The 56,230-nt window shown below is 39.8% G+C and carries 65 protein-coding genes, 4 tRNA genes and 1 pseudogene (1 of these 70 cut by a window edge); 60 read left to right on the forward strand and 10 right to left on the reverse strand.

Annotation, left to right across the window (positions count from 1 at the left end):
* The 6 genes and pseudogenes from J671_RS25060 to J671_RS12570 all read left to right on the forward strand — a co-directional run.
* The coding region (locus J671_RS25060; protein ID WP_000319972.1) for an IS30 family transposase at positions 1–309 on the forward strand (309 nt) is incomplete at its 5' end.
* A gap of 6 nt (positions 310–315) precedes the next feature.
* Positions 316–630, forward strand: a pseudogene (locus J671_RS25795) (peptidase); the annotation flags it as partial.
* A 44-nt stretch (positions 631–674) separates the two neighbouring features.
* Entirely contained in the window at positions 675–1,841 is a 1,167-nt protein-coding gene (locus J671_RS12555; protein ID WP_209762930.1) for a transporter, read from the forward strand.
* 12 nt (positions 1,842–1,853) lie between these two features.
* Positions 1,854–3,518, forward strand: coding sequence for an OmpP1/FadL family transporter (locus tag J671_RS12560; RefSeq protein ID WP_006581518.1), 1,665 nt, complete (start codon positions 1,854–1,856; stop codon positions 3,516–3,518).
* On the forward strand, positions 3,512–4,759 hold the full coding sequence (gene filE / locus J671_RS12565) for a putative pilus assembly protein FilE (protein ID WP_031982409.1): 1,248 nt from the start codon (positions 3,512–3,514) through the stop codon (positions 4,757–4,759). The genes J671_RS12560 and filE overlap by 7 nt, the downstream gene beginning before the upstream one ends.
* Positions 4,760–4,777: 18 nt before the next feature.
* Complete coding sequence (locus tag J671_RS12570) at positions 4,778–6,703, forward strand: hypothetical protein (protein WP_031982410.1); 1,926 nt, start codon at positions 4,778–4,780, stop codon at positions 6,701–6,703.
* Between the two features lie 46 nt (positions 6,704–6,749).
* Here J671_RS12570 and J671_RS12575 read toward each other — a convergent pair whose 3' ends face one another.
* The gene (locus J671_RS12575) at positions 6,750–7,298 is read right to left on the reverse strand and encodes an NUDIX hydrolase (protein ID WP_000006666.1); all 549 of its coding nucleotides are present in this window, start codon (positions 7,296–7,298) and stop codon (positions 6,750–6,752) included.
* A 114-nt stretch (positions 7,299–7,412) separates the two neighbouring features.
* Between J671_RS12575 and J671_RS12580 the strand changes: the two genes are divergently transcribed.
* From J671_RS12580 to fghA, 6 genes are all read left to right on the forward strand, one after another.
* A complete protein-coding gene (locus J671_RS12580) occupies positions 7,413–8,039 on the forward strand; it encodes a CoA pyrophosphatase (protein WP_006581515.1) in 627 nt (208 codons plus the stop codon).
* Positions 8,040–8,061: 22 nt separating this feature from the next.
* Positions 8,062–8,589, forward strand: coding sequence for a gamma carbonic anhydrase family protein (locus J671_RS12585; RefSeq protein ID WP_079377068.1), 528 nt, complete (start codon positions 8,062–8,064; stop codon positions 8,587–8,589).
* A gap of 132 nt (positions 8,590–8,721) precedes the next feature.
* Positions 8,722–9,387, forward strand: a complete 666-nt coding sequence (gene tsaB, locus J671_RS12590; RefSeq protein WP_006581513.1) for a tRNA (adenosine(37)-N6)-threonylcarbamoyltransferase complex dimerization subunit type 1 TsaB — start codon at positions 8,722–8,724, stop codon at positions 9,385–9,387.
* An 11-nt stretch (positions 9,388–9,398) separates the two neighbouring features.
* Positions 9,399–10,190 carry a class I SAM-dependent methyltransferase gene (locus J671_RS12595; protein WP_004888684.1) on the forward strand — a complete coding sequence of 264 codons (792 nt, stop codon included), beginning with the start codon at positions 9,399–9,401 and terminating at the stop codon, positions 10,188–10,190.
* A 136-nt stretch (positions 10,191–10,326) separates the two neighbouring features.
* Positions 10,327–11,778 (forward strand): C13 family peptidase, encoded by a 1,452-nt coding sequence (locus J671_RS12600; RefSeq protein WP_031982412.1) that lies wholly within the window; start codon positions 10,327–10,329, stop codon positions 11,776–11,778.
* Positions 11,747–12,598, forward strand: a complete 852-nt coding sequence (gene fghA, locus J671_RS12605) for an S-formylglutathione hydrolase (RefSeq protein ID WP_016804854.1) — start codon at positions 11,747–11,749, stop codon at positions 12,596–12,598. The genes J671_RS12600 and fghA overlap by 32 nt, the downstream gene beginning before the upstream one ends.
* Here the strand turns inward: fghA and J671_RS12610 are convergent.
* Positions 12,595–12,867, reverse strand: a complete 273-nt coding sequence (locus tag J671_RS12610) for a DUF2218 domain-containing protein (RefSeq protein WP_004888677.1) — start codon at positions 12,865–12,867, stop codon at positions 12,595–12,597. The two genes, fghA and J671_RS12610, sit on opposite strands and share 4 nt — an antisense overlap.
* A 184-nt stretch (positions 12,868–13,051) precedes the next feature.
* Here J671_RS12610 and rpe point away from each other — a divergent pair, with 184 nt between their 5' ends.
* From rpe to J671_RS12680, 14 genes are all read left to right on the forward strand, one after another.
* Positions 13,052–13,738, forward strand: a complete 687-nt coding sequence (gene rpe, locus J671_RS12615; RefSeq protein WP_004710471.1) for a ribulose-phosphate 3-epimerase — start codon at positions 13,052–13,054, stop codon at positions 13,736–13,738.
* Positions 13,739–14,093: 355 nt separating this feature from the next.
* A complete protein-coding gene (locus tag J671_RS12620; protein ID WP_006581511.1) occupies positions 14,094–14,915 on the forward strand; it encodes a Cof-type HAD-IIB family hydrolase in 822 nt (273 codons plus the stop codon).
* Positions 14,916–15,016: 101 nt separating this feature from the next.
* Positions 15,017–15,412, forward strand: a complete 396-nt coding sequence (locus J671_RS12625) for a hypothetical protein (RefSeq protein WP_016804354.1) — start codon at positions 15,017–15,019, stop codon at positions 15,410–15,412.
* A gap of 40 nt (positions 15,413–15,452) precedes the next feature.
* A complete protein-coding gene (locus tag J671_RS12630; protein WP_006581509.1) occupies positions 15,453–17,387 on the forward strand; it encodes a copper resistance system multicopper oxidase in 1,935 nt (644 codons plus the stop codon).
* Positions 17,374–18,129: a copper resistance protein B gene (locus tag J671_RS12635; protein WP_020992407.1), complete on the forward strand. Its 756-nt coding sequence runs from the start codon at positions 17,374–17,376 to the stop codon at positions 18,127–18,129. The genes J671_RS12630 and J671_RS12635 overlap by 14 nt, the downstream gene beginning before the upstream one ends.
* A gap of 28 nt (positions 18,130–18,157) precedes the next feature.
* On the forward strand, positions 18,158–19,153 hold the full coding sequence (locus tag J671_RS12640; RefSeq protein WP_006581507.1) for a cation transporter: 996 nt from the start codon (positions 18,158–18,160) through the stop codon (positions 19,151–19,153).
* A gap of 148 nt (positions 19,154–19,301) precedes the next feature.
* Positions 19,302–19,622 (forward strand): DMT family transporter, encoded by a 321-nt coding sequence (locus J671_RS12645; protein ID WP_002050323.1) that lies wholly within the window; start codon positions 19,302–19,304, stop codon positions 19,620–19,622.
* Between the two features lie 11 nt (positions 19,623–19,633).
* Positions 19,634–20,113, forward strand: a complete 480-nt coding sequence (locus tag J671_RS12650; protein WP_031982415.1) for a methylated-DNA--[protein]-cysteine S-methyltransferase — start codon at positions 19,634–19,636, stop codon at positions 20,111–20,113.
* A gap of 136 nt (positions 20,114–20,249) precedes the next feature.
* Positions 20,250–21,470, forward strand: coding sequence for a bifunctional glutamate N-acetyltransferase/amino-acid acetyltransferase ArgJ (argJ, locus tag J671_RS12655; RefSeq protein WP_006581506.1), 1,221 nt, complete (start codon positions 20,250–20,252; stop codon positions 21,468–21,470).
* 146 nt (positions 21,471–21,616) lie between these two features.
* A complete protein-coding gene (gene nadA, locus J671_RS12660) occupies positions 21,617–22,681 on the forward strand; it encodes a quinolinate synthase NadA (RefSeq protein ID WP_006581505.1) in 1,065 nt (354 codons plus the stop codon).
* Between the two features lie 142 nt (positions 22,682–22,823).
* Positions 22,824–22,900, forward strand: a tRNA-Pro gene (locus J671_RS12665).
* A 56-nt stretch (positions 22,901–22,956) separates the two neighbouring features.
* A tRNA-Arg gene (locus tag J671_RS12670) sits at positions 22,957–23,033 on the forward strand.
* Between the two features lie 33 nt (positions 23,034–23,066).
* Positions 23,067–23,142 (forward strand) — tRNA-His (locus J671_RS12675).
* A 4-nt stretch (positions 23,143–23,146) separates the two neighbouring features.
* A tRNA-Pro gene (locus J671_RS12680) sits at positions 23,147–23,223 on the forward strand.
* Between the two features lie 825 nt (positions 23,224–24,048).
* On the opposite strand, the gene J671_RS12685 is transcribed toward J671_RS12680, so the two are convergent.
* Both J671_RS12685 and J671_RS12690 read right to left on the reverse strand, forming a co-directional pair.
* A complete protein-coding gene (locus J671_RS12685; protein WP_031982416.1) occupies positions 24,049–25,113 on the reverse strand; it encodes a phage portal protein in 1,065 nt (354 codons plus the stop codon).
* Positions 25,113–26,891, reverse strand: coding sequence for a terminase large subunit domain-containing protein (locus J671_RS12690; protein ID WP_031982418.1), 1,779 nt, complete (start codon positions 26,889–26,891; stop codon positions 25,113–25,115). Before J671_RS12690 ends, J671_RS12685 begins: the two co-directional genes overlap by 1 nt.
* A 178-nt stretch (positions 26,892–27,069) precedes the next feature.
* On the opposite strand from J671_RS12690, the gene J671_RS12695 reads away from it, so the two are divergent.
* From J671_RS12695 to J671_RS12790, 23 genes are all read left to right on the forward strand, one after another.
* Positions 27,070–27,900: a GPO family capsid scaffolding protein gene (locus J671_RS12695; RefSeq protein WP_031982419.1), complete on the forward strand. Its 831-nt coding sequence runs from the start codon at positions 27,070–27,072 to the stop codon at positions 27,898–27,900.
* 44 nt (positions 27,901–27,944) lie between these two features.
* Positions 27,945–28,955 carry a phage major capsid protein, P2 family gene (locus J671_RS12700; RefSeq protein ID WP_031982420.1) on the forward strand — a complete coding sequence of 337 codons (1,011 nt, stop codon included), beginning with the start codon at positions 27,945–27,947 and terminating at the stop codon, positions 28,953–28,955.
* A 6-nt stretch (positions 28,956–28,961) separates the two neighbouring features.
* Positions 28,962–29,810 carry a phage terminase small subunit gene (gpM, locus tag J671_RS12705; protein WP_031982422.1) on the forward strand — a complete coding sequence of 283 codons (849 nt, stop codon included), beginning with the start codon at positions 28,962–28,964 and terminating at the stop codon, positions 29,808–29,810.
* A 98-nt stretch (positions 29,811–29,908) separates the two neighbouring features.
* Complete coding sequence (locus J671_RS12710; RefSeq protein WP_031982423.1) at positions 29,909–30,358, forward strand: head completion/stabilization protein; 450 nt, start codon at positions 29,909–29,911, stop codon at positions 30,356–30,358.
* Entirely contained in the window at positions 30,355–30,558 is a 204-nt protein-coding gene (locus tag J671_RS0104460; protein ID WP_031982424.1) for a hypothetical protein, read from the forward strand. The genes J671_RS12710 and J671_RS0104460 overlap by 4 nt, the downstream gene beginning before the upstream one ends.
* A gap of 1 nt (position 30,559) precedes the next feature.
* Positions 30,560–30,772 carry a tail protein X gene (locus J671_RS0104465; RefSeq protein WP_031982426.1) on the forward strand — a complete coding sequence of 71 codons (213 nt, stop codon included), beginning with the start codon at positions 30,560–30,562 and terminating at the stop codon, positions 30,770–30,772.
* Between the two features lie 2 nt (positions 30,773–30,774).
* Entirely contained in the window at positions 30,775–31,128 is a 354-nt protein-coding gene (locus J671_RS12715; protein WP_031982428.1) for a putative holin, read from the forward strand.
* The gene (locus J671_RS12720; RefSeq protein ID WP_031982429.1) at positions 31,125–31,397 is read left to right on the forward strand and encodes a phage holin family protein; all 273 of its coding nucleotides are present in this window, start codon (positions 31,125–31,127) and stop codon (positions 31,395–31,397) included. Before J671_RS12715 ends, J671_RS12720 begins: the two co-directional genes overlap by 4 nt.
* Positions 31,394–32,248 carry an N-acetylmuramidase domain-containing protein gene (locus J671_RS12725; RefSeq protein WP_031982431.1) on the forward strand — a complete coding sequence of 285 codons (855 nt, stop codon included), beginning with the start codon at positions 31,394–31,396 and terminating at the stop codon, positions 32,246–32,248. Before J671_RS12720 ends, J671_RS12725 begins: the two co-directional genes overlap by 4 nt.
* On the forward strand, positions 32,245–32,745 hold the full coding sequence (locus tag J671_RS12730; protein ID WP_031982432.1) for a phage tail protein: 501 nt from the start codon (positions 32,245–32,247) through the stop codon (positions 32,743–32,745). The genes J671_RS12725 and J671_RS12730 overlap by 4 nt, the downstream gene beginning before the upstream one ends.
* On the forward strand, positions 32,745–33,197 hold the full coding sequence (locus tag J671_RS12735) for a phage virion morphogenesis protein (RefSeq protein ID WP_031982434.1): 453 nt from the start codon (positions 32,745–32,747) through the stop codon (positions 33,195–33,197). Before J671_RS12730 ends, J671_RS12735 begins: the two co-directional genes overlap by 1 nt.
* 75 nt (positions 33,198–33,272) lie before the next feature.
* A complete protein-coding gene (locus J671_RS12740; protein WP_031982435.1) occupies positions 33,273–33,938 on the forward strand; it encodes a phage baseplate assembly protein V in 666 nt (221 codons plus the stop codon).
* Complete coding sequence (locus tag J671_RS12745; protein ID WP_031982436.1) at positions 33,935–34,279, forward strand: GPW/gp25 family protein; 345 nt, start codon at positions 33,935–33,937, stop codon at positions 34,277–34,279. The genes J671_RS12740 and J671_RS12745 overlap by 4 nt, the downstream gene beginning before the upstream one ends.
* On the forward strand, positions 34,276–35,166 hold the full coding sequence (locus tag J671_RS12750) for a baseplate J/gp47 family protein (RefSeq protein ID WP_031982437.1): 891 nt from the start codon (positions 34,276–34,278) through the stop codon (positions 35,164–35,166). Before J671_RS12745 ends, J671_RS12750 begins: the two co-directional genes overlap by 4 nt.
* On the forward strand, positions 35,166–35,777 hold the full coding sequence (locus tag J671_RS12755) for a phage tail protein I (RefSeq protein WP_031982438.1): 612 nt from the start codon (positions 35,166–35,168) through the stop codon (positions 35,775–35,777). The genes J671_RS12750 and J671_RS12755 overlap by 1 nt, the downstream gene beginning before the upstream one ends.
* Positions 35,778–35,779: 2 nt before the next feature.
* A complete protein-coding gene (locus J671_RS26130) occupies positions 35,780–38,311 on the forward strand; it encodes a phage tail protein (protein ID WP_050675042.1) in 2,532 nt (843 codons plus the stop codon).
* 278 nt (positions 38,312–38,589) lie between these two features.
* Positions 38,590–39,762, forward strand: a complete 1,173-nt coding sequence (locus J671_RS12765) for a phage tail sheath protein (RefSeq protein WP_031982442.1) — start codon at positions 38,590–38,592, stop codon at positions 39,760–39,762.
* Between the two features lie 10 nt (positions 39,763–39,772).
* Positions 39,773–40,288, forward strand: a complete 516-nt coding sequence (locus tag J671_RS12770) for a phage major tail tube protein (protein ID WP_031982443.1) — start codon at positions 39,773–39,775, stop codon at positions 40,286–40,288.
* A gap of 64 nt (positions 40,289–40,352) precedes the next feature.
* Positions 40,353–40,688, forward strand: coding sequence for a phage tail assembly protein (locus J671_RS12775; RefSeq protein ID WP_031982444.1), 336 nt, complete (start codon positions 40,353–40,355; stop codon positions 40,686–40,688).
* On the forward strand, positions 40,622–40,816 hold the full coding sequence (locus tag J671_RS26275; RefSeq protein WP_053469818.1) for a GpE family phage tail protein: 195 nt from the start codon (positions 40,622–40,624) through the stop codon (positions 40,814–40,816). The genes J671_RS12775 and J671_RS26275 overlap by 67 nt, the downstream gene beginning before the upstream one ends.
* On the forward strand, positions 40,813–43,749 hold the full coding sequence (locus J671_RS12780; protein WP_031982446.1) for a phage tail tape measure protein: 2,937 nt from the start codon (positions 40,813–40,815) through the stop codon (positions 43,747–43,749). The genes J671_RS26275 and J671_RS12780 overlap by 4 nt, the downstream gene beginning before the upstream one ends.
* Before the next feature lie 5 nt (positions 43,750–43,754).
* Positions 43,755–44,177 (forward strand): phage tail protein, encoded by a 423-nt coding sequence (locus tag J671_RS12785; protein WP_031982448.1) that lies wholly within the window; start codon positions 43,755–43,757, stop codon positions 44,175–44,177.
* The gene (locus J671_RS12790) at positions 44,174–45,670 is read left to right on the forward strand and encodes a contractile injection system protein, VgrG/Pvc8 family (protein ID WP_031982449.1); all 1,497 of its coding nucleotides are present in this window, start codon (positions 44,174–44,176) and stop codon (positions 45,668–45,670) included. Before J671_RS12785 ends, J671_RS12790 begins: the two co-directional genes overlap by 4 nt.
* A 45-nt stretch (positions 45,671–45,715) precedes the next feature.
* Here the strand turns inward: J671_RS12790 and J671_RS12795 are convergent, their stop codons facing one another.
* The gene (locus tag J671_RS12795; protein ID WP_031982450.1) at positions 45,716–46,519 is read right to left on the reverse strand and encodes a DNA adenine methylase; all 804 of its coding nucleotides are present in this window, start codon (positions 46,517–46,519) and stop codon (positions 45,716–45,718) included.
* Positions 46,485–46,685, reverse strand: a complete 201-nt coding sequence (locus tag J671_RS26320; protein ID WP_228132356.1) for a Com family DNA-binding transcriptional regulator — start codon at positions 46,683–46,685, stop codon at positions 46,485–46,487. The genes J671_RS12795 and J671_RS26320 overlap by 35 nt, the downstream gene beginning before the upstream one ends.
* A gap of 113 nt (positions 46,686–46,798) precedes the next feature.
* Between J671_RS26320 and J671_RS25085 the strand changes: the two genes are divergently transcribed.
* The 4 genes from J671_RS25085 to J671_RS12810 are packed head-to-tail and all read left to right on the forward strand — an operon-like array spanning position 46,799 to position 47,988.
* Positions 46,799–47,047 carry an ogr/Delta-like zinc finger family protein gene (locus J671_RS25085; RefSeq protein WP_077165968.1) on the forward strand — a complete coding sequence of 83 codons (249 nt, stop codon included), beginning with the start codon at positions 46,799–46,801 and terminating at the stop codon, positions 47,045–47,047.
* Positions 47,044–47,322, forward strand: coding sequence for a hypothetical protein (locus J671_RS12800; RefSeq protein WP_031982452.1), 279 nt, complete (start codon positions 47,044–47,046; stop codon positions 47,320–47,322). Before J671_RS25085 ends, J671_RS12800 begins: the two co-directional genes overlap by 4 nt.
* Positions 47,323–47,344: 22 nt before the next feature.
* On the forward strand, positions 47,345–47,767 hold the full coding sequence (locus tag J671_RS12805) for a hypothetical protein (protein WP_050675043.1): 423 nt from the start codon (positions 47,345–47,347) through the stop codon (positions 47,765–47,767).
* Positions 47,764–47,988: a hypothetical protein gene (locus tag J671_RS12810; protein ID WP_031982454.1), complete on the forward strand. Its 225-nt coding sequence runs from the start codon at positions 47,764–47,766 to the stop codon at positions 47,986–47,988. The genes J671_RS12805 and J671_RS12810 overlap by 4 nt, the downstream gene beginning before the upstream one ends.
* Positions 47,989–47,990: 2 nt before the next feature.
* On the opposite strand, the gene J671_RS12815 is transcribed toward J671_RS12810, so the two are convergent.
* Genes J671_RS12815 through J671_RS12825 form a run of 3 tightly spaced genes read right to left on the reverse strand, consistent with a single transcriptional unit; the run spans position 47,991 to position 50,361 of the window.
* Positions 47,991–48,899 (reverse strand): hypothetical protein, encoded by a 909-nt coding sequence (locus J671_RS12815; protein WP_031982455.1) that lies wholly within the window; start codon positions 48,897–48,899, stop codon positions 47,991–47,993.
* Positions 48,900–48,944: 45 nt separating this feature from the next.
* Positions 48,945–49,412 carry a hypothetical protein gene (locus J671_RS12820; protein ID WP_050675044.1) on the reverse strand — a complete coding sequence of 156 codons (468 nt, stop codon included), beginning with the start codon at positions 49,410–49,412 and terminating at the stop codon, positions 48,945–48,947.
* 40 nt (positions 49,413–49,452) lie between these two features.
* Positions 49,453–50,361: a BRCT domain-containing protein gene (locus J671_RS12825; RefSeq protein ID WP_050675045.1), complete on the reverse strand. Its 909-nt coding sequence runs from the start codon at positions 50,359–50,361 to the stop codon at positions 49,453–49,455.
* Between the two features lie 570 nt (positions 50,362–50,931).
* Here J671_RS12825 and J671_RS12830 point away from each other — a divergent pair.
* Entirely contained in the window at positions 50,932–51,744 is an 813-nt protein-coding gene (locus J671_RS12830; RefSeq protein WP_031982459.1) for a Rha family transcriptional regulator, read from the forward strand.
* A 2-nt stretch (positions 51,745–51,746) separates the two neighbouring features.
* Positions 51,747–52,298: a hypothetical protein gene (locus J671_RS12835; protein WP_031982462.1), complete on the forward strand. Its 552-nt coding sequence runs from the start codon at positions 51,747–51,749 to the stop codon at positions 52,296–52,298.
* A 54-nt stretch (positions 52,299–52,352) separates the two neighbouring features.
* Here the strand turns inward: J671_RS12835 and J671_RS12840 are convergent, their stop codons facing one another.
* Positions 52,353–52,703: a hypothetical protein gene (locus J671_RS12840; protein ID WP_031982463.1), complete on the reverse strand. Its 351-nt coding sequence runs from the start codon at positions 52,701–52,703 to the stop codon at positions 52,353–52,355.
* Between the two features lie 83 nt (positions 52,704–52,786).
* On the opposite strand from J671_RS12840, the gene J671_RS0104480 reads away from it, so the two are divergent.
* The 5 genes in view from J671_RS0104480 to J671_RS12860 are tightly spaced (at most 23 nt apart) and all read left to right on the forward strand, a layout consistent with a single transcriptional unit that may run on beyond the window.
* Positions 52,787–52,981 carry a ribbon-helix-helix protein, CopG family gene (locus J671_RS0104480; RefSeq protein ID WP_031982464.1) on the forward strand — a complete coding sequence of 65 codons (195 nt, stop codon included), beginning with the start codon at positions 52,787–52,789 and terminating at the stop codon, positions 52,979–52,981.
* 13 nt (positions 52,982–52,994) lie between these two features.
* A complete protein-coding gene (locus J671_RS12845; RefSeq protein WP_031982465.1) occupies positions 52,995–53,240 on the forward strand; it encodes a hypothetical protein in 246 nt (81 codons plus the stop codon).
* 4 nt (positions 53,241–53,244) lie between these two features.
* Positions 53,245–53,424, forward strand: coding sequence for a hypothetical protein (locus J671_RS12850; RefSeq protein WP_031982467.1), 180 nt, complete (start codon positions 53,245–53,247; stop codon positions 53,422–53,424).
* A gap of 15 nt (positions 53,425–53,439) precedes the next feature.
* Positions 53,440–56,160, forward strand: coding sequence for a toprim domain-containing protein (locus J671_RS12855; protein WP_031982469.1), 2,721 nt, complete (start codon positions 53,440–53,442; stop codon positions 56,158–56,160).
* A gap of 23 nt (positions 56,161–56,183) precedes the next feature.
* Positions 56,184–56,230: the 5' end (the start) of a hypothetical protein gene (locus J671_RS12860; protein ID WP_031982470.1), read on the forward strand. Its footprint extends 151 nt past the window's final position; 47 of the gene's 198 nt are visible here — the first part of the coding sequence; the start codon lies at positions 56,184–56,186; its stop codon lies off the right edge, out of view.

A 56,230-nucleotide genomic window follows, 5' to 3' on the forward strand; every position in this document is an offset into this window, starting at 1 on the left:
ACCTATGACCGTGGACGCGAGATGTCAGAACATAAAATACTCGAAGAAGATTTAGGCATAGATGTATATTTCTGTGACCCACATTCACCTTGGCAAAAAGGCACATGCGAAAATATGAATGGTTTAATTAGGCAATATTTACCTAAAGGGATTGATTTAAATCAGGCAGATCAGCATTATTTAAATCAAGTTGCCATGTCACTGAATACTCGTCCTAGAAAGGCGTTAGATTGGCTTACACCATTAGAGAAATTTGCTCAGCTTGTTGATTATCATATGGCTTTTGAAACTGTCGCACCTCATGTTTGAATTCGCCCTGCTTTAGGGAATATCAGCTTTGATGAAAGTCGTTTTAAACAAATTTGGGATAATAATACTTTATTTGTTATTTCTGTTCCTGAATCACAGCGTAAAGATCTATTGGCATTAAAAGATGCAGACATGCGCCATGTGGAAGATGCGACGGTCAATAGATATGCTTTGGTGAACGTGCAATATCCTACATTTAACTATGAGCGTTTAGCAAATAAAGCTTCCACCATGCGTCGGGTATTAGATGATGATAATAAATCGCCAACATATGGACAGCCGATAGAAACCTATATGCGTCTTTATTACAAGCGTAAATAGTCAAATTTAAATTTAGTAAAATAAATAAAGTGGGTGGGAAAAACATGAATAATCGATGGATGAAGATGAGTATGTTGGCCTTAAGTATGAGTGTCATTACAGGGACAATCTATGCTGAAGATCAAATACAACAACCTCAAGTATCTGGTTCGAATCAGGCTGTAGCAAATGGAACAGAAAGCTCTGACTATTCAGAAGCTACAACAGATAATACTACACAAGCACCGAATGCAGTAGATACGAGTGCCGCAGCCCCAGCTCCAAATAGTGAGGCACATCAAGCTGCAAGTGCTTTACAGAAAAAAGAAGGTGATGCTAGCCAAGAGACTAATTTACAAGAAGTATTTACTTCAAATGAACGTCAATATTCTTTAATCAAGAAGGGCGTAATCTCTTCTTACTATGATCTTGATTATACTTATTATCGTGACAGTATATTAGACGTGGCATTAGGAGACGATAATTCTCGCATTAGTCGTTTAAGAATTAGGGAAGATGCTCAACATACTTTGACAAATAGTTTTACTGCGCAATATGGCGTTTTAGATAATTTAACACTTTCAGCAACATTACCTTTTGTTGCTAAATCTGATATTGCTAGTGATTCAACCACAGCGGGTTTAGGTGATATTTCTTTGGGAGCACGTTGGGAACCTTTCCCATTAAAGCAAGGGCGTTTACCACTCGTGCTTTTTGGTAGTGTCTCAACTAAAACAGGTGATAGCCCTTATGAGATTGGTTTAGATGAGCTGTCAACAGGTAAAGGTTATTACTCAGTTGGAGTAGGGGCAAGTACTCGTAAATATATTGATCCTGTTGTGCTATTCGCTTCTGTTTCTGCCAATTATGGCTTTAAAGAAAGTGGTCTTAACCAAGCACGCGGTTCACGTATTTTAGAATCTTTTGATCCAGGGATTAGTGGTGGGTTCTCGTTCGGTTTTGCGTACTCATTTAACTATGACGTGTCTTTAACGATGTCATATCAGCAAAGTTTTAACTTTAATTCTGAGTTCCAATTCAATAATGGTGAATCTTATAAATCACCAGACCAAAGTAGCGCAATGATGGCTTTTGCTTTAGGCGTACGTGTTTCGCCAGATACCATTGTTAACGGTACGGTTGGCTTTGGTTTAACTGAGGATGCACCTGATGTTTCACTTGGTTTGTCGTTCCCGTTAGATATTTTAGGTTTTAATAAAAAACGAAAATAAGGAGATAAGCAGGTGAAATATCCTAAATTATGTCCTTTAACGGCGGCAATTGTTATCTCCGGTTTTTCTAGCTTTGCCAATGCTCAATTAGGACAAAACTTAGCTGTTGATATTCGCTCACTATCGATGGGGAATGCTGTAACTGCAGATCCTCCAGGTATTAGTGCAGTTCATTTTAACCCCGCAGCCTTAGCAAAAATTGATGGGTTGCAAACCGATGTTCAGGGAATTCTTGCTAACTTTGATATTCAGCGTGAGTTTTCTGCGCCCCCTGGTTATAACATTTTTGGTTATTCAGATGACCCTCTCGTTTGTAATGATGGTCCGGAAGTTTCTGCTAATATCTGTACAGATTTCAAAGGGACAGTGCATGGTGACGTCGAGTACGCAAGCTTATATGTGCCGATCCTAAAAAAAATGGTTGATCTTGGAGCAGGATATCCTCTAGTTGCTCCTACAGCCGGAATCGCCTATAAGCCACCTGGTTCAAAAGTTACTTATGCGACAGCAGTATATGCACCCTTGGTAGCAGGGTTTGGAGCAGAGAATGGTAACCCTGGTAACTATATGGGGCAGCAAGTTGCAGTAGAGAGAATTACCTATTTATCACCATCTTTTGGTTATCAAGTAAATGACCATTTATCACTTGGTGCTTCAGTAGGAATGTCCTATAACGCGATCGCACTGAAAACCGATCTACGTTTTCCCAATGAGATGATTGGTGTATTGCGTATGGTTGATGAAGTGGTATGTGCACCTTTTAAAAATAATAGTGACATGATTACGGACTTACTATTATTTGGTATGTGTAATGCTCAAGAAGGCATGAATCCATTTAATAAAATGGGTGCATTACAAGTGTCTTTAGAACAATCATTAAGCCCAAGTTATAACTTAGGTTTACTCTGGGAGCCAACTGATGATTTTGGCTTTGGTATGGTTTATCAAAGTGCTGCCAAAATGCGTTTAAAAGGCAAGTATATGATTGATAATGCCAGAGCACCTCAAGAACTTATCAAGGGTCTTAACTCATCTGCTACAGGACAAATTTTAGCTGCAATTCTAGGTCTACCAGGCAATGTACCTAATATTGAGTCTGGTTTAGTCGCTATGGATCTTGAATACCCTGCACATTTTCAAGCAGGTATTAAGTATAAAATCTTACCCGATTTGCAAGTTAATTTTGACGTAGGATGGACTGACTATTCTGCTTGGAATAAGTTTAAGTTTGAGTTCGACCGTCAAATTACGCTATTAAAAGTGGCTAAGCTTTTATCTAATGACGTTACCGATAATTCATTGGCATTGCCATTGAAATTTACCTCGCCGTGGAGTTGGGGAATTGGTCTTGAATATTCAGCAACCGATCGTTTGAAATTAAGGGCCGGTTACGAGCCTCGAGCTAGTTCGATACCTGATGATAAACGTAATACCATGGTTCCGATCAATAATGCACAATTATTTGGTCTTGGCTTAGGTTATCGTTTTGACGCAGATACAGATCTAGACCTTTCAGTGGGTTTCTTGCGTAGTCGTGACAATATTCCAGCCTGTACGAGTACATTGTCGAATAAGTGTGGTGTCGATAATATTTTATTAAACCCTTATTCGGGCCTAGATGTAAAAACGAATACAAAAATCACAGTGCTTGGTTTGAGCTATAGAACAAAATGGTAAAACAATATAAATCGATGTTTCGACCTAAATTTGCTATCTCGACTTTATGTATTGCGGTAGCAAGCGTTTCTGTATCTTATGCAGATGGTTTCTTTACAATCATTGGTCCAGATGGTCGTCCAATGATTGTACCCAGTAAAAAAGTAGAACAAAAGCAATCCAAGAGTAAAGTAGAAGCACCAAAACAAGTTGTACAACCGCATGTAAATGCTACACCTGTTCAAGAAGCATCTAAAGAAAATGTTCAGAATTCAAAAGAGTTTAAAAAGTTTGAACCACATCCTACAAAAAAATTAAATACTGCACCGACTGCACCGACTGCACCGACTGCACCGACTGCACCGACTGCACCGACTGCACCGACTGCACCGACTGCACCGACTGCACCGACTGCACCGACTGCACCGGAGCTTCCTTTAAGAATGAGTAAAGCTCAGAAGGAGGAAGTTAAAAAACAGACTAGTAGCGTTAAGACAGAAAGTGTTCCAGCAAAAATTTATTCATCTTCACAAAGTACTTCTCAAACTGTTTCAATACAAGATCCTTCAAATGATCGATCTAAATTTACAAGTATTGATGGCGTAGAGTATGTAAATAATGAATATCTTGAAGATCAGGAATTTAATCTTGAAGGTAAAAAACGCTTTTATGTTATGCCGGATGGACTTGGAAGAACAGAGTTTATCGAAAGAAAAAAAGGTGTAAGCAAGTCTACTTTAGAACAATTGTTTAATAAGCAATCTCAGGAAGATCAAGGAGCGATTGTTTTAGCTCCAACTTATATACGACTGTCTCAAAAAGAATTAGAAACGACTTTTGAGCAAGATAAATGTTTTGTTCAAGGCTATAAAAAGTCAATCAAAGTGCTTGGAGCTAAAAAAGAAGTAAATTTATGGCCTCGAAAGCCATTAAAAGAAAAGTTTGAATATGAGTTGGTAAAACTAGATCCATCTGTACAACATTTACAACTTATGTCATTTGCAGCGAGTAATTCCGCACCTCTATATTATTGGCCTTTAGCTATATTCTTAGATGAGAAGGGCTGTATTTTAGAAGGGGCAAGTGGTTTCAAGAGCAAGTCTTATCCTTCTACGATATTACAACATGCATCGATTCAAGGTACTTTAAGAGTGCCGCCTCATGCGCGTTATATGATGTTAACTCCTTTATCTTCTTCGATAGATGTAGCAGAACAAGAGTTATCAAATCAGGGACAGATTCAAATTTCAGTATTACGTTAAAAATAAGTAGGGTATCTAATGAATAAAAAATTATTATGGCCTTTTGCATTAACCACATTAGCAATCATGCTGAATGGTTGTGGCGGTGGTAGCTCAACCATTAATGAAGATCCTACAAGTGGTTCTGGTAGTTCAAATGCAAATGGAAGTTGTGATGCATCAAATAGTGACTGCTTACAGTTTTCACTCGATTATCCCATTGCTGGTCTTAATTTTACCTGTAGTAGTGCTGCAAATCAGAGTTTTGTTACTAAAGCTTCAGGAAACAGTGTGGTTGGTACATGTAAACTTGGTGATACAGCAAATTTCTTTTTACAAGGCACTCAAACTAAAACAAAGATCGATTTAGGTTCTGTTCAATTAGATAATATTTCAAAGATTAAGGTGGTCGTTCCGCCACGTTTGAAAGTTATGGATATGGCTACGGCTTTAACAGGTGTAGCACCAGCTTCACTAAGTCCAAATGATCCAACCATCCGTGTAGCAATGGCCTTGGTTAAACTCTTTCAAAGCGTTGGTTTAGAGCGTGGTGATAATGTAGTGGGAGATATACAACCTACACTATTTACCGAAGATAAGAAAAATACGCTAAATGTAGTACTTCAAAATATTACTGCTGCTGAATGGCAAAGTGGAGCATACGCCAGTATCTTGAAACCTTGGTTAGATGTTAGCCAAATTGATGATAATCAGGCTTTTGCTTTAGTAACTCAATTGACTCATTTGAGTTTGGTAGGTTTATATCAGTCAGATTACTTGACCTTAGCTCAACCAAACTTAATTTCAGAAAATTTTTATGGATGTAATTTAGCTAATTTAGCGGATTGTCCAAAAAATGCTGCTAATACCCAACACGTAATAGGCAATTTATTTTTACTCTCAGATCGCCAAGGTTATACATTTGGTTACGGTTTACAGTGGAAAGGTACAAGTACTACTACAAGTAACTCAACAGTTACAGCAGTAATGGAAGTATTAACTAAATCTAAGCCAGCTCAACTTACAGCGAATGCTCAAACCACATGGCTCGATCCATTACAAGCTGAGATTAAATCGACGCAACCCTTCCATTTAAAAGCTTCAGCTAATAGCGCTGAAGATTTACTGATTTATCAAGGTAAATTATTAAATGATTCATTTATTGCTGGTCGCGAAAGTCTTTATTTAGGTGCAACAAATAGTAAAACACCAAATCATCAACAATATGCGTTATGGCGCCAGAGTATAGGTAATCAAAACTATAATGGTTCGCTAGATATCTATAAAGTAACTCCAGCAAGTTATCTTGCAAAAGATATCTTTAGAACTTCAAAAAATGTGAGCTCAGGGCAAACTTATATTTTCCCGTTATATGGTACTTTAAATATTAAATTTGATACTGCTGGAATTTCACCAATCGATTTAGGTATTGTGATTGATGAAAATGGTGACATTCGTACTGATATTAAACCTAATGCAACAGCAACAGATATGTCTGGACAGTGTGGAGTGGTCTCAGATAACACTTTAATTGATAACAATGGCGTTCAACAGTATCGTATAGGGACAACCGGTGGTACAGAGTCTTCTTCAAATGACAAATCAATTACAGTAAAAATGATTTTTGCTGAACCGAAGCTCGGTAATCTCAATGGTATTTTGGCTGGTTTAAATTCGAATGTTGTTCAAGGTACTACTGCAACTGGTAGTCAAACACTGATTGTAAGTGGGGCAAAAATTAACGTTGCCAACTTATTACAAGGGCAGTTAAATGGTATTAACCTTACAACTTATGATAACAAGACAGTTTCATGGTTAAATCCATATGCCTTCTATCAACGAGTCTATAATAATATTAAGGATGTGAGCCCAGCTCCTACAGAAGAGGATAAAGCTTTAGCTGAGCGAATGAGTGGAACGATAACGATTAGAACGGCTGATTGTTATCAAATTAAGACAAAATAAAAACCATAAAAAAAGACCGTGAAAGCGGTCTTTTTTATTAACTAAATTAACCTGTATGGTCTAAACGAGTTCCTAGTGTTTCTAGGTGCGTTGGAAAAACTTGTTTTTTACGATCTTCAAAATAATGTCTGAGTGTGTGTTCGACACTCGGAAAGGCAAGTTCACCCCATGGAATCTCATGCTCTTCGAATAATCGGCTCTCTATGCTTTCTTCACCCGCACCAAAAAGTCCATCTTTTAGCTGAGCTTTGAAAAGTACATAAATTTGACCAATACGAGGAATATTGTACATACAGTAAAGTTGTTCTATTTCAATTTCGGCTTCTGCCTCTTCACGAGTTTCTCGCGCCGCACCTTGTTCCATGGTTTCGAACAACTCCATATAACCAGCCGGCAAAGTCCATAAGCCATAACGAGGTTCAATTGCACGACGGCAGAGGAGTACTTTATCTTCCCATAACGCTAAGGCACCGCAGATTACTTTGGGGTTTTCATAATGAATATTTCCACAATGAGTACAAACACGGCGTACTTTATGATCACCTAAAGGAATTTTTTGTTCGGTTTTATGCCCACACGCTACACAGAAACTCATAATTATCATCGAGTATAGAGATGCCTCAGCATAACTGAATTTTTAGACTTACGCATCAACTCTATTCCCTAAGTTTGATTTTCAGATATGATGCAAAGAGAGACAGAATAATAGGTGAATGGTATGGAAGAGCACTTGCTAACACAAAAGTTACAGCAAAGATTGCGCTTTTCCACCCGCATACAAGAAGCACAAGCTGCAGTACTGATTGCGATTACAAATGAAAATAATCCTAAGGTACTGCTTACACGCCGTTCAATACATATGAACAACCATGCGGGGGAGGTTTCTTTTCCGGGTGGCAAACGTGACCCTAGTGATACAAGTAATATTGTTGTAGCGCTAAGAGAGGCTCAAGAAGAGACGGCTTTAAATCCGTTTGATGTGCAGTTGCTAGGTGATCTGCCTATGCAACGTGCAAGAAGTGGCTTGTCTGTAAAACCGATTGTTGGGCTTATTCCTCCTGAGGTAACTTTAATTCCTCAGCCCACCGAAATTGATCGAATTTTCTTTGTGCCTTTACAGCAACTTATAGAGACGCGTCCGACGCCATATGAAGTGCGATATGCTCATCAATCTTTATACTTCCCAAGCTTGCAGATTGATAATGAAATTATTTGGGGGCTCACAGCGCGGATGTTAATTGCCTTATTTAAATATGGTTTAGGCTACCAAAAAGAGTGGCCATTTCTACTGAACTCACCAACGTTTGGAATGCCAAAATTTTCTCATAAAAAATAAAGATCAGGACTGATAAATTATGATGTATAGCTATCAAGGACAGCATCCAAAAGCCTTACATGAGCCATGGGATGGCTGGGTTGCTCCAACTGCAACGCTTATTGGACAAGTAGAATTAGGCCGTCAGGTCAGCATTTGGTTTGGTGCTGTAGTACGTGCCGATAATTGTATAGTGCGCATTGGTAATTTTTCTAATATTCAAGAAAATTCGGTATTACATACTGATGCTGGACTTGAGCTAAATATTGGTGAATATGTCACGGTCGGACATAAAGTCATGCTGCATGGTTGTACGATTGGTGATAATAGCTTGATTGGTATGAACGCCGTAATTTTAAATCGGGCTGTGATTGGTAAAAATTGTATTATCGGTGCTAATGCTTTAATACCAGAAGGTAAAGTGATTCCAGATAACTCAGTAGTGATGGGTTCACCAGGAAAAATTGTGAAAACTTTGGATGAAGATGGCGCGGCAAAAATACGTTTGAGCGCACTACATTATGCTGAACACTTTAAAAGCTATGCTGATTTAAAAGAATTTCACTTTTAAAATTTTAGTAAGATATTTTCTATGCCAAGCACTCGCTTGGCATTTTTATTTAGATAGGAACAACTCGCCTAACAGGGCCGAGTGGGGTATCATTACTTCCGTTTTTAATCTGATTGAATACTAAGGTTGTGCATGAAACTGCTGGCGTTGGAAACTGCAAACGAGCAATGTTCCATTTCATTAATTGATGAAACCCAAGAACTATTTTTCCAACTTGATACGCGAGCGAAAGCACAAACTCAAACCATTCTGCCAATGATTGAGCAGGGCTTAGAGCAAACTGGACTAGACGCTACTGGTTTAGATGCAATTGCCTTTAGCCGAGGGCCAGGTTCTTTTAGTGGTGTTCGAATTAATGCTGCTGTTGCTCAGGCTTTAGCTTGGTCACAAGATTTACCTGTGGTTCCCGTTTCTACCTTGCAAGCTCTCGCACAAGCGGCTTACCGTCTTGAAGGTTTAGAGCAGGTAACTGCGGTACTCGATGCACGTATGAACGAAGTTTACATTGCAAGTTTTGTTCTAGATGAGCAAGGCATCATGCAGTGTATCGATGAAGAAAAATTAATGAACTACGAGCAAGCGGCTGCCTATGCAAAGCATTGCTTGATTGGTTCAGGTGCTAAACTTCTTCAAGCTGATGCAGAGTATCAAACAATCACTGCCACTGCACAGGACATTGCTTCGATTGCACGTGTCTATGCTGCCCAAAAGCAGTGGGTTGATGCTGAACATGCTTTACCGGTTTACTTGCGTGATGATGCATGGAAAAAAATTGCGGATCAGGGTAAAGCAAAGTAAAGGCACTGCGCATGCATATATATTTTGAAGTGGATTTTCAAGAACAAGCACAGCATTACCAAGCTGTGCTTTCTTCTAGAGGCGTGACTGCCGATTTACAGCCGATTGAAAAGCTCAATGCCCGTTTTTTACGTTTAAATCCTGAATTAGCACTTTGTGTAGATGAAAACGGACTTTGGTTATCTGCGAACGGCATGAAAATGCAGCCTGACTGGAAAGCTGAAATCCCACGTTTAAAACGAGCAAGTCTTAAATCGGAAATGATTGCTCGTGCTTGTCAGTTAGGGGAAAAGCCAGTACTGGTCGATGCTACAGCGGGCTTAGGTCATGACAGCTTACTTATGGCTTATCTGGGTGCCCAAATCCAGCTTGTTGAGCGTCATCCGATTTTATTTACTTTACTTGAAGATTCAAAAGCTCAGGCACAGCGTGATCCATTTTTAAGTCAATTTATAGATCGTATTCAACTAATCTTTGCCGATTCCGCAAGCTATTTACAGCAATTAGATCAAGACGCACAAACGGTTGATGTAGTCTACCTTGACCCGATGTTCCCACAGCGCGACCAAAACCAACAAGCAATTAAAAAACAAGCCCAGGTCAAAAAGCAGATGCAACTTTTGCATTTACTTTTACCCGAAGATGGAGAAATGGATTTGGGAGATAATTTGCTTGATTTGGCCAAAAAAGTTGCCAAGCGAGTGATTGTAAAACGTCCACGTCATGCTGTTTTCTTAGCAAATCAAGAGCCAGCTCATCAGTGGCAGGGGGATGCTTGTCGTTTTGATGCTTACTTTCAGTAAGCTTATGTAAGGATAAGTTTTATTGTTTGAATAATGCACAAATATATGTGATATAGTTCAAAAGCATGATTGCTAAAATTCTTAGCAGGCATACACTTATGAAGCCTGACAAAAACGAAATTTTTGAAACCTTTTTATGATTGATCTCAAACCTTCCATTAACTTTTGGCATGATTTTAAAAGTAACCAGCTTGCCGGAATGTGGTTATTTTTGGGGTCAAGACGTTCCTTACAGATCGTACATCCCTCTATTCTTCAACTTATAGTTTGGGGAATATTAGGCGGATGTACCAACTCACTTTATAGCTGGCTCGTAGCTGGTCAAATGGGTGATTTTAACTCCCAAGGCCTAATTGGGTATGCACTATGGCCTTTTATTGCGCTTATTGTTGGTATTTTTTTATCACAGCGTATTAATCAGCCGCGTTTAATGTTAGTCCCAGCCTTACTGTGGCTAGTTTTAGATACCAATATTTTATTAATTCAATGTTTAATTCAATATCTGGGCTCTAATGGTTATTTGAACTTTGTTCCCGACGCTATTTATAACGGTATTTTACCGAGTCTGTTTGTGGCACTTTTTGTGTGGCAAAGTTTGGCAGTTATTTGGGTTTTCTCGCGTGAGCTGAAATGGCCTTGGTGGGAGCGGGCATTGGTCATGGTTGCGACCATTGCAACTATGGTTGTTTGGCAGCTTTCTGTAAAAGATCAGCCTATTTGGAAAGTGGAAGATTCTCCACCTACCTTTGCCGAAGATGCTTTCTATGCACAAAGTAAGTTGCTTCATGATGCGTTAGAGCAAGTCCAATATGGTGAGCTAGCGAAAAGCCACTGGTATTTCTTAGGTGTTGCGGGCGACAGTTACCAAGACGTTTTTAAATCGGAAGTGGTTCGTATTAAAGAACAATTCGATACACGTTTCGGTACTGTCGGACGTTCGATGATGCTAGTCAATAATCCAGATACCCGAACCGAAATTCCGATTGCGTCTAAAACTAGTATAGAGTTGGCTCTACGCCGTATGGGCCAGCAAATGAACCGTGATAGTGATGTGTTATTTTTATATATGACATCGCACGGTGAACAAAACCATTTTGAAATTGAAAATGCACCGCTAGATTTGGGGCAAGTCGATGCGAAATGGTTACGTGAAACGCTTGATAAAGCGGGGATTCGTTGGCGTGTAATTGTCATTTCTGCTTGTTATTCAGGAAGTTTTATTCCTGCATTACAGTCGCCTGATACTTTAATTATTACTGCATCTGCGGCAGATAAAACTTCTTTTGGCTGTAATAACGAAGCTGATTATACGTATTTTGGACGAGCTTTCTTTGACTTGGCGATGCGAGAGCAGTCTTCAATGAAAGATTCGTTTAATGCCGCTAAGCAAACCGTAACCAAATGGGAAGTCGCTCAAGGTGTAGAACCTTCAGAGCCGCAATGGATGATTGGTAAGAATATGGAGCTTATGCTACCTCAGTTGGAAAAATATCTTTTCCCACAGCAAAGCACAGGTAGTGTAAATATTGCTCAAACACAAACAGAGGCTAAAAACGATGCAACTCCTGCAAAAAAACCGCTGCTTTGAAGGTGAGCAGCGCATTTACCAGTTCGATTCTCAATTATTAAAGGGCTCTACTAAGTTTGGTGTTTATTTGCCACCTGCAGCTTTGGAAGGTAAACCTTGCTCAACTTTGTTTTACTTAGCGGGTTTAACGTGTACTGAGGAAACTTTTGCAATCAAAGCCCATGCACAACACATGGCCGCGCAGCTTAGCCTCATACTGATTACACCAGATACTTCTCCTCGTGGTGAACAAGTCGCTGTAGGTGACCATTGGGATATAGGGCAAGGTGCTGGCTTTTATATTAATGCAACGCAAGCGCCTTGGTCTGAGCATTATCAGATGGAAAGCTATTTAATTGATGAGTTATATCCACTCATTTTAAAAAGTTTTCCGGTAAATGCTAAACAAGTTGGTGTCTTCGGACATTCGATGGGTGGCCATGGTGCCTTAACTTTAGCTTTTAAATATCCTGACAAGTTTAAGTCGGTATCTGCATTTGCACCGATTTGTGCGCCAAGTGAATGTGCATGGGGTGAAAAAGCATTTAGCCATTATTTAGGTACAGACCACGATAGCTGGTTGGCTCATGATGCTACAGCTTTAGTCTTAAAAAATGGTGCAGTTTTTAGCGAAATTTTGGTTGATCAGGGATTGGATGATCAATTTTATGAACAACTTCACCCTGAAAAATTTAAGCAAGCATGTTTAAAAGCAGGACAGCCCTTAACTTTAAGACAACATGCTGGCTATGATCATGGCTATTATTTTATCCAGACCTTTATGGATGAGCACTTGCAGTTTCATGCAATCCAGTTAGAAAAGGTAACATCAGCGAGTTAGTGCTGCCATTCCACCTGAAATTCTTGTTGAGCCATACGGTTTAGGTGATCAAGGACAACTTTTTCCAAGTGGTCGTGATCATCTAACTGACTATCAATAGCAACATTTAATTGCTCTGTTTGAGGTGCAAGTGTAATGGTTGCACTAGGCATGAAGATTTTAAAATCTTGATCAGTTTCTTGTACTTCAAATTTGTGCTTCCAATGATTGACTAGACGTTTTGCAATGCGTTTACCATCATTTGTTAATAGATGAGTTGTGCTTTTCATTATCAATCCTCACATTGGTTTAATGTACCTTAACAAATTCGTTTGGCACTTAGCATTCTATAGTAGCAACGTTACGTTGCAAGTTTGAAATGTTGCCATTTAAGCAAGGAAGAGCGGGCCAACTAGGTTCTTTTTTGTTATAATTTTTAGCCTCTCCTTAAACTTCTAGCCAGGTCATCCACCTATGTCCAAGCCTTATTTGATTGCTCCTTCTATTTTATCTGCCGATTTTGCTCGTTTAGGCGAAGATGTAGACAAAGTGTTAGCTGCAGGTGCAGATGTAGTGCATTTTGACGTTATGGATAATCATTATGTTCCAAACTTAACTTTTGGTGCAGGGGTGTGTAAGGCTCTAAAAAAATATGGTGTTAAAGCTCCTATTGATGTGCATTTAATGGTATCTCCAGTTGATCGTATTATTGGCGATTTCCTAGAAGCTGGCGCAGATATTATTACGTTTCACCCAGAAGCATCTCACCATATTGACCGTTCATTGCAACTTATCAAGTCAGGTGGTGCTAAAGCAGGTCTAGTTTTCAATCCAGCAACCCCATTACATTATTTGGACTACGTACTTGATAAAGTTGACCAAATTTTATTAATGAGTGTAAACCCAGGTTTTGGCGGACAAAAGTTCATTCCAATGACTTTAGAAAAATTACGTGAAGCTCGTAAAATTATTGATGCAAGTGGTCGAGATATTCGCTTAGAAGTAGATGGTGGTGTTGGTCCTGCAAATATCCGTGAAATTGCAGAAGCTGGTGCAGATATGTTTGTTGCTGGTTCAGCAATTTTTGGTCAACCAGATTATAAAGTTGTAATTGATCAAATGCGTGCAGAGCTTGCTAGAGTTGGTACTGTGAGCGTTTAAAAAAGCTTATTAAGCTGAGAGTAAACTTGTGGATAACTTTGTTTATAACTTTATGGATAACTGTGTTGATAACCGTATGGATAAAATGTTGGTAAAATAAACAAAAAGAGATCAACCGATTACTCTCTACACAAAATATATAAAAAAAGAACGCTTTGGCGTTCTTTTTTTATACGTATTGGATATTTTATTGTCTGTTTTTTTATTAAGCTTTGCTAAAAAATGACCTGTGCAAAAAATGAGATGGAGCTGTGTAAAACTTTTAAAACATAATAAATAGAAAACTGTAAAAGTGTCATGAAAAGTAAAGCTAAATTTGATTTAATAAGATTTTAGTAAGAGACCTAGATCATTAATGACAGTAAAAATTTTAGCGGTAGATATGGATGGGACTTTTCTTAATTCTAAGAAGCAGTACAACAAAGCACGTTTTTTAAAACAGTATGAACAACTAAAACAAAATAATATTCATTTTGTGGTGGCCAGTGGTAACCAACTTGCAAAGCTTGTTACTTATTTTCCAGAAATTAATCATGAAATTGCTTTCATTGCAGAAAATGGAGCACATGTTGTAGATGCAGGGCAAGAACTCGCTTTTGCTCATTTAAGCAAAGAACAGTTTGGTAAGATTCTAAAAGCGATTGACCCTGCGTATACCTCGACCATGGTGATCTGTGGGAAACAGAGTGCTTATGTACATAGGAGTATGAATGCAGAGGACTACGCTAAAGTCGCTCGATATTTTGAGAAGCTGACAGTTATCGATGACTTTTATACGTTAGATGATCTGGTGTGTAAAATTACTTTTACTGCTCAGGAAAACGAAAGTTTTGCAATTTTTGAACATTTTCAGAAGCAAAGCTTCGTAGCAGATAAGGTTTTAGTGCCTGTTTCTAGTGGCTTTGGTTTTATTGATTTGATCCTTCCAGATCAACATAAAGCGCATGGTTTGAAACTATTACTACAAAAATGGCAGATTGAAGCCAATCAAGTGGTTGCGATTGGCGATAACAATAATGATATCCAGATGATCAAAGCAGCAGGTTATGGGTTTGCGGTTGAAAATGCTATTGAAGCTTTAAAAGCAGTAGCACCTTATACAACACGAAGTAATGAACGAGAAGGTGCACTAGAAGTGATTGATTTAGTTCTTCAGCATCAACCTCCGTTTGCTTAATGACCATAAAAACAATCAATTAAGATGTAAAATTGTATCTGTTTTAAAACTTGGTTATGCTTATACCCCATAGATAAATGGATTGCTCAAGGCAATAAATGATGACGCTGCAACACTTACGCAAGTATGCTTGGTTTGTGTTCCTAATGACTTTGGTCATTGGGTGGAGTGGCGTGTCTGTTGCTCAGATGCCTATGCAGCATGATCTTCATACAATGCCATGCCATAGTAAGCAAATGACACATCACACTATGCATGTTCAAGCTGATGATCAAGCGATGTGTCATCAATCTATGGTTAAAGTTTCTCATCAACATGGTGAACACTGCCAAGACTGTAACCCAGTCCATTGTCAAATAGTGAATCTGGCTTTACAGCAAGCTGTACCAGATATTGAAACATCATTTATTCCTAGTACATCTCAATTTAGTAGTATTTATCAGGCACAGCATTTAGCTGGATACTGGCAAGAAATCTTACGTCCACCAAAAGCTTAATCCTTTCTTAATTATTTTTTTAGTTAAAAGGATTACAGCAATGTCTCATAAAACAATTAGCAGCCTCGTCGCTGTATTTGGTCTATTGGTTTCACCATGGACCCTCGCGGCAATTAAGGAATATCACCTTAATATTAATGAACAACAGGTCAATGTTACGGGAAAACCCCTTAAACGAATTACCGTAAATGGCAAGTTTACAGCCCCACTTCTTGAGTTTGAGGAAGGGGATGAGGCTGTTATTCATGTTCATAACCAATTAAAGAATCAAGATACCTCTTTACACTGGCATGGGTTGTTACTACCGGGGTTAATGGATGGTGTGCCGGGTTTCAATGGTTTTAAAGGAATCGCGCCAAACGGAGATTTTGTTTACCGTTTTAAGGTGAAACAAAATGGCACATATTGGTATCACGCCCACAGTAAAGGCCAAGAACAAGATGGTCTATATGGACCACTCGTGATTTATCCAAAAGGAAAAATACCCGTTGCAGCGCATGAAAAAACTGACCGTGATTATGTGGTGATGCTTTCAGATTTTCATCAGTCTTCTAGCGATAGTATTTTAAAGAATTTAAAGAAATCTGCTGAGTATTATCAAAACCGCCGTGAAACCGTATCTGATGTTTGGAAGCAAGTGAAAGCACAGGGCTTAAAAGCAACTTGGCAAGATCGTTCGATGTGGAATCAGATGCGGATGTTAAAAACCGATATGTCTGATGTGACGGGTTATACCTTCTTAGTTAACGGCAAGACACCAGAGCAAAACTGGACAGGTAACTTTAAAGCGGGCGATAAGGTTCGATTACGATTTATTAATGCTTCAGCTATGTCTTTTTTTGATGTCAGAATTCCAAATTTGAAAATGACTGTCGTGAGTGCAGACGGACAGCCAGTTAAACCTGTTGCAATTGATGAGTTTCGTATTGGTACAGCCGAAACTTACGATGTCATTGTAGAACCTAAACAAGCAAATTATCAGATTGAAGCAGAGTCTATTGACCGCAGTGGTTTTGCCATTGGTACTCTGCATGATGAAAACACCCAAGCTGTAGGGCCAATTCAAATGCCACAGCCGCGCCCACGTGCTTTATTAACCATGGACGATATGGGCATGAGTCATGGGGGTAAAAGCGATCAACATGCTGGCCATCAAATGAACATGCAGCATGACATGTCGGCTATGCCTGAGATGAAAAAAGAGACGAGTCAGGCTAATCATGATCACACAATGATGAAAATGGACCATGACATGAAAGATATGTCATCTGACGGGCATGATCATTCCATGATGCACATGAAGCATGACATGTCGGCCATGTCTGAAATAAATCATGATATGCAGACTATGTCATCTAGCGAACATGATCACGCTATGATGAATATGAATCATGAGATGCCATCTCAATCTGAGAATAAGCCTAAAAATGATGAACCCGTTTATGGCTGGGCAAATGCTTCAACACCAGCAGGTATGAAAGCACTGCAATATAGTGATTTGCAGTCTTTAACACCGCAGCCAGATACTCGTGCGCCCGAGCGTGAATTAGTCATTCGTTTAGGGGGCAACATGGAACGTTATATCTGGACTATTAATGGTAAGAAATTTAACGAAGCTGAACCATTACAAGTTAAATATGGCGAACGTATTCGCTTGAAGTTTGTAAATGACAGCATGATGGCTCATCCAATGCATTTACATGGCATTTTTATGCAATTGGAAAATGGTCAACAAGCTGAAAACTTACCAAATAAACATACCGTTATTGTTCCACCCGGAAAAACCGTTACTGCGTTATTGACAGCCGATGCTTTGGGAGAATGGGCGATTCATTGTCATTTGCTCTATCACATGAGTGCGGGGATGATGAATAAGTTGATTGTTGCTCAAGTAAATGACAGCCAACAACCAGCTCAATCACAGCCACCTGTTCAATCTGAAAATGAGAAAGGAGCTAGTCATGCGCATCACTAAGTTATTTTCTCAAATGATATGTTGCGGTGCTTTCTCGGGTATATCTTTATTTGCTTTTGCTCAAGAACCTTTAACACACGATCATTTACGCGAACATGGTGGACAGGTTTATCAAGCAACTAAGATTGATACTGGCTGGACTCAAAATGAAGAGGGTGAAGGCAGTTTTTCTTCTGAATTGGAAAGCTGGGTGGGAACGGATGAAAATAAATTGTTCATTAAAGCCCATGTTGAAAAGGCCGAGTCGGAAGATGCCAATTATGGCGGTTCAGTACTTTATAGCCGCAATATAGCTGATTATTGGGATGTACAGGCTGGGGTAAACTATGAACGTTTACAACGGGAAGACGAAAAGCAAGAACGTTGGGCTGGTGTAGTGGGTTTACATGGCATGGCGCCTTACTTTTTTGAAACCGATGCTTATCTTTATGCAGGTGAAGATCAGTTATGGAAGTTGAGCCTAGAGACCGAAAGGGACTTACTCTTTACCCAAAAGTTGATTGGTAAGCCCTATTTAAAAGCAAATGTTGTTTTGCAAGATGAATCTCGCTATGCCAGTAAAACGGGGCTATCAAGTTTACAGGCAGGTTTTCAAACCCGTTATGAAATCAATAAAAAGGTCATGCCATTTGTTGATGTCGGTTATGGTTATGAAAAAGGTTTAAAACAAACCGCTTGGCAAACTGGAACCGACTCAGAACATGGTTGGTATTATGGAGCTGGGTTAACACTAAAATTCTAATTGCCGAACAAAAAGTAAGCTTAATGACATGCCATTGGTTTATACTGATGGCATTGTTTTTTGTGTCAGTTATGGTGCAAAGATGGCTTTAGAAAAACAAGAGAATCAAATAAATGTAAATAAAAGCTGCTCAAGCTGTGGGTGTTCAAGCGTAGTAACTCAGGAATATTCTATGCCGAGTGAACTTATGGCAAATAAAATCCAATGGGTGAGTTATTACCATATTCCTCACATGGATTGTGCAGCCGAAGAACAAATGGTGCGAATGGCGTTAGCACCTTATGCTGGACATATTCAAGAACTTGATTTTGATTTGCCTGCTCGGCATTTAGCGGTATATCACAGTACAGAAGCTGAAAAAATTACCCAAACCCTGCAACGCCTAGGTTTAGGGGCAGAGTTACAGCAAACTCAACCTCACTATGAACCCGTTGAAAAGCCTAAAAAGGTACGTGTTAGCTCTTCAGCTAATGCAGCACAAAAACAGGTTTTACAATGGTTGTTACTTATTAATGCAGTGATGTTTTTTATCGAATTTATGGCAGGCATCATTGCGTCATCAACAGGATTAATTGCTGACTCACTCGATATGTTTGCCGATGCGGCAATTTATGGAATTGCTTTATTTGTGGTAGGTAAAAACCTCAATGCTCAATTAAAGGCTGCACATATTTCCGGATGGTTTCAGTTTGGCTTAGCCATGATTGTGTTAGTTGATGTATTACGTCGTTTTATATACGGCAGTGAACCTGTTTCAATTCTCATGATTTTAATTGGCGGTTTAGCGCTTGCAGCCAATGTTAGTTGTCTTTATTTAATGAGAGATCATAAGGAGAGTGGGGCACATATGAAGGCGAGTTATATATTCTCTGCCAATGATGTCATCGTAAACTTAGGTGTCATTATTGCGGGAATATTAGTTGCAATCACTGGCTCTCGTTATCCTGATTTAATTATTGGATTGATTATTGTTTTGTTTGTTTTAAATGGTGCTCGGAAAATTCTACAACTCAAAAATGAATAATATTTTCTGATAAAGGCAAGCTTGAGTTCGGGTTTGCCTTCATTTTTTATTTTAAAGTAAACTGAGTCTTCACATAAGGAGGAACGACCTCCCCCATAATGGGTAATCATGTCAGGACGACCTGACACTATAAAAATTAGTGAATGTTATGGCTTGGGCTATTTTAATTTTAGCAGGTGTATTTGAAATCATTTGGGCATATTCTATGAAAATGTCTGAAGGTTTTACACGTTTAACCCCTAGTGTTATTACCGTAGTTTTTATGATTTTGAGTGTGGTTCTGCTTTCAATATCAATGAAAACTTTACCCCTTGGTACTGCTTATACGGTTTGGACAGGCATAGGTGCAATTGGATCATTTTTAGTGGGTATATTTTTTCTCAATGAACCTATTGGTGCAATGAGAATGATTGCCGCTGTACTGATTGTATCGGGACTGGTTCTAATGAAAATTTCGTCTCCATCTTAAAAGGATAAAGTATGTTGATGTCTTATAAGTATATCAATTCGCCTGTTGGGCAATTAAAACTAGTTGCGAATGAAAATGCTTTGGTGGCAGTACTTTGGGACAATGAAAATCCAAAACGTGTTCGACTGGCAGAGCTGGTCGAACAAGCTGAGCATCCGGTTTTATTAAAAACTGAGCAACAGTTAAAAGAATACTTTGAAGGCAAACGCCGTGAATTTACATTGCCATTAGATTTTGAAGGTACAGCATTCCAAAAACAGGTGTGGACCGCATTACTCAGCATTCCTTATGGCGAAACAAGAAGTTATAAAGAAATTGCTGTTCAAATTGGAAATGAAAAAGCAGTGCGAGCAGTAGGGGCTGCCAATGGTAAAAACCCAATTTCGATTATTGCACCTTGTCACCGAGTCATTGGCGCGGGTGGCGCTTTAGTGGGTTTTGCTGGTGGTCTTGATAAGAAAGATATTTTATTAAAATTAGAGCAAAAATAAGCTATTTTTAGCGCTCGATTTTTTCAGGCTTTTCTAATAAGCTGTCAATACTGATATTTCATATAAAGCGGGTTTTATGACCTCGCTATTTTCTGAAATATTGATCTTTTCATAACAAACTCTGGATGTTCTAAAAATGGCTGTCGGCGACGTAACAATGCCACAAATGCATGTGGTAAAAGGTGTAAAAATTGGCTCAACAGAAGCATATGTACGTTACCAAAACCGACGAGATTTAGTCATTTTTGAGTTTGCAGAAGGTTCAAATGTTGCGGGTGTATTTACTCAAAACGCCTTCTGTGCAGCACCTGTTCATGTCTCTAAAGCTCATCTTGCCGAAGGCAATCCTCGTTATTTAGTAATTAATACAGGTAATGCCAATGCAGGTACTGGACCTACAGGCTTAAAAAATGCTCAAGCTACTTGCGCGAAGTTAGCTGAGCTTGCTGGTGTGAACAGTTTTGAAGTACTTCCGTTTTCTACAGGGGTGATCGGTGAACAGCTTCCAATGGAACGTTTACTTGCTGGTCTTCAACCTGCATTAAATAGCGTACAAGATGCTGCTTGGAATGATGCAGCAACTGGCATTATGACGACAGATACAGTTCCTAAAGGTGCATCTGAACAATTTGAACTTGATGGCATTACTTATACCATGACTGGTATTAGTAAAGGTGCTGGAATGATTCGTCCAAACATGGCAACCATGTTGAGCTTTGTTGCTACAGATGCGCCTATTAGCCGCGATTTAGTCCAAAAGCTATTAAAGACAACGGTTGAGCATTCATTTAACCGTATTACCATTGATGGTGATACTTCAACAAATGACTCTTGTATTTTTGTGGCGACTGGTCAGGCTGGTGGCACTGAAATTACATCGGAAAGCGATGTGCGCTACGCAAAAGTATTAGAAGTGCTTGCTCGTGTCATGAACCGTTTAGCACAGTTAATTATACGTGATGGCGAAGGTGCGACCAAGTTCATTACTGTTGCTGTAGAGGGTGGTGGTAATACTCAAGAGTGTTGTGACATTGCGTATAGCATTGCACATTCTCCACTCGTTAAAACTGCACTGTTTGCATCTGACCCGAACTGGGGACGTATTTTAGCGGCAATTGGCTATGCAGGAGTGAAAGACTTAGACGTGTCTAAAATTCAGGTGTGGTTAGATGACGTTCAAATCTGTAAAGATGGTGGTGCAGCCGAGGACTATACCGAAGAAGCGGGTGCGCGCGTTATGGCACAAACCGAAATTACCATTCGCGTTGATTTAGGTCGCGGTCAAGCCAAGGACACAGTCTACACATGCGATTTATCTTACGACTACGTCAAGATTAATGCAGATTACCGTTCGTAAATATTCAGTTATAATCAAGCCTCGACAAAGAGGCTTTTTTATTAGCCCCATCTTTTGATATTAAATGATTCAATTTAGTAAATCATTTAAGCAGTAACGTTATATGCGAGCAGGTATGCCAGCATGAAGGATAGAGAAGACGTTTTATGAGTGATGCGACTTTAATTGCCAACGATGCAAAAAACATTGTACAAGCGCATTTAGACCGTTTAGGTGAACCAAAAGACAACCGCCTAAGTGAAGAAGCAAAACAACAAAAGTTTGCACAGATCGAAGCAGAGCTCAAAAAACGTGATGCTGTCCTTGTTGCTCACTACTATTGCGATCCCGATGTACAAGAACTTGCAGAAAAAACAGGTGGATGCATTTCTGACTCTTTAGAAATGGCCCGTTTTGGACGAGATCATGCAGCCTCTACACTGGTTGTAGCTGGTGTTAAGTTTATGGGAGAAACAGCTAAAATTCTGTCTCCTGAAAAAACAATCCTGATGCCGACTCTTGAAGCAACTTGTTCACTTGACTTAGGTTGTCCAGTCGATGAGTTCACAGCATTTTGTGATCAACACCCTGACCACACCGTAGTGGTTTATGCCAATACATCGGCTGCTGTTAAAGCACGTGCGGATTGGGTAGTGACTTCCAGCTGTGCAGTTGAAATTGTTGAGCACCTAGACAGTTTGGGCGAAAAAATTATTTGGGCACCAGATCAGCACTTAGGTCGCTATATTCAAAAGAAAACTGGTGCAGATATGTTGCTTTGGGATGGCGCATGTATTGTGCATGAAGAATTCCGTGCACGTGGCATTGCCAACATGAAAGCATTGTATCCAGATGCGGCTGTATTGGTACATCCAGAGTCACCAGAGTCGGTAGTAGAAATTGCCGATGCGGTAGGTAGTACTTCTCAACTCATTAAAGCTGCACAGACTTTGCCAAATGAAAGACTCATTGTGGCAACTGACCGTGGTATTTTCTACAAAATGCAGCAAGCAGTACCAGATAAGATTTTAGTTGAAGCTCCAACAGCGGGTGAGGGAGCAACTTGTCGTTCATGTGCTCATTGTCCGTGGATGGCAATGAATGAACTCGACGGAATTTTAGAAGTTTTACAAAAAGGCGATCAAGAAATACACGTTGATCCAGCGCTAGCTGAACGTGCCAAAATGCCTTTAGATCGAATGTTAGCCTTTAGTGCATCGTTAAAACGTTAAAAAGCCTCAAAATGCTTGTTAAATATACATTTGATAAGGATTTTTAACTTTTTTTGACAATAGGTGTTGACGTCTGAGGGCGTCGCGCCTAGAATGCACACCGTACCGCACGATGTGCGATACAGCAAAAGCTGAGATAGATCGGAGCATAGCACAGCCTGGTAGTGCACCTGGTTTGGGACCAGGGGGTCGTAGGTTCGAATCCTACTGCTCCGACCACTTAAAAGAATATTTTAAGATCGGCGAAGTATCGCATGATAAGCATCATCGGTTAAGCGCCTGTAGCTCAGTTGGATAGAGCATCCGCCTTCTAAGCGGATGGTCACAGGTTCGAATCCTGTCAGGCGCGCCATTTGGTAGCTTGGTACATAGAACTTATTTGATGGTGGATGTAGCTCAGTTGGTAGAGCCCTGGATTGTGATTCCAGTTGTCGCGGGTTCGAATCCCGTCATTCACCCCAATTTCGGAGCATAGCACAGCCTGGTAGTGCACCTGGTTTGGGACCAGGGGGTCGTAGGTTCGAATCCTACTGCTCCGACCATATTCTTGAAAATTAAAAGAAAAATATCAAAGTACAGGCTTTGATAACCTTGATCATAGGCTGAATTACTTCCCGATCGTGTAAATGACATACCACGTTAAATTCTTATTCCCATTCCCAACCTACTCCCATGTATTTTTTTCGTATTGCTTGTAAAATCAGCGAAAAGGCTGTTTTTGAATATATAGAAAATAAATTGGGTATAGCGTTTTTTTGAAGTAATAAAGTAATATTTTAATTAATACTTATATATATCAATACTCTATATCATTAATCATATGTAATATTATTAGTAATAACTATGTAAGATATTACTGTGAAAAAAAGTATTGTTATCTAAGATTTAGTATTAATAAAAACAATGACTTATAAAAAATTACTTATGTTATTACAAAAAATTACTCTTAGAAGTAAGGTTTTATATTATTAATTTTCAATTACTTATCTATTGGTATTACTTTATTACTTCAAATCGATTTCAGATCCTTTAAAAAGACATTTTTATGTTCTTTAGTATCAGACAGCGATCAAATTTTTTACTCATTGGTTCGTATTAGCTTGAAACTGTAGTATCGTAGTAATATGCAGTATGAAAATTTCCTTATTTTTCTCTCAATAGCCTAAGTTTTATAGGTCTTGCCGTTTTATCCAATAGTGCATCTTGCTGCAGTGAAATTGACTTATTTAGACGAACCCCAGGCGCGCGGGTGACTGCGCCGGGCCACGGTCTGATCGATTTAGATGAGAATATTTCTCATTTGATTGAAATTTCTGAAAATCCATAAAAAAAGCCAGCTAATGCTGGCTTTAATGCTTTTTAGAATGTCATGTGACGTTCTTTAAGTCATATTCTTTAAATCTAATCACTTCATCACTAGCCCATTCATTTAATTGCTGCATGCGCGATTGAAGTGGAAGAATTTCATTTTGATAAAAGACCTCTGCAGCATCTTTGATAGATCCAAACCCACCGGTATTGTTTGGTACGATACCCATTAGTTGAGGTGGTATACGAAGTGCTGCTAAAGTATCGTCACGTGTGATGGATTTAATATTTGTGAAATCATCCTTTGCAGCGATTTCAGAAACAGGCAAGATCTGTATACCATCCTTTTTCCCTCCTGGTGCGTAGTAGAATAGATTACGGAAGTTGCCTGGTCCCTTGCTATCTTTCAGAGCCTGTCGTAATGCTGTGATGTCATTCGGATCTTGAGCAGCATCATTTACATATAAGATGAATCCAGCATGTGATCCATTGTTGTAGTACTTGCGACGGAACAGAGTAGCCGATTCATTAAGCCATGCACTTTGTAATGCGGATAGATATTCCGGTGATCCATAAATTTCTTGATCGATATCAGCTTCACGGATATGACAAACTCGATTAGAAAATTCATATTCTTGATAGCCAAGATGATCATTACAAAGTAAGAAGAATTGATCATCATATTCACCACGTCGCATGTATTTTGCTAATGCTGGTTTATATTGCATTACATTTCCAAGTCTGGATCTCACCTCTTCGAGATATGTATTACCACACCAAACATAGTCTAATGCGACCTGTTCAAATGCTTTTCGATTTAATTTTGCATGTGGAATAAATAAATTGGCTAGAAAATTACGTTTAAAAATAATGCCACTGTTCAAGTAGGGCGTCGATTTATAAGACTTTGCCAAGCCATTCATATTGACCTGTGGTTCATACCAACGGCCATTGAACCAAGATTCCAAATAATCCGATAATTCATTGCCATTTAGCACTGGTACAGCATCGCCGAATGTAAAGGCCATTGACTCATGCTTAGTTTGTTTCATTTGGGTTTGAAACATTGGGATTTGGCTTTTTGCAAAACTGACTAAATTTTTTGCTGTCGATAGGGGATTCATTAATAGATCTCCAAGAATGATTGATTCATTTGTGTTTGGCCTTCAAGTGGTTCATTGTGAATTGCATGCATCAATGCCCAAGCTAGATCCGCATGTCCTGTTTCTTCAGAACGACCAGCTGTAAACGTCATTTGTCTTTGACTTGCTGTTAATGTTTTTTTGATGCTCATTAAAGATTGAGATAGATCTGTCCAGCCTGCGTCATACTCAAGCCGACCGTGACGGATCACGTCCATTGTTTTTAATACAAGCCGTGTCTTTACTTCAGGTGAATAGCTGAATTCAGTCACATTTGGGAAAAATTGCTTAACCAGTTGAGATACACCCGTTCCCATTCCAGTGATGTCTACGCCAATGTAAGTCACGTAATAACGCGAAGTTGTTTGTCGAATCATTTCAGCTTGAGCTTTGAAATCCATTCCTCGGAATTGAATGCGTTCTAATACTCGGAACTTACCTCCTGCAACTTTAGGCGGTGCAACGACGACCATACCTGCACTGTCGCCACTTTCAGCAGGGTCATAACCTATCCATACAGGATTATCGCTAAAAGGACGTATATGAAATGGTCTAAAATCAAACTCCCATGCCTCCCAAGAATCCACCATGCATGGCTGTAACATGGCTAATGGAAATATTGATGCGCCATCATCAATAAATTCGCACATCAACAAATTGGCAAATTCTTCTGGTGAGTACTCGAAGCGTAGCTCCTCGATGTCGAACAGATCACAACCGCCATTTTCAGCATCAAGAATAGTGACAATCTGACGCCACATCCGATCTTCGCATAAGCGTCCATTTTTCAATGCATCATGAGATACATCGATATTGAGCTTTTGATCTTTTGATCGACCACGATTGGCTCGCGTGCCAGTCCAGAATGTATATGCTTCATGCGCCATTGTGGATGGTGTAGAAAAATACGTTTTACGCCATTTTTTATGCAAAGCCATTGCAGATGCGACTTTGTTTAATTCATTGAAACCAAACGTCCAGAAAAATTCATCAAAGTAAAAATTACCGTGGTGACCTTGAGCTGTACGATAATTTGTTCCGAGAAATGACAAAGTTGCTTGATTGTTATCTGGTAGAACAATTGGATCTCCAACTAATTCAACACCACAAGCTTCGTATGCAAAACCTTTGATATATTCTTTGAAGATATGCGCTTGAGCTTTTGAAGCAGATAAGAAAATCTGATTACGGCCAGTTTTAACAGCATCGACCAACGCTTCACGCGCAAAATACCAAGTCGCACCAATCTGCCGACTTTTTAAAATGACTCGCGTACGCTGATTGCCAGCTTTGTACCAATCGCGCTGATAGTCAAAAAGACTATCTTCAAAAGCTGAAATGAGTTGTTCGACTTGTTCTTCAGTGAATGTATTGCTTTCTTTTTTCTTTTTTGGTGCCGCATTACGTTTTACGATATTCGGATTTAGGTCAGCTTCATTGCCACCATCTTTGTAGCGTTCAATACGCGCAAATTCTTTGTAGTTTTTAAATAGTTCGCCAAGCTCTTTATAGTCGCCACTCGATTTTTTGTTTTTAAGTGTGAGTGTCATCAAGCGAACGGTCAGTGCTTCTTCAACGCGACTGTCTGATCTCGTTTTGTCCCATTCTTCTCGTGTTTTCCAAGCCTGAACTGTACGTTCGTTTTCGTCCAACGCTTCAGCTATGTCAACGATTTTCCAGCCAAGCCAGAATAAAAATTTTGCCTTGAGTTTGTTATCGAGTATCAGCTCAAGATTAGCCAGTTGAGAGAGTTCGTTCATGTCCTGCGGATCGATTTGGTTTCATCCGCAAACGATGGCAGGCACTGACTCTTTTAGCAGTTCAATGCAGTTGTAAAAGCACTTTTAACAACTGCAAATGATTGAACAACAAGGCTTTGATTGCCCATTCTGCACCTATTGAAATTGCCCAAAAAAACCTTGCAACAGGTGCAGCAAAATGACCGAAAAAACACAGCCGAAAAAATTTAAATCGAAATGGTTTCGAGTTGCCGTGGCTGGTGACACCACCGATGGACGTGAAATTCAGCCTGAATGGATCATCCAAATGGCACAGACATATAGTTTGAATACCTATGGTGCTCGAATCAATTTGGAGCATATTAAGGGCGTTTCACCAGATGGAATTTTCGGTGCGTATGGCGATGTGATTGCGCTTAAAACTGAAAAAGTAGACATCAGTGGTGAACAGAAAGATGCACTATTTGCGCAGATCCAGCCAAATGATAATTTGATTGCCCTCAATCAGAAAAATCAAAAAATTTATACATCTATCGAAGTAGATGAAAATTTTGCAAAAACTGGCCAAGCGTATTTGGTAGGTCTTGCCGTTACAGATAGTCCAGCGTCTCTGGGTACAGAAATGCTTTCGTTCGCAGCGGGTGCTACTGAAAACCCATTAAAGGCCAAAAAACAACGTCCCGATAACCTTTTCACTGCAGCTCAAGAAACCACGTTTGAATTCGAAGAAGTCAAAGAAAATTTTGGCGCTAACTTTCTGAACCAAATTAAAAATTTGTTCAAAACTCAAGAGCAACAACAGCAGCAAAATCAAGAAAATTTCAGCCAAAGTGAGCAAGCGATCCTTGCGATTGCTGAACAGACTGCCGAGCAGGGCACTGAATTTAATCAGTTAAAGCAAAAGCATGAGCAGCTGCAGCAAGAATTCAATCAATTGAAATCAAAGCTGGATCAAGAACCACAACATCAAAAACGCCCTGGTTCAAACAACAGCCAATTTAAGCATGACGAAGAAGAAGTCGACTGTTAATTCAGTCGATATATCTCCCTTTCAAAATATTTAGAGTATAGAAAATGCAATTACTTACCCGTCAGAAATACAATAAGGTGATGACTCAATTAGCAGAGCTAAATGGTGTTGAAACAGTCACTCAGCAGTTCAATGTCACGCCTTCTGTTCAGCAAAAGCTTAAAGAAAAACTTCAAGAGTCATCTAAGTTTCTAAGTTTAATTAACGTTTATATTGTTCGAGAACAGTCAGCGGAAGCAATTGGTATGGGAATCTCTCGACCAATTGCATCTCGTACCAATACAAATAACAGCGATCGTCAAACCAAAGATCCAACTGGAATGGATAATCGCTTTTATTTTTGTCGTAAAACTGATTTTGATACAGCTATCAAGTATCAAAAACTGGATCAGTGGGCCAAGTTCAAAAATTTTTATGCAATGTTCCGTGGTCTGATTATCAAACGACAAGCGCTAGACCGTATCATGATTGGATTTAATGGTACCAGTATCGCAGCCGATACAGACATTGTAGCCAATCCAAAACTTCAAGATGTGAACAAAGGTTGGTTGCAAAAAATGCGTGAAGAGAATCCTTCACGTGTCATGAAGTCTGGTGCCACTCAAAACAAAATTACGATTGGCAAAACAGGTGATTACAAAAACATTGATGCCTTGGTCATGAATATTGTCGACGAAATGATCGATGAAGTGCATCAAGATAATCCTGATCTTGTCGTCATGTGTAACCGAAAAACTGTATCAGATAAGTACTTTCCGTTAGTCAATCAAGATCAACCGAACACTGAAAAGTTAGCAGCCGACATCATCATCAGTCAAAAGCGCATGGGTAATCTGCCTGTTTACTCAGTACCATTCTTTCCTGAAGGCATCATTTTGGTGACGACTTTCGATAACTTGTCCATTTACATGCAAGAAGGTGGTATGCGTCGAGTAGTTATTGACAATCCGAAACGTGACCAAATCGAAAATTATGAATCTTCAAATGAAGATTACTTCATTGAAGATTTGGGTCTTGCTTGTATGGCTGAAAACATCGAAATTCAGGCGGAGTAATAATCCATGAACTTGGCTCGAAAGCACTATCAACAGCATCAAGCCAAATCCGCAGCTGAATCAGCTGCGGAGTTCGGAACGATGCAAAATACCAACGCTTATGAACAGCAATTAATGCAGCTCAATAGCGATAAAAACCGTCTGAAAAATATTCAGTCAAAACAAAACAAAGTCGAACTGAAACGCCAGTTACTACCAAATTACAAACCATATCTTCAAGGCATTCTAGAAGTGAAGCCAGGTGTACAAGATGCAGTAGTCACTGAAATGTTGGTTTGGTCAATCGATGTTGCTGAATACGACTTTGCGTTGGATCTTGCTGAATATGTCCTCAAGCACGGATTAAAACTTCCCGATCGTTTTGAGCGTTCTGAAGCGTGTTTCATCACTGAAGACATTGCCGATGAATTTTTAAAAGTGCTTAAAACGGATGTATCTATTGATATCACTGTGCTTGAACGACTTGAAAGTTTGATTACAGATGAGTCACTGGATAAGTCCAAACGTGATATGCCTGACGAGGTAAAGGCCAAACTTTATCTGGCATTGGGTAAAGCTGAAATGCGTTTGATTACTGGTGAGCAGCTTGTCGATTTAGTACACGCAACTCGTGCACGTGATTTTCTAGAACAAGCTTGCAAACTAGATGATAAATGCGGTGGGCGAACAGATCTCAATAAAATGATCAAGCTTGTCTCTAAGTCACAACCAGCCGTTGCGCCAGCGGTTGAAACTGAATCAAAGCCAGAACCAGAACCAACAACCGAACAACCAGAAGCAACCAACGTTTTGCTGAATCAAAACGGAACGCCTGTCGTCGACGATCACGGCAGTATGGTACCAGCTTCTGAATAAGTGCCCCGCACCGCACTGGAGTGCAAAGGTCGTGATCTTCACATCACAGTAAATCTTCAACGAGCCTTTGCCCCTCCCAGTGCCCTAAGGAGATTCTTATGGGCTTTGTCGCAAACGGCAGTACCACGCCAAGCAACATCAATATTACCAGTGGCACTTTTTTCCCAAGTATTTCACTCGATCAAATTCGGGATGTGGTTCGTATCGATGGTGCAGTAACAGATGCTCGACTCCGTCAATTGGTTCTTGAAGAAATCATCGATACCAATCGTTTGCTTGCAAGCTTGGTCATGAAAGCAGACACATTGGCAGATCTGGCAATAAGCATCATCGATGGTAAGCCAGATACCGAAGTTCTATATTTTTCGGCTGTATCCAACGGTGTAGCAGCCAAAGTAAATGAAAACTATCGGAATTATGACAGTACAAATTCAGGTAATAAAAAAGCTGAACATGCCTTTTTGACTGTAGAAGATTATCGCCGCAACAAGATGTGGGCGATTCAGCAGATTAAAGGCGAAAACCATAGTGTCGTGGAGTTGATATGAGAGGTTTAAAAAATATTTTTTTAGCTTCAACAGTGCTTGGCGGATTGACTGCGTCTACTACAACTCTTCCAAGAGCAATTGGTATAACGACTTTAATATCATCACCAAGAAATTTTTATTTTATTCCGCGTCCATCAAAAAAGTTGAATAAAGTTAGTCAAAAAAAACGTCGATTGAAACGTCGACAAACAGGTAAGTGATATGAGCAGAACCGTCACAGCCGTCCAAAATGACACGATTGACTCAATTTGCTGGCGATATTACGGACGTAGCTCTGGCGTGGTTGAAGCAGTACTTGAAGCAAATCCCAATCTGGCAGACGTCGGTGTTTTTCTGCCAATCGGTACATCCGTGATTCTTCCCGACATCGATACACCACAACAAACCAAACAAACAATACAACTGTGGGATTAATAATGCCAGAACCAACTACGACCACCAGTATTTCAACACTGACATTGAGTGCTGCATCACTACTGCCTTTTATCAATGGTAACGCACTTTTAGGAGCAGTATTAGGAGCTGCATTCATTTCAACTTATGAAAAAAATCTGACAGCCCTTTCACGCCTACGCACCATGCTGCTTTCGACCGGAATTGGTTATCTGCTCGCCCCTGAAATTACTAGTCGGACTTTTATTACCAGTGATGCGACAGCAGCACTGATTACATCGACATTTTCGTTATTTATTTTGATCAAGGCTGTGGACTGGGTAAAAGCCAGCAAGCTTTCAGATCTTTGGAAAGCCTTTCGAGGAGGATCATCATGATTGAATTTCTATTCCAGTTGATCGCTGTTATTGCGTATATGCTCTGTGGCATTCGCATTGTTTGCTTCAATCGAAATGACACAGATTTTCACCGTGGATACTCATTTCTAGCGACATTACTTATTGCATCTTTTATGGGACAAGCTGTCCATATCTTATTCTTTAAAGATCCAGTCACATTGTGGGATGCGATATTTGCAGTCCTTTTGGCTGTTCTGATTTTTCGAGCAAAAGGTAATGTGGCCAAGCTTATCTGGAGTACATCATGATCTTAAAATTTGGTTCAAAGGGTAATGATGTCATTACATTACAACAGCAGCTTAAAAAGCTGGGTTTTAAAGGCGTAAAAGGCAGAGAGCTGTCCATCGATGGTGATTTTGGTGCTTCTACTGAACACGCTGTCATTACATTTCAAAAGCAAAAAAATCTGGTTGCGGATGGCAAAGTCGGAGACAAGACAAGAGCAGCTCTACTTGAACAAAATATCTCGAAATTACTTAAAGATAGTGACTACACAGCAGCAGCTGCACGCCTTAAAGTTTCGGAGCTTGCGATTCGTGTTTTTGGTGCAGTTGAAGGCAGGGGAGTGGGTTTTCTAAAAAATGGAAAGCCTAAAATTTTGTTTGAACGTCACCGTATGTATGCATATTTACGTTTGAAAAAAGGAGCTGCCTTTGCAAACAAAATGGCAGTTGAACGTCCAAATATTGTAAATAAAAAATCGGGTGGTTATCAGGGCAATGAGGCCGAATATGTCCGTTTAGAATTAGCAAAGCAGATCGATGTTGAATGTGCTTTGATGTCTGCAAGCTGGGGCCAGTTTCAAATCATGGGCGAAAACTGGAAAGATCTCGGTTATGCGTCTGCCCAAGATTTTGTCGATCAACAATTTGCTAGTGAATCTTTCCAGCTTGAAGCATTTATTCGATTTATCGAATGGAAAACAGGCATTATCGACGATAAAAAAGTCGCATTGATTGATGCGCTGCGAGCTGAAAATTGGGACGCTGTATTTACTCTCTACAACGGACCAAATTATAAAAAACTTGGGTACCAGGCAAAATTCCAAAAAGAGTGGGATCACTTGGAACCAATTTATGGCGGAGCCAAAGCAGCATGAAAAAACCACAGAGCCTTCGAACACATTTATTAAATGCGATACCAGAACTGCAGCGTGATCCTGAGCGTGTTCTTATTTTTGTTGACGAAGGCAATGTCCGCAGTACTTTAGCGAACGGCCTATCATTTGAATATGCATACACACTGACGATGATCTTAACTGATTACGCCGGTGATTTAGCTGCAGTCAGTATTCCGGTGCTCGATTGGGTTCGAGAAAATCAATCTGAACTAATGGCCAATCTTGATCACGCTAAAAAGGGCATAAAATTTGAAGCAGAGATTTTAGCAAACGACAAAGTCGATTTAGCGATTCAATTGCCTTTGACTGAGCGCGTCATTGTAAAACAGACCAATGACGGTCTAAATGTTAGTTATCCAGAAGAGCCAAAATATCATAAAGCTGAAGAATCCAAAGAAGTCACGCTCTATGATAAAGACGGTACCGTCCTAGCATCTTGGATGTCACGTGAACCTGAAGAAGGACGTTATCTGTAATGGCTGAACTCGAATATCTTTCTGAGCATCTCAATGCATTACTGGCATCGTTAAGTGATGCTGAAAAACGTAAATTTGCAATGATGATCGCTCGAAAGATTCGTGCGAGCCAAAGTCAGCGTATCACACGACAGCAAAATCCTGATGGTAGCTCATATACACCGCGAAAAAATTTACGTGCACGTAAAGGCAAAATAAAACAAAAAATGTTCATGAAGCTTAAAACGGCAAAATTCATGAAAATAGAAAAAATTCCAGATGGCGTGACTATTGGATTTGATCAACGAGTATCAAGACTTGCTCGTATTCACCAGGATGGATTAATCGATACATTAAAGTACAACGGCAGAACATTTAAAGTCAGATATGCACAGCGGATCTTGCTTGGATTTACAGATGCAGAAATAGAAATGTTCGAAAATGAAGTTTTTAATTTTATTGATAAAAAATAATAATCTGAGTTGTTATTCTGTTTTTTACAACTTCACTCGAATGCATTAAACAAAAAGCTGCACCACGATTGCAGCATGAATGCAGATATCAATCGTCGCGTCGAAAATTTGATCCGTTTCGGACGAATCAAGACCGTAACTCCGTCTAAACCCTTTCATACAGTTACAGTCAATCTAGGTGACATCGTAACCAAGCAGTTACGTGTTCTTAATTTGAGAGCTGGCAAAGACTCGACTCATGATTTACCTAGCATCAATGAAGAATGTATTGTTTTTAGCCCCTGCGGAGTTTTAGAGCTGGGTATCGTTGTTGTAGGTCTAAACAATGAAGATTTCCCTACACCATCCCAAGATCCTGATATCAAGCTGCGCATGTTTGAAGACGGTGCGGTCATTAGTTACGACACCAAAAACCATAGTTTACAAGCCATTTTACCCGCTGACGCAACTGCAATTCTTACTGCACCAGGTGGACTCACTGTGAATGCCGATACCACCATCAATGGCAAACTTTTTGTCAATGGCGACCAGACCAACGTTGGTAATGTCCAAATTGAGGGCAGTACTGCCATGACTGGAAACAATACGGTGGGTGGTAGCCAGTTAGTACAGGGATCCAGTCACTCTTCTGGCGATTTTAGTACTGAAGGCGATGTTAAAGCTGGTGATATAAGTCTGAAATCACACAAAACTTCAGGTGTGAAATCTGGCGGAGATGTATCTGGAGGACCAACGCCATGATGTCACGCCAAAACGGTGTCTCTATTTCAGAGCTTGAAAGCATTCAACAATCAATTCAAGACATTGTCACAACTCCGCTTGGCTCTCGAATCATGCGTCGAGACTACGGTTCTATCATTCCCGATCTGATCGATCAGCCAATGAGTGATGTACTTAAAGTCAAGATTTTTAGTGCAATCTACACGCCAGTTACTCGGTGGGAAGAGCGTATCAGTATAGAAAGTATGAAGGTGAGTGATGTTTATTCTGGAGGACTGCAACTGGATTTAGAAGCCGTTCATACACTGACTGGCCAAGCACTCAACTTAAACATTCCGCTGCAAATGGGATCTTCAATATGAGCGTCGACTTTTCACAACTTACCAAGCCCAGCATGGTTGAAGAAATCGACTTTGAATCGATTCTTGCTGAGCGTAAAGAAAAACTGATTAGCTTGTTTGACAGTACTGATCAGGATCAGATTCGTCAGACTTTACAGCGTGAAAGCGAACCACTGACAAAGTTTTTAGAAGAAAATGCCTATCGTGAAGTCATTCTGCGTAACCGCATCAATAATGCAGCACTTTCTGTACTACTAGCTTTTGCTGAAAAGACCGATCTTGATGCCGTCGTAGCTAACTATGGCATTAAACGATTACTGATTAATGAAGCGACTGCAGACAGCGATGCTGTGTATGAAACCGATGATGCTTTACGTTATCGCGCATCTCTAGTTTTTGACTCTTTATCCGTTGCTGGTCCCACCTCTGCATACGAATACCATGCATTGAGTGCCGATGGACGTGTAGCCGATGCCAAAGCATCATCGCCAGCCCCTGCCGAAGCGCTGGTCACCATCTTACAAAATGATACTGAAACAGGTGCAGCAACCGACGCACTATTATCAATCGTACAAAGCTATTTAAATGATGATGTACGTCGGCCCGTCGCAGATCGACTGACAGTTCAATCGGTCGATGTGATCCCTTTTGAACTCACCGCCACAATATTTACTAACAATTTACCCGAATCAGACTCTCTAATTTCAGCAGCCACCGCAGCAGTCAAAAAATATTTAGATGAAAGCCGACGTATTGGCCGGTCTATTTACCTTTCTAAAATTTACAACTTGCTGCATGTGTCAGGCGTTGTTCATGTTGTGATTTCAAGCCCTGCTGCAGATGTTGAGGTAAGCCACGTTCAAGTCGCGCACTGTACCAACATTACGATAAATGCTGGAGAAGCTTGATGAATAAACTTCTCCCGCCTAACTCAACACTACTTGAACGCAATGTTTGTAGTGTGACTTCTGAAGCCACGGACTTAGACGTTAATATTCGAGCAATTACCACACTTAAAAATACACCGAACGATTTCTTACCTTTGATCGCTTGGCAAAACAGTGTCGACCGCTGGAATCGAAACTGGTCAGACAAAGAAAAAATTGCCCAAATTCGTGCTTCTTTTCAGATTCATCAAAAGAAAGGCACAGTCGCAGCACTTAAAGAAATTACCAAAGCCTTTGGATACTCCTTATCAGTGACCGAGTGGTGGCAAGAGCAGCCAACCAATACACCAGGAACATTTCAAATCACCATTGATACCGAAGGCAATGAACTCAGCGAATCAGGCTACAACACCCTGATTGCCTTATTGAATGATGCAAAACCTCTGACACGTGAACTCAAAGGCATTGAAGTTAATGTTGTCTCAGTGCGTGGTGATACCAATATCGCTTGTGCCATGTACGACGGTGAAGACGTCACCATCTATCCCAAACAAAACGAATTTACTCCTATTTGTTGTCCGATTTTTGTCTTCTTTGGACATGACGACACCACCATCTATCCGAGAGCTTAAACATGGCAGAACAAATTTATTATTCAGTTTTCACAAAAAAAGGTCTGGAACTTCTAACTGAAGCAATTCGTAATGGCACCAAGCTTGGGATTACAAGCATGGCCTTTGGTGATGGCGGTGGTTCATTACCTGTTCCGAATGAAAATTTTACATCGATGGTGCGTGAAGTACATCGAACTCAACTAAATAGTCTCGCACCGGATCCAAACAATGCCAACTGGTTACGTGCAGAGGCTATTATTGCTTCAGCCATAGGTGGTTTTAATATTCGTGAATTGGGATTGTATGCTGGCGATGTGTTAGTCGCATACTCAAACTATCCAGCCACCTATAAGCCAAATCCAAGCGACGGTACTGCACGGATTATGACATTTCGCATGATTTTGCAAATTGATAATGTTGCAAACTTTGAACTTGTCATTGATCCAGATGTCGTTCTTGCGACGATCCAAAAAGTTGAAGATGCGAAACAAGATGCAATTAAATATGCAGATGAAACCAAAACGCATACAGTCGATGCTTTGATTGATTTAGATGCAATTACGACGAAGTGGGATGGACGTACCGTTTACGTTAAAGGTTATCATAAACCAGAAAATCTAGCTTTAGCACAACCATTTAAAGGTGGTGGTACACGTATCTATAACGACAGCAGAAAAAACGAAAATGATGGGTTTCTGTGTATCAATGGCTGGGTACTTCAGTTAGACAACAACGTTGTCACACCTGAACAAGCGGGTGCCAAAGGTGACAACAAAACAGACGACTATGAAGCGTTAAAAAAAGTTTTTACATCACGATTAAAAGTTGAATGCGACTGTTTTGCAACTTATAAAACGAGTAAACCGATTGAGCTGTTTACAGGACAAAAAATTGCAGGCAATGGTGCAACAATTTCAAAATATTCAGCAAGCACCACAGGTATTAAAGGAAGAACAGATCCCGCAGGAAACCCGTATAACTACGACCAAGACTGTGCAGTTGTATTTGGGGCATTCTATGGATATTACAGTTACATTAATATTGAAAACTTGACCATCGTTAAAGAAAAAGTCAATGGTGAAGATGTCGGAAAAGTATTTTTTGCGCCTTATATCAGCATGTCCAACCTCCAGTCACTCACAGTAAAAGGCGGTGAGTATGGCTTTTATTGTGAAGATATATGGATGATGAACTGGACTCGCTGTTCAGCATATTCAAAATGCGGTTTTTACATTGGTACAGGGACTTCTAACACTTTAGATACGTGTTGGTCTAAAGAAACAAAAGCGGGTTATTCATCTTATAGAATACATAATTTAGTTTATTCGACGCTAAAAAACTGTTGTGCTGAATATGTTGGAGAAGATGGGAAACCAGCTGAATCTGCATTTCATATCACGAATTCAGATTTAACAATGATTGGATGCGGTATTGAAGGCATTCATGCATATAATCTACTGAGAATCTCATACTCATGGATACGCATCGAATCCCCAAGTTTCATCTACGGAATAGATAATAAATATCGGCATGGAATTTACACGGGTTTGATTGATATTTCGAGTTCTGACTCAGTTGTAACGCCTTCTGGTGGCAGAATTAATACTAAAAATTCAGGAAGCTTCGCAGATGCGGTTAGGGTTGACGGTGGCACATTCAATTATGATTCACCAATGTGGGTAGGAGTGGGCTTTCCAGATGATGTTGCTGACTTTAAAATTCGTATATCAAATTGGGCAGCAATTCTAAATTTAAGCGATTTCGTTGGTCGAAAGTACACATTTAACGGTCGTTCAAAAGAGTGGGTTAATAAAACTCCTACTTCTTTCGTTAATGGATTAATTATCAATGACTTATCAAAAGAAAATTTAAACAGTATCCGTCGAAATACTGTATTTTCAATGCAAGGGAACGCAAATTTAGGAAGCAAAGCTAATAATTATCCTGTTGACGGCTTCGGTGGTGCTATTCTTACAATTGCTTCTAATGATGCCGGACTTTACACAAACGCAGTTCAACTGGCTTTTCCTGTTAATTCTAAAACTGCCTATCTTAGGAATGCGGAATGGGGGGGGGCATACAAAGCCTGGAATTATTTTTATACTTCTGCTAACACGACAGTCACAGCAGACGGTACTCTAAAAGAAGCTTCACCGATCGTCAAATTATTTTCAGATCACATTGAATCTAATGATGAAGCTGCTGAACAAAATCCAGAATTTGAGAAAATTGGGATCGGTCATTATCTTATTAAAAATACGTTAGGATTCGCAAAAGAGGGGTGGTGGATTAATGTACCGACTGACAGCAACGGCAATAAAATTTGTGCAATAAAATATGAAATTTTTGAAAACGGTGACATCGAAATCAAAACATTTAAACGTAAATTTGATATCGAAACAGCTTCTGTTGTCGCTGATGAAGCTCAACCAATAGATATTCCTAACAATATGCACGGTGAACAACGTTGGATTGATATACGGTTGCAAGAGGCTCAAAGAGAGGTCGTTGTCAATGATCTAATGACTTCAGAAGACGAGGAGCTGGTTTGATTAAGAGCTTTTGTATATGACTCATATACAAGTCAATCTGACTGAAACTCACTCATAAACTTGTAAGCCTTTGATCTGAAAACCAACTAGATCACAGGCTATTTTTGTAGTATCCCCTCTTACAAAACCCCACACTTAAATCGTGGGGTTTTAAACTAAGCATTAAAGACGTATCAGTTAAGTTGTAAATTTACTTTTAACAACTGCAACTCAATGAAATTGATCAAACAATTTGTAAGCCTGTGATCTGAAAACTAACCAGATTACAGGCTATTTTTATGGCTCAAGATTATCATCACGGAGTCCGAGTTTTAGAACTCAATGACGGAACCCGTCCCATTCGTACAGTATCAAGCTCGGTTATTGGTATGGTCTGTACAGCATCAGATGCAGATGCAGAAAAATTTCCACTTAACACACCAGTACTCTTAACCAACGTTCAAGCTGCTCTAGACAAAGCCGGCGATCAAGGCACATTAGCACGTTCACTTCAAGCGATTGCCGATCAAACCAATCCCGCAACTGTGGTGGTCCGTGTAGAACAAAAGACCGATGCTGCAGAGCAGACGTCTGCAATCATTGGTGGTTCAGTCAATGGCAAATATACAGGCATGAAAGCATTGCTTGCAGCGGAAGCACAGCTCGGCGTTAAGCCACGTATTTTGGGTATTCCTGGTCTAGATACATCGGCTGTATCCGTTGCACTTATTGCATTGGCTCAAAAGCTTCGCGGTTTTTCGTATATTTCAGCAAATGGCTGTCAAACCAAAGAAGAAGCCCAAGCCTATCGTCAAACGTTCGGTGCACGTGAAGCGATGGTCATCTGGCCAGATTTTTTAGGCTTCGATACAGCCACCAGTGCCACGGCAACGTTTGAAGCAACAGCCCGTGCTCTTGGCCTACGTGCAAAAATTGACAATGAAACCGGTTGGCAAAAAACGCTTTCAAACGTTGCGGTCAATGGGGTTACTGGCATTTCAAAAGATGTGTATTGGCAACTGCAAGATCCAGACACAGACGCAGGCTATCTCAACCAAAATGACATTACCACGCTCATTCAGCGCGATGGTTTCCGTTTTTGGGGTTCTCGCACTTGTTCTGATGATCCTCAGTTCGCGTTTGAAAACTATACCCGTACAGCGCAAATTCTTGCAGACACAATGGCTGAAGGCCATATGTGGGCAGTCGATAAAGATCTTACACCAGGACTCGCGCGAGACATTATCGAAGGCATTAACGCAAAAATGCGTGAAATGACACTGGGTAATTACTTACTCGGTGGTGAATGCTGGTTAGATCCGGTCATCAATACCAAAGAAGTGCTCAAGTCAGGCAAGTTTTATATCGACTATGACTATACGCCTGTTCCACCGCTAGAAAACTTAGTGTTACGTCAGCGCATCACAGACCGTTACTTGGTCGACTTTGCTTCACGTGTAACAGCAGGATAAGGACAAGATCATGGCTCTACCAAAAAAATTAAAGCTTTCGAATCTATATAACGAAGGTAATTCATATCTTGGCCAAACGGGTGAAGTGACTTTGCCTAAGCTCGGTCGCAAGTTAGAAAACTGGCGTGGCGGTGGCATGAACGGCAACATTAAGTGGGATGCCGGTCTAGCTGATGATATCAACGAGATGACATGGAAACTAGGTGGCATCGATAAGTTGATTTTACAGCAATGGGGTGCTGCATCCGTTTCAGCATTCGGTCTACGTTTTGCGGGTTCATTTCAGCGTGACGACACTGGCGAAACCAGTGCAGTCGAAGTCGTGGTTCGTGGTCGCCATGAGGAGATTGATTTTGGTAACTACAAACCGGGTGATGACACGGAAACCACAGTTAAAACCATTTGGTCTTACTACAAACTCACTATCGATGGTGAAAAAATCATTGAGATCGATATTCCTGGTGGCATCGAAATCGTGAACGGTATCGATCTTCAAGAAAAGCATCGTCAAAACATCGGTCTATAAGTTTCCATCCCTCTGTTCATACCCCGTGGGCAGAGGTTTTTTATAAATTTTTTGGAGTTATCTCGTGAAAACATTAGAGCAATTTGAAAATACAGCAGCCATCAACATGGAGGTTCAAACAGTCGATCTGGAAAAGCCAGTCATGATGGGTAATTTAGAAATTAACACATTAGAAATTCGTAAACCGAATGTACAAGCTTTGCAAGGCATCAAAATTTCAGATTTATTGCAGGGTGATGTCACAGCCGTTTGTACGGTATTACCGCGTGTATGCACACCTGAGCTGACAAAATCACAAATCAGTCAGCTTGAGCCAGCCGACATTACACAAATTTGTGGAGTCATCATGCTTTTTTTGCAACCGAAATCAGTACGTGCGGAAGTATTACGCCAAAAGTAGACGATGCGATCGCCAATATTGCGGTGGTGTTTCACTGGCCACCGCAGGCTTACATCGATATGTCACTTAGTCAACTGATGCAATGGCATCAACAAGCCATTGATCGAAATGGAAATGATGCCGAATGAAACCCTTAAAACTTGAAGTCCTGTTTGGATCAAAAGACAGCTTGAGTCCCGTACTCAAGCTGATGATCGGCAACAGTAAAGCTGCTTCAAATGCGCTAAAACGAACCAGTGACGAAGTCAAAAAACTCAATGATCAGCAAAAACAGATCGATGGTTATGTAAAGCAAAAGAAAGCCACCGAGGAAAGCGCCAAAGCACTTAAAGACATGCAGGATCGCATTAAAACCTTGCGCCAGCAGATGAATAGCAATCCAAGTGCAGAATTAACACGTGATTTTGAAAAGGCCAAAGCAGCAGCAAAACGGCTGAAAGATTCGCATCAGCAAAATACACAGCAGCTGCATCAACTTCGTACTGAGATGAATCAATCCGGGTTATCTACCAGTAACTTATCTCAGCATCAATCTGAATTACGTCGTCGTACAGATCAAGCAACATCAGAGCTTGAACGACAGCGCCGAACACTCCGTAATTTAAACAATGTGCAGCAGCAACACCAACGCTACAGCCAAAATGCACGTACAGCAGGCATGACGGGAATGATGATGGCTGGTGCAGGCGTAGGTACACTTTATGCAATGCGCAAACCGATCGATGAGTCAAAGCGCGTCGACATCGAAGAGAATCGGATTGCATCATTGGGTTTTGGAAAACAAGCCACTGAAGAAGCAATTCAATATGCCAGAGCGATGAAAACTTTCGGTACCAGTACGCTTGATAATTTAACGTTAGTGCGTGACGGTGTAACTGCGTTCGGCGATGTGCATCATGCACAATGGGTCGCACCAACGTTGGCCAAGATGAAATTTGCAAATGAAGCCATGTATGGTGATCACGGTGTCGAAAATGAAAAAAAATTCATGGACATGCTCAAAGTCATCGAAATGCGGAATGGCTTAAAAAGCAAGGAATCATTCACAGAGCAAGCCAATATCATTCAGCAAGTCATCACGGCCACGGGTGGACGTGTACAAGCAGAGGAATGGTTAAACGTCATCAAAACAGGTGGTATTGCTGCAAAGGGTATGGATAACAAAGCCTTTTATTACAAAATGGAACCACTGGTGCAGGAAATGGGCGGTTTTCGTGTCGGTACCTCCATGATGTCTGCTTATCAAAACTTGTACCAGGGTAGAACCACGCAGCGAGCAGCTGCAAATCTCGATAAATTTGGTCTAATTGGCGATTATTCAAAGGTCAAACACAATAAAACCGGTGATTTGTCTTATCTCGATATCGGTGCAATTAAAAACGCTGCATTGTTCAAAAAAGATCAGTTTGCATGGATGGAGCAAGTACTGGTACCGGCTCTAAATGCCAAAGGCATTACCAAAGAAAGTGACGTCATCGATGCGATCGGCAGTATTTTCAGTAACCGTACTGCATCAAACCTTTTTGCTCAAATGTATATGCAGCGTGATCAGATTCATAAAAATGCCAAGCTAAATGAAGGTGCCTTTAACATTGATCAGTTAGAGAAACAGGCACAAGGCACCACGGCTGGTAAAGAGCTGGATGCAAAAGCAAAACTCCACGATGCTTATTTACAGTTTGGCCAGACCATTTTACCGATCTACACACAAGCATTAATCATGGCATCCAATGCCATGCAAGGCTTCACAGGCTGGATGCAGCAAAACCCAACACTGGCCAAAGCACTCGGTACTGGCCTATTGGTTATTGCTGCAGGGCTAGTGGCCATTGGTGGATTGCTCTTGGTATTTTCCCCGCTTATTTTAAGTATGTTGAGCCTAAGGCTCATGATGGTCACATTGGGCGTTCAAGGCAGCGCATTAAGCTTCGTATTTAAGATGCTGACATCGCCATTTAAAGCCCTCGGCTCAGCTATCATGTGGATTGGTCGAATGTTCCTATTAGTCGGTCGTATGATGATGGCTAATCCGATTCTCTTAGCGATAACGTTACTTGCGACAGCAGCATATCTTATTTATAAGAATTGGGATCCAATAAAGACTTTCTTTAGTGATTTATGGAATAAGGTCGTATCTGCATTTCAAACTGGAATTAATTGGATTAAAGGAATTATTCAGTCTGTTGATACTGTTTTTGCCAATAATCCTATCTTAAATTTCCTTTTGCCATTTATTGGCATTCCTAGAATGATCATAGCTAACTGGTCAAGTATTACAGCTTTCTTCAGTGAAGTTTGGACATCGATTACTTCAGGAGCAAGTGAACTTTGGAATTCTATATCGCTATTATTCAGTCCTATTGGACAATGGTTTGCAGAAAAATGGGATGAAATTAAACGATCAGCCGCCACGGCTTGGAATAGCGTTATAGGTTATGTTTACAATGCTTGGGAAACACTAAAAAATGTAATTTCTAATAATCCATTGCTTCAGAGAATAATGGACGGGTGGAACACCATATTTACATATTTGGGGACACTTAAAGACAAAATGTTGTCTATTGGAAGCAATATTATCAATGGATTGATAGATGGTATTAAATCTGGATTCACGCAACTTAAATCTGTATGGGGAATGGTTAATAATTACATGCCAGATTTTATGCGAAAGAGAATGGATATTCATTCTCCAAGCCGAGTCATGGCTGGTCTCGGCGGTCACATCATCGGTGGTATTGGCATGGGTCTTACTCAGGCATTTCCTGAGCTCAAGAACAAATACAATCAGGTCCTCAATCTATTTACCAATAAATCTCAGTCACCGGTCTTAGATCAGATTGATATTGCTGCGCCGGTAATGTCTAAGATTCAGGCAGCGCCAAATCTTACCCCAAGCCGTCAGTCTTCATTGGCAGTGGCAGGGGATACCTACACCATTCACATTCACGCTGCACCAGGACAAATCGTTCAAGATCTTGAACGTCAAATTGAACAAGTCGTCATGCGAATCCAGCGTGACAAACTGGCGCGAGTTCGTACCATCATGTCCGACCAGGAGTAACTATTATGATGATGATCTTGGGCATGTTCCCGTTTAGCATTCCGACTGCCGTATATCAGCAGCTACAGCGCAGCACAAACTGGCGGCATCCAAGCAATTCCCGAGTGGGTGATATGCCAGCCTATCAATTCATTGGCCGTGGCGAAGACACTATTTCACTTGAGGGTAGTATTGTGCCTGAGTTTGGCTCTCAAATGAGCATCACCGCTTTACGAGTCATGGGCGATACTGGTAAAGCATGGCCACTCATCAGCGGTAATGGTAAGGTTTTTGGGCTATATCACATCGATGATCTTCAAGAAACTCAAACGATTTTTTTTTCAGATGGCACACCCAAAAAAATTGAATTCAGTTTGAAAATGACGCAGGCACAGAAACCAGGAACATTAATCGGCAATACTGCTGGCAAATTAATAGGTTTACTATGACTGTACTTTCCACACTCAATGATCTGGCTATTGATGTCTTAAAGGCAAATCCGCTTCCCATTTTTAAGCTAATCGTCGATGGCTTGGATATTTCATCCAAGATCAACAATCGACTCATACAGATGCGTATCGAAAATAAACGTGGCTTTGAAGTCGATACGCTAGATCTCTCACTTTCAGATCACGATGGTTTGCTGACAATCCCAAACAAAGGGGCAATTCTTCAAGCATGGATAGGCTGGCAGCATTCTGGCTTGGTCTACAAGGGCAGTTACATCGTCAAAGAGGTTGAGCATGCCGGTGCGCCCGATGTTCTTCGTATTCGAGCAACCAGCGCAGATATGAAAAAGTCACTCAAACAGAAAAAAGAGCGTAGCTTCGATAACATTGCTCTTGGTGATTTAATACGACTGATTGCCCTTGAGCATGATCTTAACGATAGTGTTGCAGCAGATCTGGCCAGCCATAAAATTATTCATATCGATCAAAATGAGTCAGATGCGAATTTGATTACTCGTTTAGCCGATGAACACGACGCGATTGCGACCATCAAAAATGGTACCTTACTTTTTATGCCCAAAGGCCAGAGTCAGACCATATCTGGCCAAGATCTACCGACTTACAAGTTGACCAGGGCAATGGGTGATGATCATCGCTATAGCTACAGCGATGGCGGTGAAGAAGTCACTGCAATTCGCGCGTTTTATTACGATGATAAAATGGCTAAAAAGCTCGAGGTCATTGTCGGGGATCAATCGAACCAAAACATCAAAGAGCTACGTCATATTCATCGAGACAAACAAACCGCGACACTAGCTGCTTCAGCTAAATTGAACCACTTCAAACGTACCAGTGAAACACTCAGTTATAAGCTGGCCAGAGGTGTGCCAGACATCATACCAGAGCAGACTTTTCTATTTGTTGGGGTTAAGGAGCAGATCGATGAAATCTACTGGCTCGCGACCACCATTACGGACACATTGGATGCTTCAAGCGGTTACACCACAGATCTGCAGCTCGAAGTGTTTTTCCCGGATGCAGATGATGTATCCGAACTATTTGAAGATCAGTTTGTCTTAGAAAAAGATAAAAAATGGACGGGCGTGGTGGTGTATTACCAAGACGGTGAAAAGGCAATAAAACTGACCAAGGGTGATCAATCCAATCCAAAACATTTTACCTATCTGTACGTGACCAAAGCAGGCGCACAGCAACGTTTAGATCGTGAATATGCTTTACTGGATCTCGAAACAGGCAAATTTTCAGCACATAATGAGCTTGATATTAAGCCTTACACTGGCTTGAAAATCCAATACACGATTGGAAAATCTATATCCCCACGCTATTGGGCAACACTGGGTGATCAATCTAATCCCAAGGTGATTGATAAAGTATTGAAAAGTAAAAAAGCGGCAGAAAAACGCTTAAAACGGGAATTGCCAAGACTCAATGCGAAGAAGAACATGCTGGAGCAAGTGAAGGAAGCAAAATAAAACAACAAGGTCAGATTCAGAATCTGGCCTTGTTTTATGAACGAATCAAAAATTATAAATAATCAACTCATTACCATTATGCTCTTCATGAGCAGCTTTTGAGTTCACGGACCAGCGGATCTTACGATGTGTCATTTGATAATCTTTAAATAGCTCGCGCACTTCTGGCACATCATTCAAGCTCAAAATAAACTTGCCCTTAATCTGATCCAGTTTGTCCTTCAGCGTATAAAAATCATCTTTACTCCAGATGCCTTTGCCGTAGACGTTTTCACAATCCCAATAGGGCGGATCCAGATAAAACAACGTGTCTGGGCTATCCAGTCGAGTAATCACATAATCATAAGATCGATTTTCGATAACCACATTCTGCAAACGTTCATGTATCGACACCAGATGTTCACGTAAGCGTTCACCTAAGCGCATGCGGTTTGCTCGATCTTTTGAATAAGTAAATGAACCATCAAGTTGGCAACCAAACGCAGAGCGTAGCAAATAATAAAACTTCACCGCCCGTTGAATATCAGTCAAACCAGATTGATCGCGCTTAAAATCATCAAACTGAGTTCGAGAAAATAGCAGCAACTCATATTCAGCTAGAAATGCATCAAAATGAAATTTCAACACTCGATATAAATTGATCAAGTCGTCATTAATATCGTTAATCACTTCAACAGTAGAAGCTGTCTTTTTAAAAAGTACCCAGCCAGCACCACCAAACACTTCAACATAAGTTTTATGTGCGGGCAGCATATCAATAATCGTTCTGGCCAGTTGAGATTTCCCGCCAAGCCAGCCACTGAAGCTGTGGCCACTAGGATTGTATTGCGGTGAGAGGTTTTGTGTCATGGATCTTACCTGATGAGGTCGGATGCTCTGGGCATTCAGGTAAGGCACTCAAGGTGCTCTGGAATTGATTTAAGGTTTTACAGCGAGGACATTTAATTTCAAGATTTCTAAAATTATCAATTCTCGCAAGAAGTTTAAAACAACAAATGCATTTCATATTTTGCATGATATTTTTTCAAAGCAGAAAAAACAGATTTAATAGTAATAAATCTCTACATAAAGTACAAATATATAACCGATTTATCTATAATGGACATAAATATAACCAGAAAAGCGACTATGGCATCTAAAAACTGTTTTTTATGTCCCCACTGTGCATCTAAGTTTTATTTGAGGACCAGCAAACTTGAGAGTCCCTTATTCCGAGTAGTTTACTTTCAATGTTCAAACATCAAGTGTGGATTTTCTGCCAGAGCAGAATTCGCAATCACACATCAAGTCGCACCTAGTGCAAACCCTAACCCACTTGTAAATTTAAAAACCTATGGTCATGAAGCTGATCAACGAAACGGAGCACTTAAAACGTGAGTAATTTTGATTCAAAAATTTCAACCATTGCGATCGGTATTATCCAAGCCATGCAAACGGCTCAAGCAATTTATATTGTCGTGGCTAAAGCAATGGACTCAGTTGAAAGCACAAATGCAGATAAGTCTGGAGGCGATAAAAAGGCATGGGTGATGGCTTATGCAAAAAATATTGTGTTGGCATTAGGAGACAAATGGGACGAGCTTGAATCAAAAGTTTCATTGTTCATCGATCAACTTAAATCAGCATATAACGCGGCAAAAGTCCTTTTTTAAGGGCTTTTTTTTTGGAGGGCTTATGAATAAACATTCATTTTTAAAACCTATCTGGTCTGTATTGTTTGGAGATTTTATTCTTATTAAATCAAGAGCAGTTGGTAAAACTATTCCAATGCCCTTAGTAGCCAGAATAATTGAGTTAGAATGGGATTTCTCAAAAAATTTCTGTTTTAATCCATCTCAAATATCAAAAGTTAAAGATAGAAAATTACGCAAAGCGTGCTATCAAGCTTTTGCGCTATATAAAAAATCTTTTAAACCTATACCGAAGCCTAAATTAAAGATCTGGAGAGATGAGTGGCCAAGATTAATCAAAAGGGCAACTCAGGTTTGGTCGGATCATGCAGTGGATGCTTTTTCATTTTTTTCGCATTGTGTTGATCAGAAAGCCAAGTTTGCTGCTCAATATGAATGTAGATGGGATTTGGGTAAAGAGCTATGAATCCAGAAGAACTATTCGAATTGTTTTTTCAAGACATCACGCCAGATATGAATCCACCAGGTATGAAATATCATTGTGAAGCGATGCGCAGCTGGTGGCGCGAACGCTTTATGAATGCTTATTACGGTGTAGAAGAACCGTGGAGATTACGCAGTTGGGCAGAAGCACCACAGATGTGGTTGAAAGGGTATAGACAGTGCCAGAAAAATGAGACGCAATAGTCTCATTTTTCATAATAAATATAAGTTAATTCTTTGGCGTAGAAATTAATAAATTTACCATTTTTACTTAATTGAGGAGGCAATTGGCTAAAAATATAAACAGTAATAGGTTGCGGTTTATTATTCTTAGTTCTTCTTGCAGCAAGTTGCTTTAAAGTTTTTTCTGAAAAACGACCATTTTCAGCTTCATTAGCAATTTTATTTGTATATAACATCAAGCTTGGATTTTGATTTAATTCATCAAGCTGGACTTTTTTACTGAAAGTAAATTGAATCCCGTTGGGTTTAGGATTAATCCAAGCTGTTCCATAATATATTTTTGGTTCTTCCTCAAGATCTTCGATATTTGTAACTTCATCCATATTCACAAATAAATCACGAATATGAATTTCTTCATCATTATAAATTACTGAAATATCAGCATCATCATTAAAAAGTTTAACCCAACTCGACAATGCTTTTTTAGATGGTCTTACACCAAATTGGCTTTGTCCATTTGTAGTGCCTGAACTATTGGTGGTAGGGTCAGTTAAGGCAGATGCACCTTGTGTAGCTGTTTCAGTTTTTTTTGTTGAAGGCTTATCTAAATTTAAAAATGCAAATTTATCCGAAATATACCTTCTTGGTTTTGACTCTTGACGTTCCTGTAGTTCTCGTTCGATTTTTTCTATTTTGTCTTTTTCTTTACAAGCTGGAGTATGATCACCGACATAAATGTAATAAGGTTCTTTTTTTCGTTTTGAAACTTCTTTTAATAAATTCGCACAAGTTATCTGTGCGTCACAATTCTCATCTATACATTCAAATAAATATTTAGATTTAATATTTCCCAATTCACGCTGATGATCTGCTTCCGCTGTAGTAATTATTTGGCCAGTTTCTAAAGACTTTGCTAATGTAATCGTTACCATTTTACCAAATACTCAATGTAGGTTTGTTCCCAAAATTTCATAAGTTTATTTCACTGCCTTATAAAATTTTTGTTCATATTTTTTAGCATCTGTTGGTGTCATTTCACGATCAAGACGAAGTAAAAACAGGCCCTTTTTGTACATATATTGATTAGTCATGGGCATCGCCAAATGTACGCTCTTAATATAATTATAACGTCTTTCCAAATCTGCCTGATTCCTAAATTTCTCAATTGTACCGCCAATGAAATCGTCAGGATTATCACTTTCGTAATATCCATCACTTTCAAACTTTGGATCAATTAGTGGATCTGGCCACGAAACTTTTTCAATGTACTGATTAGGACGACCAAGCTGTTTATTTAAATCATTTTTTTCATTGAATGGATACAGAAAATCTAAACCTTTAATATCAAGTTTCAATGCGACTTCAAATGCACTTTGAGCAAAACTTAAATTTGAAAAAATTGAGATGGATATCAATAAAAAAATACGAATCAAACTTTTACCCATGAAATTTAAGTCCTAAATAAATTTTCTTCAAAGTTTTAAATCAATTTTCAATTGGTAATCCAATTGCTTGAATAAAATCATCCTCAGTAATAATTTTTATATCATGACCCTGTTGCTGCCATTTTTTTGCTTCTTCAAATTTTCGACCATAGCTAACATGTGCCCAAGCTTTGTTACCTTTATTACAGATTACTAAATAATTTACAGTGGTAGTCATATCATCAATGAACTTACCGCCATTGTTCTCAATTAGAGCTTTCCAGTCTTTTTTCTTGAAACGGCTTGAAGTACCTGTAAAACAATAAAGGGCATTTTCAATTAGTAGTTGACCTTTAAAAAAATCAGGATTATCTATTGTTTCAATTTTAGTTCTCAATGTGCCATGATCATCTGGATCAACATACCGTTTTATTTGTTTGAACAATGCTTGAATATCAAAATCTGTTAAATCATCTTGTTTAGTTCTTACAGGACGTAACGATGTATAAACTTCCTGAAAAAATACATCATCTTCTAAATAGTCATGTTCTTTCATCCAAGTATTTAAAGCCTTAGCTTCATCTATACTCAAAGTCCCATCGCAAACTCCCCCAGCCAATAGCCCGTGAAGCCGTTGAACATCTCTAGTATTTTTTGAATAGAACTTTCCTGAAATAAAAATCTTAATCACTTCAACAAATTGTTTGCACTTTTCTTCATCTAATTTTTGCGAACCAATAACTGTTTGACCTAATAAGTGAATTAAATGATCAAAAGGATATTGACAATAGATTTCAGGATTTCTTTCCATCCATACCTGTAAGGCATAAATTTCTTTCTTATTGATTGTATGATCTAAAATAATGCCTTCTAAGAATCCTAAAAAATTATTTATTTCTTTATCAATTATCGCAGTCCCCATAAATCTATTTATTAGTTCTTCATCTAAATTTTCTATTTTTTTATCCATATAATCCAACGTCTTATAAAAATAGTGAATCACTATCTTGACATAGTGGCACACTATAGGCAACATGTATTTACACCGCAAAATCGGTGTACAGGCGTGGAAACCTGTTTTTGAATGTACAAGAGAGCAGAAAACATCCGCTCAAAGCGGCTTTTTTTTGCCTAAAATGTCTAATCGGCTATACTCGTTATGGCAGATCGGGCAGGGCAGCTTTTAGCTGGCCGTTTACTCTTGTACGGTATTTCCACCCCTGTTCGGTCTGCCACCATTCTGTGGAAAGAATGGCGGTAGGTTCAAAACTTACACAAGAGTAAATAGTCATGAGAAAATCAATTCATGTGCAAGAGCACACTGCTATCTATAGCCTAGACACCTATAACCAACGTCTCCGCCAGCTCCAACGTCAAAAACGCCTAAAAATCCTGTTCGATTGCATGGGTTATTTCTGTATCTGCTTTCTTACGTTCTCCTTATTATTTTTGGGAGAGTAATCATGCATCCAGCCATCATCGCATTTCTATTTTTTCTATTATTAAGCTCAATGTACTTACTGGTGGGAGCATGGCAGCTATGACCACATTCGAATTACAACATGCAGTTTTTATCCAAAACGACCAAATCAAAACAGATAGCCTAAAAGTGGCCGAAGTCTTTGGTAAACGCCACAGCGACATTATTCGTGCAATAAAAAACATAGAATGTTCACCTGATTTCACTGAACGCAATTTTGCGCTCAGTGAATATGAGGACAAATCAGGTCGTGCTTTACCCATGTACGAAATGACCAAAGATGGTTTTGTCTTCCTGGCCATGAGCTTTACAGGTGCCAAAGCTGCCCAAGTTAAAGAAGCCTATATCAAAGCCTTTAACCACATGGCAGAAGTGCTATACAAACAACAAAATCAAATCCAGACCATCGATGTTGGTTCGGTGGTACGTCTACGCTCAGGAAGTCCAGATCTCACCGTAAATCATGTTTTTGATGACGTTGCAGAGGTCATTTGGTTTAGAGGAGGGCGAATTGTCCGGGAGCAATTACCTATTAGTTGTCTAACCTTAGGCGAAAGTGACCGTTTAGCTCCAACTGTCAGCTATACCCTCGATACGTTTTGGTCAAACCTATACAACTATGGTGTACACAACCTTAATCACAGCAACCGTACCGATCAAATCGCGCTTAACATTTCCCAAGTCGTCGATCTTTTCCCACAACTATTCACCAGAAATGACCTGTTGCAAAACTTGCCACATAGCAAACCACCATATCCACAATATGTCGAACACAATGTTCCCATGCAAAGTCGACTTGAAAGAAAAACTGTCCGCTGCTGGATATTTCAAGGCAATCATCCAACCATGATTGATGTAAAAGCAAAGGGGTAAGTATGAACGAAAACATTATTCCCTACGTACCTATTGCAGCGCGTGTACAAGCAAGCAATCCAAACAGCCAGCTTGTCTGCCAGCAGTTTTTTAATATGGTCGATCAATTGGTCAAAGCACAAATTACATTTAATCACGATACAACAATCGGATTTTTATCAATTTGTCCTGATCAAATTAACGATTTAATAGAACAACTTTCAAAAACTGATCATTCAATAGATAAATTAGATATAAAAATCTTAGAGTTAGCTCTAAATGATTTAACTTATCCTAAGTATTTGGGAGTACATCAGGTTACCAGTCCAATCTGGAATAACACCTCGGTTGCAGTCTGGCAATTTCAATTAAATAGAATTGCGAGAGATAAAAACATGCAACCTTATGACAATGATTTTCTATTAGATCAAGTATTAGCCACACTACGCATTTGGAGAAATTCACTCGAAGCCGTCGGAAACGACACTCAGGTGACTTACAACAACAATGATCTGATTTATAAACTCATAGATCTTGAAGACAAACTTGAAAAAGTTCAGGATCAACTAGAGTAAAAATTGAATTAAAAAAAGCCCACGTTTATGCGTGGGCTTTTTATTTATAAGTCATTATTTGGGTTCCACATCTTTTGCATACGCCTTACTTAAGCCAAGTAATGCAGCCTGTCCTTCAGGGCTTAACTGTCTATAGGCCTTTAACAACACACTTTCTTCACTGGTTAAGCCACTAAAGTCCGGATCTATTCCAAGCAATACATAACGAATATCAACGCCTTGTTTCTGCAATCGGTTTAGATATACCCACTGGTCCGGCACATTCCCACGTACATATGCTCCCAGCGTATTTTCACTTGCTCCAATCTCACGTGACAACGTTTTAGCACGTAAATGCTTGTTATCCAGCTCAACTTTGAAACGATGAGCAATTTCACCTGAAATTTCAGGGTCAATAGACGGCATAAAAATATTTCCTTTATGTATTTAAAGAACAAAATAATGTGCTATAGTGTGCCTTAGCATACCACTATTACCTAGAGTACCGTATGAGCAAACAAATTTCACCTTACGCTACGCGTCCTAGATCTAAAAAGATTAATGGTGGGCGTGTCCGCTGTGTTGTGTATCTACCCAAAGAAGAAGTGGACGAACTCGACGCTATTGTTGAAAAAACTGACATGAGTCGATCAAGTCTCATCGCACAAACCTATTTCGTTGGAAAACAAGCAACCACTAATTAACGAGGTAAAAATCATGTCAATCCAACCAAGACGCATCAAAAGACAACTTCGTGATAATCGTTTCAGCATCAATCTAACTATCGATGAAACTAATCTACTTACTGCAGCTTCAAATCTTACTGGAGTTGAAATCAGTTTTTTGATCCGTCAGATGGTTATGAAGCAAGCCATTAAAACGCTTATCGAAGATCCTGAAGATGATTTTAATTTGCAAAAATTCTTAAGTGAAGGCGCGCAAGAACAGCTTTCAAGGAGCTGAAAACATGCTCACAAGAGAAATCGTACTGACTGAACAAGAACTCAAAATTGTGCAAGAGGTACAAAAACAACTTGGCTTAGCCACAGTTGAAGAAACTATGGAATACCTAGCAAGAGAACGCATTCAAGAAAAATTGTTAAATCTTGCAGGTGAAGAAGTAAAACGCAAACAGCACTTTTTTTAAGGCAGTTCAATCAAGATGATGTTTCCAGAAACCAAAGCTTTAGTTATAGATAAACTCATGGACGTTTATAGCTTTAAGTTAAAAAGTGGTAATAAATTACGTGGCAGATGTCCGTCATGTAATCATAAAGAAGCATCAGCATGGGTGCACCCTGACGAGCCGTGGGTAGTATTCTGCCCACGCAAAAATAACTGTGGTACCGAAAACCATGTTAAAGAACTATTTCCCGAACTATTTGAAAAATGGGAAAAACGCTTTAAACCAACGCAAGAAGATCCACTTAAAACCGTAAATGCCTATTTGGTTGAAGGGCGTGGTTTTAACATCGACAAACTCAAATCACTCACATATACCCAAGAGTACTATAAAGATCCAGATCTGCATGTTGGATCTATCACCATCCGCTTTCCAATAACAGATCAGCAGGGCAATGAAGGCTGGTGGCAACGGATTTTAGATGAACAGGGCGTTTTAAAGAAAACGACCTTCAAATTCGGATGGTCATCTCAAAAGCATGCATGGCTCACACCAAACACAAATTATTTTGAATCAAAAGAAATCTGGATAACCGAAGGCATTTTCGACACCATCGCGCTTTGGCTATCTGGTATCACCAGTTTTTCAGCATTAAGCTGCAATAATTATCCTTCAATTTTCCTAAACCAAATTTTGGCTAAATGTGCCGAAACAGGCAAACCATTACCTAAACTGGTTTGGGCATTTGATAATGACCAAGCTGGCCATGATGGAATTTTAAAATTCATAGAGCAAGCCAGAGCCGATGGTTTTGAATGTGAAGCAGCACTTCCACCAGCCGGTCGCAAAAAAACGGACTGGAACGATCTATACAAACAAGATCGACTTAAATTTACAGATATTGAAACCTACAAATATTACGGTTCATTGCTTATTGCAGAAAAAGCTGTGGATAAAGGCATACTTATCTACAAGCATAAAGGTACCAAGTCATTTCCATTCGACTTCAACAATCAAGTCTATTGGTTCAAGCTCGATATGGATAAGTACGATGACTATATGAAAGGCATCGATTTTGAAAACGATGACAATCAAGACTGGGCACAGGAAGAAAAAGACCAAGCCATAGCAGAACGTCGTGATGCAGCAATCTTAGCTGCTGCCGATGCAAAGCTCATCATGGATTGCCGTCCACGCGGACTCTACTATCAATACATGGCAGAAATTGACGAAGCCGACTATTACTTTCAGATCGACTTTCCGCGTGGCGCGAAAACCATAAAAAATACCTTTAGCGCATCACACATATCATCTGCATCAGAGTTCAAAAAGCGACTTTTACACGTTGCACCAGGTAAATTTTATAAGGGTAATAGCAATCAGCTCGATGCATTTCTCGAAAGAGAACTGACCGATATTAAACGTGTCGAATTGATCAATTATGTGGGTTACAACGCAGATCATAAAGCCTATGTACTTGGCGACATTGCATATCAATCTGGACGTCAATTCCTGATCAATAAAGAAGACTATTTTGAGTTACCACGGCATACCAATCTTAAATGTCGTAAGCCATTCGCTTTAGATATCAATTCAAAGATGAATGAGTATAAAAAAGAATGGATTAACGACTTGATCGATGCATATAGCGTCCGTGGACTTGTCACCCTAACTGCATTTTTTGGCAGCTTGTATGCACAGCAAATTAGAAAGATGCATAAATCCTTTCCATTTTTCGAAGCAGGTGGTGAACCAGGAACAGGTAAATCCACATTGCTTTTATTCTTATGGAAGTTGTTTGGCCGTATTAAGTACGAGGGCATTGATCCAGTCAAATCAACAAAATCAGGTCTGATTCGTACCTTCAGACAAGTCTCAAACCTTCCAGTTGTCTTGATTGAATCAGAGCGAGAAAACGAAAAAGGGGTAGTAAAGCAATTCGATTGGGACTCACTTAAAACATTGTTTGATGGCGGATCACTCGGCGCGCAGGGCGTTAAAAACGGTGGCAATGAAACCTACGAGCCACCTTTCATGGGCACAATTATTGTGAGCCAAAATGCAGAGGTGGTATCGACGACACCAATTATGGAACGTATCGTTCAGATCAAGTTCACCAAAGATCAACTCAGCAAAAGCAGCTTATACGCAGCTCGCAGACTTGAAAAATATGAGCCACAAGATGTAAGTCAGTTCATTTTAAATTGCTTGAACAGAGAAAATGCAGTCTTAGAAACGTATAGAGAGGGTTTTGAAAAGTACGATTCGATTCTACACGATGAAAAATTTAACGTCCGTAGCTCACGAGTAGTCCAAAACCATGCCCAATTTTTGGCGTTATTCGATTCTCTTTGTAGGCACATTGTCGAGATACCAGTTGAGATCCAGAAGCAAGTTCATGCTGAAATTATTGCAATGGCTCAAACACGCGACAAAGTCATCAAATCAGATTCAATCATCGTTCAAAACTTCTGGAATACCATTGAAGAAATGGAATCTTCAATACCAAATCTTCAACACCATGACAGCGTATTAAATCACTCTGCTAAAGCTGACATTTTTGCAATCAATTTTGCGCATTTATATAAAGTCGCAGCTGATTATCGATATTCACTACCTGAATTAAACGAATTACAAACCGCATTACGTCACAGTCTTCATTACCGCTTTATTGAAGCGAATAAGCCGATACAGAGCAAAATTGCAAATATGAGCAAACGATGCTGGATCTTCGAAAAACCAGCGTCACAACGGGACTAATCCCACAATTTAAGGAGATCAATATGATCGATAAAGAAATGATTGAAATCAAGGTGGTATTTAAAGCAAT

The sequence above is a fragment of the Acinetobacter sp. 1130196 genome (genome assembly GCF_000588095.1).
In the GTDB taxonomy this organism is placed as follows: domain Bacteria; phylum Pseudomonadota; class Gammaproteobacteria; order Pseudomonadales; family Moraxellaceae; genus Acinetobacter; species Acinetobacter nosocomialis.

What these genes read in the sequence shown, in the direction of transcription:
- argJ (WP_006581506.1), top strand. Translation starts at nt 20,250, where the DNA reads ATGGCTGTCGGCGACGTAACAATGCCACAAATGCATGTGGTAAAAGGT.
- J671_RS12765 (WP_031982442.1), top strand. Translation starts at nt 38,590, where the DNA reads ATGGCTCAAGATTATCATCACGGAGTCCGAGTTTTAGAACTCAATGAC.
- J671_RS12750 (WP_031982437.1), top strand. Translation starts at nt 34,276, where the DNA reads ATGAGCGTCGACTTTTCACAACTTACCAAGCCCAGCATGGTTGAAGAA.
- J671_RS12720 (WP_031982429.1), top strand. Translation starts at nt 31,125, where the DNA reads ATGATTGAATTTCTATTCCAGTTGATCGCTGTTATTGCGTATATGCTC.
- J671_RS12805 (WP_050675043.1), top strand. Translation starts at nt 47,345, where the DNA reads ATGAATAAACATTCATTTTTAAAACCTATCTGGTCTGTATTGTTTGGA.
- J671_RS12635 (WP_020992407.1), top strand. Translation starts at nt 17,374, where the DNA reads ATGCGCATCACTAAGTTATTTTCTCAAATGATATGTTGCGGTGCTTTC.
- J671_RS12555 (WP_209762930.1), top strand. Translation starts at nt 675, where the DNA reads ATGAATAATCGATGGATGAAGATGAGTATGTTGGCCTTAAGTATGAGT.
- J671_RS12695 (WP_031982419.1), top strand. Translation starts at nt 27,070, where the DNA reads ATGACCGAAAAAACACAGCCGAAAAAATTTAAATCGAAATGGTTTCGA.
- J671_RS12640 (WP_006581507.1), top strand. Translation starts at nt 18,158, where the DNA reads ATGCCATTGGTTTATACTGATGGCATTGTTTTTTGTGTCAGTTATGGT.
- J671_RS12690 (WP_031982418.1), bottom strand. Translation starts at nt 26,891, where the DNA reads ATGAACGAACTCTCTCAACTGGCTAATCTTGAGCTGATACTCGATAAC.
- J671_RS12730 (WP_031982432.1), top strand. Translation starts at nt 32,245, where the DNA reads ATGAAAAAACCACAGAGCCTTCGAACACATTTATTAAATGCGATACCA.
- J671_RS0104460 (WP_031982424.1), top strand. Translation starts at nt 30,355, where the DNA reads ATGAGAGGTTTAAAAAATATTTTTTTAGCTTCAACAGTGCTTGGCGGA.
- J671_RS12835 (WP_031982462.1), top strand. Translation starts at nt 51,747, where the DNA reads ATGAACGAAAACATTATTCCCTACGTACCTATTGCAGCGCGTGTACAA.
- J671_RS12710 (WP_031982423.1), top strand. Translation starts at nt 29,909, where the DNA reads ATGGGCTTTGTCGCAAACGGCAGTACCACGCCAAGCAACATCAATATT.
- J671_RS12725 (WP_031982431.1), top strand. Translation starts at nt 31,394, where the DNA reads ATGATCTTAAAATTTGGTTCAAAGGGTAATGATGTCATTACATTACAA.
- J671_RS12650 (WP_031982415.1), top strand. Translation starts at nt 19,634, where the DNA reads ATGTTGATGTCTTATAAGTATATCAATTCGCCTGTTGGGCAATTAAAA.
- J671_RS12790 (WP_031982449.1), top strand. Translation starts at nt 44,174, where the DNA reads ATGACTGTACTTTCCACACTCAATGATCTGGCTATTGATGTCTTAAAG.
- J671_RS12855 (WP_031982469.1), top strand. Translation starts at nt 53,440, where the DNA reads ATGATGTTTCCAGAAACCAAAGCTTTAGTTATAGATAAACTCATGGAC.
- J671_RS12810 (WP_031982454.1), top strand. Translation starts at nt 47,764, where the DNA reads ATGAATCCAGAAGAACTATTCGAATTGTTTTTTCAAGACATCACGCCA.
- J671_RS12715 (WP_031982428.1), top strand. Translation starts at nt 30,775, where the DNA reads ATGCCAGAACCAACTACGACCACCAGTATTTCAACACTGACATTGAGT.
- J671_RS25085 (WP_077165968.1), top strand. Translation starts at nt 46,799, where the DNA reads ATGGCATCTAAAAACTGTTTTTTATGTCCCCACTGTGCATCTAAGTTT.
- J671_RS12815 (WP_031982455.1), bottom strand. Translation starts at nt 48,899, where the DNA reads ATGGTAACGATTACATTAGCAAAGTCTTTAGAAACTGGCCAAATAATT.
- J671_RS12795 (WP_031982450.1), bottom strand. Translation starts at nt 46,519, where the DNA reads ATGACACAAAACCTCTCACCGCAATACAATCCTAGTGGCCACAGCTTC.
- J671_RS12755 (WP_031982438.1), top strand. Translation starts at nt 35,166, where the DNA reads ATGAATAAACTTCTCCCGCCTAACTCAACACTACTTGAACGCAATGTT.
- J671_RS12620 (WP_006581511.1), top strand. Translation starts at nt 14,094, where the DNA reads ATGACAGTAAAAATTTTAGCGGTAGATATGGATGGGACTTTTCTTAAT.
- J671_RS12575 (WP_000006666.1), bottom strand. Translation starts at nt 7,298, where the DNA reads ATGAGTTTCTGTGTAGCGTGTGGGCATAAAACCGAACAAAAAATTCCT.
- J671_RS0104465 (WP_031982426.1), top strand. Translation starts at nt 30,560, where the DNA reads ATGAGCAGAACCGTCACAGCCGTCCAAAATGACACGATTGACTCAATT.
- fghA (WP_016804854.1), top strand. Translation starts at nt 11,747, where the DNA reads ATGCAACTCCTGCAAAAAAACCGCTGCTTTGAAGGTGAGCAGCGCATT.
- tsaB (WP_006581513.1), top strand. Translation starts at nt 8,722, where the DNA reads ATGAAACTGCTGGCGTTGGAAACTGCAAACGAGCAATGTTCCATTTCA.
- J671_RS12645 (WP_002050323.1), top strand. Translation starts at nt 19,302, where the DNA reads ATGGCTTGGGCTATTTTAATTTTAGCAGGTGTATTTGAAATCATTTGG.
- nadA (WP_006581505.1), top strand. Translation starts at nt 21,617, where the DNA reads ATGAGTGATGCGACTTTAATTGCCAACGATGCAAAAAACATTGTACAA.
- J671_RS12700 (WP_031982420.1), top strand. Translation starts at nt 27,945, where the DNA reads ATGCAATTACTTACCCGTCAGAAATACAATAAGGTGATGACTCAATTA.
- J671_RS12780 (WP_031982446.1), top strand. Translation starts at nt 40,813, where the DNA reads ATGAAACCCTTAAAACTTGAAGTCCTGTTTGGATCAAAAGACAGCTTG.
- J671_RS12745 (WP_031982436.1), top strand. Translation starts at nt 33,935, where the DNA reads ATGATGTCACGCCAAAACGGTGTCTCTATTTCAGAGCTTGAAAGCATT.
- J671_RS12600 (WP_031982412.1), top strand. Translation starts at nt 10,327, where the DNA reads ATGATTGATCTCAAACCTTCCATTAACTTTTGGCATGATTTTAAAAGT.
- J671_RS12570 (WP_031982410.1), top strand. Translation starts at nt 4,778, where the DNA reads ATGAATAAAAAATTATTATGGCCTTTTGCATTAACCACATTAGCAATC.
- J671_RS12685 (WP_031982416.1), bottom strand. Translation starts at nt 25,113, where the DNA reads ATGAATCCCCTATCGACAGCAAAAAATTTAGTCAGTTTTGCAAAAAGC.
- filE (WP_031982409.1), top strand. Translation starts at nt 3,512, where the DNA reads ATGGTAAAACAATATAAATCGATGTTTCGACCTAAATTTGCTATCTCG.
- J671_RS12845 (WP_031982465.1), top strand. Translation starts at nt 52,995, where the DNA reads ATGTCAATCCAACCAAGACGCATCAAAAGACAACTTCGTGATAATCGT.
- J671_RS12630 (WP_006581509.1), top strand. Translation starts at nt 15,453, where the DNA reads ATGTCTCATAAAACAATTAGCAGCCTCGTCGCTGTATTTGGTCTATTG.
- J671_RS12785 (WP_031982448.1), top strand. Translation starts at nt 43,755, where the DNA reads ATGATGATGATCTTGGGCATGTTCCCGTTTAGCATTCCGACTGCCGTA.
- J671_RS12595 (WP_004888684.1), top strand. Translation starts at nt 9,399, where the DNA reads ATGCATATATATTTTGAAGTGGATTTTCAAGAACAAGCACAGCATTAC.
- J671_RS12625 (WP_016804354.1), top strand. Translation starts at nt 15,017, where the DNA reads ATGACGCTGCAACACTTACGCAAGTATGCTTGGTTTGTGTTCCTAATG.
- J671_RS12610 (WP_004888677.1), bottom strand. Translation starts at nt 12,867, where the DNA reads ATGAAAAGCACAACTCATCTATTAACAAATGATGGTAAACGCATTGCA.
- J671_RS12735 (WP_031982434.1), top strand. Translation starts at nt 32,745, where the DNA reads ATGGCTGAACTCGAATATCTTTCTGAGCATCTCAATGCATTACTGGCA.
- J671_RS12585 (WP_079377068.1), top strand. Translation starts at nt 8,062, where the DNA reads ATGTATAGCTATCAAGGACAGCATCCAAAAGCCTTACATGAGCCATGG.
- J671_RS12770 (WP_031982443.1), top strand. Translation starts at nt 39,773, where the DNA reads ATGGCTCTACCAAAAAAATTAAAGCTTTCGAATCTATATAACGAAGGT.
- rpe (WP_004710471.1), top strand. Translation starts at nt 13,052, where the DNA reads ATGTCCAAGCCTTATTTGATTGCTCCTTCTATTTTATCTGCCGATTTT.
- J671_RS12850 (WP_031982467.1), top strand. Translation starts at nt 53,245, where the DNA reads ATGCTCACAAGAGAAATCGTACTGACTGAACAAGAACTCAAAATTGTG.
- J671_RS12840 (WP_031982463.1), bottom strand. Translation starts at nt 52,703, where the DNA reads ATGCCGTCTATTGACCCTGAAATTTCAGGTGAAATTGCTCATCGTTTC.
- J671_RS12820 (WP_050675044.1), bottom strand. Translation starts at nt 49,412, where the DNA reads ATGGGTAAAAGTTTGATTCGTATTTTTTTATTGATATCCATCTCAATT.
- J671_RS12740 (WP_031982435.1), top strand. Translation starts at nt 33,273, where the DNA reads ATGAATGCAGATATCAATCGTCGCGTCGAAAATTTGATCCGTTTCGGA.
- gpM (WP_031982422.1), top strand. Translation starts at nt 28,962, where the DNA reads ATGAACTTGGCTCGAAAGCACTATCAACAGCATCAAGCCAAATCCGCA.
- J671_RS12830 (WP_031982459.1), top strand. Translation starts at nt 50,932, where the DNA reads ATGACCACATTCGAATTACAACATGCAGTTTTTATCCAAAACGACCAA.
- J671_RS12825 (WP_050675045.1), bottom strand. Translation starts at nt 50,361, where the DNA reads ATGGATAAAAAAATAGAAAATTTAGATGAAGAACTAATAAATAGATTT.
- J671_RS0104480 (WP_031982464.1), top strand. Translation starts at nt 52,787, where the DNA reads ATGAGCAAACAAATTTCACCTTACGCTACGCGTCCTAGATCTAAAAAG.
- J671_RS26130 (WP_050675042.1), top strand. Translation starts at nt 35,780, where the DNA reads ATGGCAGAACAAATTTATTATTCAGTTTTCACAAAAAAAGGTCTGGAA.
- J671_RS26320 (WP_228132356.1), bottom strand. Translation starts at nt 46,685, where the DNA reads ATGCAAAATATGAAATGCATTTGTTGTTTTAAACTTCTTGCGAGAATT.